General features: G+C 61.2%; 45 protein-coding genes (1 of these 45 running past the window's edge). 21 read left to right on the plus strand and 24 right to left on the minus strand.

What is annotated here, in order from left to right; translation table 11 throughout:
- A partial coding sequence (locus WKF55_06645; protein ID MEJ7759254.1) for a hypothetical protein occupies window positions 1-1,229 on the minus strand: 1,229 nt, incomplete at its 3' end.
- A gap of 306 nt (window positions 1,230-1,535) precedes the next feature.
- Here WKF55_06645 and WKF55_06650 point away from each other — a divergent pair.
- From WKF55_06650 to WKF55_06675, 6 genes are all read left to right on the plus strand, one after another.
- Window positions 1,536-3,464, plus strand: coding sequence for a serine/threonine-protein kinase (locus WKF55_06650; GenBank protein MEJ7759255.1), 1,929 nt, complete (start codon window positions 1,536-1,538; stop codon window positions 3,462-3,464).
- A 125-nt stretch (window positions 3,465-3,589) separates the two neighbouring features.
- Window positions 3,590-4,510 carry an oxygenase MpaB family protein gene (locus WKF55_06655; GenBank protein MEJ7759256.1) on the plus strand — a complete coding sequence of 307 codons (921 nt, stop codon included), beginning with the start codon at window positions 3,590-3,592 and terminating at the stop codon, window positions 4,508-4,510.
- Window positions 4,511-4,677: 167 nt separating this feature from the next.
- Complete coding sequence (locus WKF55_06660; protein MEJ7759257.1) at window positions 4,678-5,913, plus strand: hypothetical protein; 1,236 nt, start codon at window positions 4,678-4,680, stop codon at window positions 5,911-5,913.
- Between the two features lie 62 nt (window positions 5,914-5,975).
- Window positions 5,976-6,332: a DUF1304 domain-containing protein gene (locus tag WKF55_06665; protein ID MEJ7759258.1), complete on the plus strand. Its 357-nt coding sequence runs from the start codon at window positions 5,976-5,978 to the stop codon at window positions 6,330-6,332.
- A 208-nt stretch (window positions 6,333-6,540) separates the two neighbouring features.
- Window positions 6,541-7,116: a hypothetical protein gene (locus tag WKF55_06670; protein MEJ7759259.1), complete on the plus strand. Its 576-nt coding sequence runs from the start codon at window positions 6,541-6,543 to the stop codon at window positions 7,114-7,116.
- 159 nt (window positions 7,117-7,275) lie between these two features.
- On the plus strand, window positions 7,276-8,331 hold the full coding sequence (locus WKF55_06675) for a YbjN domain-containing protein (protein MEJ7759260.1): 1,056 nt from the start codon (window positions 7,276-7,278) through the stop codon (window positions 8,329-8,331).
- Between the two features lie 124 nt (window positions 8,332-8,455).
- Here WKF55_06675 and WKF55_06680 read toward each other — a convergent pair whose 3' ends face one another.
- Window positions 8,456-8,788: a type II toxin-antitoxin system HicB family antitoxin gene (locus WKF55_06680; GenBank protein ID MEJ7759261.1), complete on the minus strand. Its 333-nt coding sequence runs from the start codon at window positions 8,786-8,788 to the stop codon at window positions 8,456-8,458.
- Between the two features lie 183 nt (window positions 8,789-8,971).
- Between WKF55_06680 and WKF55_06685 the strand changes: the two genes are divergently transcribed.
- The 3 genes from WKF55_06685 to WKF55_06695 all read left to right on the plus strand — a co-directional run bounded on the left by WKF55_06685 (window position 8,972) and on the right by WKF55_06695 (window position 15,897).
- Window positions 8,972-10,276: a phospholipase D-like domain-containing protein gene (locus tag WKF55_06685; protein MEJ7759262.1), complete on the plus strand. Its 1,305-nt coding sequence runs from the start codon at window positions 8,972-8,974 to the stop codon at window positions 10,274-10,276.
- 206 nt (window positions 10,277-10,482) lie between these two features.
- Window positions 10,483-12,345 (plus strand): multicopper oxidase domain-containing protein, encoded by a 1,863-nt coding sequence (locus WKF55_06690; protein ID MEJ7759263.1) that lies wholly within the window; start codon window positions 10,483-10,485, stop codon window positions 12,343-12,345.
- Between the two features lie 399 nt (window positions 12,346-12,744).
- Window positions 12,745-15,897, plus strand: a complete 3,153-nt coding sequence (locus WKF55_06695) for a carboxypeptidase regulatory-like domain-containing protein (protein MEJ7759264.1) — start codon at window positions 12,745-12,747, stop codon at window positions 15,895-15,897.
- On the opposite strand, the gene WKF55_06700 is transcribed toward WKF55_06695, so the two are convergent.
- A complete protein-coding gene (locus WKF55_06700; GenBank protein ID MEJ7759265.1) occupies window positions 15,885-18,296 on the minus strand; it encodes a BTAD domain-containing putative transcriptional regulator in 2,412 nt (803 codons plus the stop codon). The genes WKF55_06695 and WKF55_06700 overlap by 13 nt on opposite strands.
- 129 nt (window positions 18,297-18,425) lie before the next feature.
- Between WKF55_06700 and WKF55_06705 the strand changes: the two genes are divergently transcribed.
- Together WKF55_06705 and WKF55_06710 are read left to right on the plus strand one after the other, a co-directional pair.
- Window positions 18,426-19,544, plus strand: coding sequence for a carboxypeptidase-like regulatory domain-containing protein (locus WKF55_06705; GenBank protein MEJ7759266.1), 1,119 nt, complete (start codon window positions 18,426-18,428; stop codon window positions 19,542-19,544).
- A gap of 59 nt (window positions 19,545-19,603) precedes the next feature.
- A complete protein-coding gene (locus tag WKF55_06710; GenBank protein MEJ7759267.1) occupies window positions 19,604-21,094 on the plus strand; it encodes a hypothetical protein in 1,491 nt (496 codons plus the stop codon).
- Between the two features lie 26 nt (window positions 21,095-21,120).
- Here the strand turns inward: WKF55_06710 and WKF55_06715 are convergent, their stop codons facing one another.
- The 4 genes from WKF55_06715 to WKF55_06730 all read right to left on the minus strand — a co-directional run bounded on the left by WKF55_06715 (window position 21,121) and on the right by WKF55_06730 (window position 27,316).
- Window positions 21,121-22,938 (minus strand): serine hydrolase domain-containing protein, encoded by a 1,818-nt coding sequence (locus WKF55_06715; protein ID MEJ7759268.1) that lies wholly within the window; start codon window positions 22,936-22,938, stop codon window positions 21,121-21,123.
- A 202-nt stretch (window positions 22,939-23,140) separates the two neighbouring features.
- Window positions 23,141-25,621: a PAS domain-containing protein gene (locus tag WKF55_06720; protein ID MEJ7759269.1), complete on the minus strand. Its 2,481-nt coding sequence runs from the start codon at window positions 25,619-25,621 to the stop codon at window positions 23,141-23,143.
- 123 nt (window positions 25,622-25,744) lie between these two features.
- Window positions 25,745-26,920: a zinc-dependent alcohol dehydrogenase gene (locus WKF55_06725; GenBank protein ID MEJ7759270.1), complete on the minus strand. Its 1,176-nt coding sequence runs from the start codon at window positions 26,918-26,920 to the stop codon at window positions 25,745-25,747.
- Window positions 26,921-26,965: 45 nt separating this feature from the next.
- Complete coding sequence (locus tag WKF55_06730) at window positions 26,966-27,316, minus strand: hypothetical protein (protein MEJ7759271.1); 351 nt, start codon at window positions 27,314-27,316, stop codon at window positions 26,966-26,968.
- A gap of 230 nt (window positions 27,317-27,546) precedes the next feature.
- Here WKF55_06730 and WKF55_06735 point away from each other — a divergent pair, with 230 nt between their 5' ends.
- Complete coding sequence (locus WKF55_06735) at window positions 27,547-28,044, plus strand: DUF4440 domain-containing protein (protein ID MEJ7759272.1); 498 nt, start codon at window positions 27,547-27,549, stop codon at window positions 28,042-28,044.
- Here the strand turns inward: WKF55_06735 and WKF55_06740 are convergent.
- On the minus strand, window positions 27,943-29,214 hold the full coding sequence (locus tag WKF55_06740; GenBank protein ID MEJ7759273.1) for a slipin family protein: 1,272 nt from the start codon (window positions 29,212-29,214) through the stop codon (window positions 27,943-27,945). The genes WKF55_06735 and WKF55_06740 overlap by 102 nt on opposite strands.
- Window positions 29,195-29,602 (minus strand): GntR family transcriptional regulator, encoded by a 408-nt coding sequence (locus tag WKF55_06745; protein MEJ7759274.1) that lies wholly within the window; start codon window positions 29,600-29,602, stop codon window positions 29,195-29,197. Before WKF55_06745 ends, WKF55_06740 begins: the two co-directional genes overlap by 20 nt.
- 187 nt (window positions 29,603-29,789) lie before the next feature.
- Here WKF55_06745 and WKF55_06750 point away from each other — a divergent pair, with 187 nt between their 5' ends.
- The 5 genes from WKF55_06750 (at window position 29,790) to WKF55_06770 (ending at window position 35,661) form a co-directional block, all read left to right on the plus strand.
- Window positions 29,790-31,346 carry a hypothetical protein gene (locus WKF55_06750; protein MEJ7759275.1) on the plus strand — a complete coding sequence of 519 codons (1,557 nt, stop codon included), beginning with the start codon at window positions 29,790-29,792 and terminating at the stop codon, window positions 31,344-31,346.
- Between the two features lie 5 nt (window positions 31,347-31,351).
- On the plus strand, window positions 31,352-31,756 hold the full coding sequence (locus WKF55_06755) for a hypothetical protein (GenBank protein ID MEJ7759276.1): 405 nt from the start codon (window positions 31,352-31,354) through the stop codon (window positions 31,754-31,756).
- On the plus strand, window positions 31,753-32,655 hold the full coding sequence (locus WKF55_06760) for a hypothetical protein (protein MEJ7759277.1): 903 nt from the start codon (window positions 31,753-31,755) through the stop codon (window positions 32,653-32,655). Before WKF55_06755 ends, WKF55_06760 begins: the two co-directional genes overlap by 4 nt.
- Before the next feature lie 14 nt (window positions 32,656-32,669).
- Entirely contained in the window at window positions 32,670-32,915 is a 246-nt protein-coding gene (locus WKF55_06765) for a CPXCG motif-containing cysteine-rich protein (GenBank protein MEJ7759278.1), read from the plus strand.
- Between the two features lie 208 nt (window positions 32,916-33,123).
- The gene (locus WKF55_06770; protein MEJ7759279.1) at window positions 33,124-35,661 is read left to right on the plus strand and encodes a bifunctional YncE family protein/alkaline phosphatase family protein; all 2,538 of its coding nucleotides are present in this window, start codon (window positions 33,124-33,126) and stop codon (window positions 35,659-35,661) included.
- A gap of 3 nt (window positions 35,662-35,664) precedes the next feature.
- On the opposite strand, the gene pdeM is transcribed toward WKF55_06770, so the two are convergent.
- The 5 genes from pdeM to WKF55_06795 are packed head-to-tail and all read right to left on the minus strand — an operon-like array spanning window position 35,665 to window position 42,080.
- Window positions 35,665-36,342 (minus strand): ligase-associated DNA damage response endonuclease PdeM, encoded by a 678-nt coding sequence (pdeM, locus tag WKF55_06775; protein MEJ7759280.1) that lies wholly within the window; start codon window positions 36,340-36,342, stop codon window positions 35,665-35,667.
- On the minus strand, window positions 36,339-38,933 hold the full coding sequence (locus tag WKF55_06780; GenBank protein MEJ7759281.1) for a ligase-associated DNA damage response DEXH box helicase: 2,595 nt from the start codon (window positions 38,931-38,933) through the stop codon (window positions 36,339-36,341). Before WKF55_06780 ends, pdeM begins: the two co-directional genes overlap by 4 nt.
- Window positions 38,930-40,558 carry an ATP-dependent DNA ligase gene (locus WKF55_06785; protein ID MEJ7759282.1) on the minus strand — a complete coding sequence of 543 codons (1,629 nt, stop codon included), beginning with the start codon at window positions 40,556-40,558 and terminating at the stop codon, window positions 38,930-38,932. Before WKF55_06785 ends, WKF55_06780 begins: the two co-directional genes overlap by 4 nt.
- Window positions 40,555-41,592, minus strand: a complete 1,038-nt coding sequence (locus WKF55_06790) for a ligase-associated DNA damage response exonuclease (protein ID MEJ7759283.1) — start codon at window positions 41,590-41,592, stop codon at window positions 40,555-40,557. Before WKF55_06790 ends, WKF55_06785 begins: the two co-directional genes overlap by 4 nt.
- Before the next feature lie 38 nt (window positions 41,593-41,630).
- Complete coding sequence (locus tag WKF55_06795; protein MEJ7759284.1) at window positions 41,631-42,080, minus strand: cupin domain-containing protein; 450 nt, start codon at window positions 42,078-42,080, stop codon at window positions 41,631-41,633.
- Window positions 42,081-42,261: 181 nt separating this feature from the next.
- On the opposite strand from WKF55_06795, the gene WKF55_06800 reads away from it, so the two are divergent.
- Entirely contained in the window at window positions 42,262-43,044 is a 783-nt protein-coding gene (locus WKF55_06800; GenBank protein MEJ7759285.1) for a sulfite exporter TauE/SafE family protein, read from the plus strand.
- A gap of 82 nt (window positions 43,045-43,126) precedes the next feature.
- Here the strand turns inward: WKF55_06800 and WKF55_06805 are convergent, their stop codons facing one another.
- The 5 genes from WKF55_06805 to WKF55_06825 form a co-directional block, all read right to left on the minus strand.
- Entirely contained in the window at window positions 43,127-44,017 is an 891-nt protein-coding gene (locus WKF55_06805; protein ID MEJ7759286.1) for a DUF4097 family beta strand repeat-containing protein, read from the minus strand.
- Between the two features lie 105 nt (window positions 44,018-44,122).
- Entirely contained in the window at window positions 44,123-44,899 is a 777-nt protein-coding gene (locus WKF55_06810) for a hypothetical protein (GenBank protein MEJ7759287.1), read from the minus strand.
- Between the two features lie 305 nt (window positions 44,900-45,204).
- A complete protein-coding gene (locus WKF55_06815) occupies window positions 45,205-46,515 on the minus strand; it encodes a metallophosphoesterase (protein MEJ7759288.1) in 1,311 nt (436 codons plus the stop codon).
- Between the two features lie 76 nt (window positions 46,516-46,591).
- Window positions 46,592-47,944: a protein kinase gene (locus WKF55_06820; GenBank protein MEJ7759289.1), complete on the minus strand. Its 1,353-nt coding sequence runs from the start codon at window positions 47,942-47,944 to the stop codon at window positions 46,592-46,594.
- Window positions 47,945-47,968: 24 nt separating this feature from the next.
- Window positions 47,969-49,027, minus strand: coding sequence for a vWA domain-containing protein (locus tag WKF55_06825; protein ID MEJ7759290.1), 1,059 nt, complete (start codon window positions 49,025-49,027; stop codon window positions 47,969-47,971).
- Window positions 49,028-49,312: 285 nt separating this feature from the next.
- Between WKF55_06825 and WKF55_06830 the strand changes: the two genes are divergently transcribed.
- Window positions 49,313-50,185, plus strand: coding sequence for a ferritin-like domain-containing protein (locus WKF55_06830; protein MEJ7759291.1), 873 nt, complete (start codon window positions 49,313-49,315; stop codon window positions 50,183-50,185).
- A 20-nt stretch (window positions 50,186-50,205) separates the two neighbouring features.
- Entirely contained in the window at window positions 50,206-51,252 is a 1,047-nt protein-coding gene (locus WKF55_06835) for a ferritin-like domain-containing protein (GenBank protein MEJ7759292.1), read from the plus strand.
- A 264-nt stretch (window positions 51,253-51,516) separates the two neighbouring features.
- Here the strand turns inward: WKF55_06835 and WKF55_06840 are convergent, their stop codons facing one another.
- Window positions 51,517-52,143: a hypothetical protein gene (locus tag WKF55_06840; protein ID MEJ7759293.1), complete on the minus strand. Its 627-nt coding sequence runs from the start codon at window positions 52,141-52,143 to the stop codon at window positions 51,517-51,519.
- Window positions 52,144-52,364: 221 nt separating this feature from the next.
- Between WKF55_06840 and WKF55_06845 the strand changes: the two genes are divergently transcribed.
- Window positions 52,365-53,012 (plus strand): Ig-like domain-containing protein, encoded by a 648-nt coding sequence (locus WKF55_06845; GenBank protein ID MEJ7759294.1) that lies wholly within the window; start codon window positions 52,365-52,367, stop codon window positions 53,010-53,012.
- Window positions 53,013-53,091: 79 nt separating this feature from the next.
- Here WKF55_06845 and WKF55_06850 read toward each other — a convergent pair whose 3' ends face one another.
- The 4 genes from WKF55_06850 to WKF55_06865 all read right to left on the minus strand — a co-directional run.
- A complete protein-coding gene (locus tag WKF55_06850; GenBank protein ID MEJ7759295.1) occupies window positions 53,092-54,381 on the minus strand; it encodes a DUF1501 domain-containing protein in 1,290 nt (429 codons plus the stop codon).
- Window positions 54,382-54,444: 63 nt separating this feature from the next.
- Entirely contained in the window at window positions 54,445-56,034 is a 1,590-nt protein-coding gene (locus tag WKF55_06855) for a DUF1800 domain-containing protein (GenBank protein MEJ7759296.1), read from the minus strand.
- 107 nt (window positions 56,035-56,141) lie between these two features.
- Entirely contained in the window at window positions 56,142-56,600 is a 459-nt protein-coding gene (gspG, locus tag WKF55_06860; protein MEJ7759297.1) for a type II secretion system major pseudopilin GspG, read from the minus strand.
- 102 nt (window positions 56,601-56,702) lie between these two features.
- On the minus strand, window positions 56,703-57,671 hold the 3' portion of the coding sequence (locus WKF55_06865; GenBank protein MEJ7759298.1) for a type II secretion system F family protein. 231 nt of this gene lie beyond the right edge of the window; only the last 969 of its 1,200 coding nucleotides appear in the window; its start codon lies off the right edge, out of view; the stop codon is at window positions 56,703-56,705.

Here is a 57,671-nt window from a genome sequence, read left to right on the forward strand (position 1 = left end):
GGAGGTGGTGGCGGAGGTGGTGGCGGGGGTGGTGGCGGGGGTGATCCCGGCAGGACTGTGTTACTGAAGGATGACCACGCGGCCTGACCGTAGACGTTATAATAACGGACGCGGCCTTTCACGCTGTCGCCGGCGTTGAGGACGACCAAAGGGGTTTGTGTAGCACCGGGACCAGCGACCAGCTCCGTTTTCTCAGCCACGAACGAATTCGACCCGCGAGCTTGCACCCAGAACTCCGCCTCGGCTGCCCAGGCCGAGGTGGTGTTGCTCCATCGAAGCTTTGCCTGTCCGTTCGTCGAACCATCGAGCGTCAGGCCAGCTGGTATGTCCGTCAGCGGGTTCGCGAATGTTTCTCCTTCCGCCGTCAGACTCCCGTCCTCATTCACCAGATAGCGAGGGGAGTCGACCCACGGTTTGTAGCTCCAGTAGGCAGCTCCATTGATTCTCTTGTCGTTGAGAAGGCGGCCCATCGCCTGCTTCATGTGTTCCTGATAAGCCGGCACGGATTCGCTCCACCCGAGAAATCCCCACGCGCCAAGCACCATGTTCGCTCCGTGCGCGACGGACCATGCTGCATACGCGTCTATCCTCGACCACCAGCCATTCATATCTCCGGTAGGAAACGACAACCCGAAATCGTGGAACCGCCATTCATTGACGGGTGGCGCTACCCCGTAACGCTGTACGTACGCATTGTAAAACTGATCGGCGTAGCTGAGCGAGTGCATTCTCTCCCGACACGCCGCGTCTGCCGGATCCGGGCAACACTTCTCGTTCGGCTCTGCAAAGCCCGCAGGAGAGACCCGCGCCGTTGGATCCGCGCTGCGCACCGCTATCACGAAGTCGTGGTAGACATCCGCGTAGAGGGCGGGGGCGATGCAGTACTGGTCAGGCTCATCGCCGTTGATGTAGAGCCCGCCGGGGTTTGCACTCGCGAAGGACAGAACGTTTTGATGCACCTCGAATGCGGCGTACTGCCGCTCTTGTCGAGTGTCGACCTCGAATATTTGCGTCTGGATCGGACCCGGCGTGTAGCTCTGCGACCACGCGACGAAAAACTTGTTGAATGGGGCCAGCTTCGCCCCCCGGTTACTGATCGGCGCAACACGCGGAAGCTCGGGGCCTATGGGCTCGCGGTCCGCGCATCCGGACACCATCACGCATAAGAGTGCTGCGGGGATCATCGCTGATCGAATCCAGCTCGACCGCAATATCTTCGGGTGATGCATAGCTATCCTTCCATATAAGGCGGCAACCGTCACTGTAGTTGTTACGCGTGAGGCGAGTGCGCGCAACATAATACAGGAGTTGGATTGCGCCACGTATTTGTGCGTCTGGTCCGGCGAAACGGCATGGCGAGCCTTTAGCCGACAGTCTTATGGTGACGCTGCGCCGCCGCACACGCTGCACTACCCGCTCGAATGCAGTTGACATTTTGTGCGGGCTCCGACGTTGCCAAGATCGTCGACGCGGGCTTGCGGCGGTAACCTTTGTATTGTAAAGTACTTTGACAGCTGCGTATCCCCAGTCACCTCATGACGCATCCCTCCAGCGAATTCCTCGAGTTCCAGGCCGCCCTCGCCGGCGAATACTCTCTCCAGCGCGAGCTCGGCCGCGGGGGGATGGGAATCGTCTACCTCGCGCGCGACGTACAGCTGGATCGGGACGTCGCTATCAAGGTGCTCCCGATACCGCTGGCGCACACCACTGCATCACGCGAACGATTCCTGCGGGAGGCGCGCACAGCCGCCGGACTATCGCACCCTCACATCGTCCCCATCCATCGCGTCGGGGAAGCGGGCGGCTTTGTCTTCTTCGTCATGACCTACGTTGAGGGCGAGACTCTGGGGGAGCGACTCCGCACACGCGGTCCGCTCCCGCCGGCCGACGTCACGCGTATCCTGCGCGAGGTCGCCTGGGCGCTTGCGTATGCCCACGGACGCGGCATTGTCCATCGAGACATAAAGCCCGACAACATCCTGCTGGAGACCGGCACTGGACGCGCGCTGGTCACCGACTTCGGCATTGCCCATGGCGGTGGGGACCCCGGCGCCGTGACCGACGCGGGGACGATCATGGGGACCGCGCACTTCATGAGCCCGGAGCAGGCCGCGTGCGAATCCGTCGATGGGCGCAGCGACATCTATGCGCTCGGTGTGGTCGGCTATCTCGCCGTGAGCGGACGGCTGCCGTTTGAGGTATCGAACCTGCCCGCCCTGCTCGTGCGCCAGGCCACCGACACGCCGGCGAGTGTGCTGCGCGCAGCGCCAGGCCTGCCCCTCGCGCTGGGTGCAGCGATCGACCGGTGCCTCGCGCGCGAGCCCGACGGCCGCTTCGCCGACGGTGAGGCGCTCGCGGCGGCGCTGGCTCCACCGATGGACCCTCGTCCGGCGATCCCGGGGACGCTGCGATCCTGGCTCGGCGCACGGAACGCGCTCCTTGTCCCCTACATGGGATGGTCAGGAGGTTTCGGCGTACTCACATTGGGAAACCTCGTCGCCTGGGTAACGGGCAACCGGCCCGACGGGCCGGCGGACATCGTGCTCCTGGCCGCGGTCGCCTCGCTTCCCCTCCTCCCGATCGTCGGCTTCCACCTCAATCAGGCGCGCCGGCAGTTCCGCGCCGGACACACCCTCGCGGACCTCCACTCGGCGTTGAAGATCGCGCGGCGCGAGCGGGCCGAAACCGACGCGCTCGCGCGTGAGGAAGAGGAAGGTCTCTCCCACCGCGTCCTGCGGCTCGGCACGGTCGCCTCGGCGACCTGGCTCGCCGTCACCTTCGGGCTGGTCGTCCAGGGGACGATCCACGAGAACCAAGTCGGCATTGCGTGGGTCCTCGTGCCCATGTCCACCACGATGCTGCTGGGGGCGGTGAGCAACGCGCTCGACGTGCAGTTCATTCCCGCAGGGATCCGCGCGTGGTGGCAGACGGGGATCCGTGAGCGTCTCTGGAACAGTCGCGCGGGGGAGTGGCTCGCGCGGCGACTCGGCGCCCCCGAGCGATCGCGCGCGGTGGGTGGCGGCGTATTCCGCCCAACCGAAGCGGCCCTTGGCGTCGCCGCGGCCGATCTGTTCGCGGCCCTGCCGACCGCGTACCGTGAGCAGCTCGCCGAGGTGCCCGCGACAGTCGCCGTGCTCGAGGCCCGGGCCGCCGAGGCGCGAGCGGAGATGGACGTGCTGGCTGCGCTCGCCCCGTCCGGTTCGGGCGACGCCGAAGTGCTCGAAACGCGGCGCCATGCAGCCTCGGCGCACCTGGCGGCGAGCGTCGCGGCCCTGGAAAGGATGAGGCTCGATCTCCTGCGCCTGCATGCCGGCGCAGGAGACCTGGCGCCGATAACGACGCTGATCGACGCGGCGCGACTGCTCGGCGAGGACGTCAGGCGCCTTGCCGAGGCCGAACGGGAGGTGGACGCGGCAATCGTCTGGCGCGCACTCGGTCCAGGGCGAATCCCGACGCCAACGTGACCCGCTCGGGGGCAGTTCGGAGCGACCCGCGGCGAGACGGTTGTTTAGCACACGTTGCTCTGGGACGCATCGGCGCAGCTGATCGCCCCGGCGCGCCACTCCATGAAGGCGGATCCAGCACGCAGATGGGTTCTTCGTTGGGAACGCTTGCAGGCAGCGGCGCCGAGGCTGATTTCGTCGACCGGAGTTCCATCGTGCGAAGAATCTGGGGAGATGGAGACATGGTGCTCCTGATCTTTGCCGGCTCTGCCGCTGAGTTCGCTTTGAACCGTGCGGTCGACTGGCTGTTCTTCACGGGGAAGTTGCCGGGCGATCCGATTGGCCGGCTCTTCTCCACAGCCACATACGCTCAGCAGATTGTTTTCGCCGACCTATCGGGCGCCACGCGCACGCTGGATCGAATCCGGGCCGTTCACCAGGCAGTCGAGCACGAGAGAGGTCGACATATCCCTGACTGGGCTCACCGCGATGTGCTTTACATGCTCATCGATTACTCGGAGAGAGCACATGAAATGCTCGTGGGGCCTTTGAGTCCAGGCGAGCGGCGCGAGCTCTATGAAGTGTTTTACCGGGTGGGCATTGGCTTGCGCATCCCTGCCCTACCGCGGACGTATGCCAGCTGGAGAGTCGATCGTGAGCACCACCAGCGCCGCGACCTGCTGTTCAGCAGTGGCACTGAAGCTCTCTACGCTCAGTACCGCAATCAGCTTGGCCCCTGGCGGTATCAACTGCTGCTGCGGATCCAGGCGATGCTAACCCCTGAGTATGTGCGGGGCCTGCTACGGCTGAACTCTGAAGAGTCGCTGCGCCGGCTGGCTCGATTCTATCCCATGCTGGTGCGCGCCGGATTGCGCCCGATCATCCAGCGGCTACTCATGCCATCAAAATATCTCCCCGCCTTGCGGCGCCTCTATCACGGTGCGGCAAACCCCTCGACGGCGATCACGAACGAGAATACCGTGAGGGCGAAGACATCCGGGATCAGACGGAGTGTCTCGCCGAGTGAGGTTCGCGACACTGTAGTTGCGCTCTTGATCAGGACGTAGTCAATCGCCACATTCGCCGCTGGCACACTCAGCGTGTGCGCGGGAAGCAAGGTGTTTAGGGTGTGCAGGGTGTGCAGGGTGTGCAGGGTGTGCAGGGGTGCAGGGGTGCAGGGGTGCAGGGGTGCAGGGGTGCGGGTGTCGTTCCTCAAATTACGGGACAGGCTTAGGTGACAGTCGGAAACAGAGTCTCCATTCGTGTCGCCACTCTGGCGGTGATTGCCCTCGCATGCGCGCCAGGTCAAACGCGGCTCGCGAAGATCGAAGCCGCGCCAGCGACGGCTCTCTACGCGTGGGCGGCTTCGGCTGACACATCACGGCGCGGTGCCTTTCTCGCCGTGTTCGATTTGCGTGGGGGGTCTCCAACCGCCGGCAGGATAGTCGGGGCGGTATCGGCGGGTCTGGGCGGGCGTGGAACTCATCACTCCGAGCACCATCTCGGGGACGACGGACTCCTCTTTGCCGATGACTTCGGACTTGGTCGAACGTCGATATTCGATCTCACCAATGCGTTTGCGCCGAGGCTGGGAGCGTCGTTTACGAGTGCGGGACCGTTGGGCTGGCCGCATTCGTACGTGAGGCTTCCTTCGGGAAACCGGCTCGTCACGTATCAGTTCCAATCCTCGAAATTCAACCTGCCGCCGGGCGGTATTGCGGAGGTCAGGGCGGATGGAACCATTATTCGCTGGGCGAGTGCAAGGACAGAGGGAGTCGACGACAAGGAACTGACGCCCTACAGTCTCGAGGTCATTCCGTCGCTTGACCGCGTGGTAACGACGACCACCAGCATGATCGAGGATACGGGCGTCGGCGTTCAGATCTGGCGGCTTTCGGATTTCAAGCTGCTTCACACGCTTCGCATACCCGGCGGTCCTCCGCACGGGATGATGCATGACACGGACACTGCGCAGCGCCACCTCTTTCCCGGCGAGCCGCGGGTGCTGCGTGATGGGAAGACAGTGATGCTCGCGACGTTTACATGTGGACTTTACACGGTGACGGGGGTGGATACCGACGCGCCGCGGGTTCAGCCGGTGTACACGTTTCCGGGGAAGGATTGCGCGGTGCCAGTCGTGATTGGCGACTACTGGGTGCAGACTGTTCCAGAGCTTCACGCAGTTGTGGCGCTGGATGTATCGAATCCCTTTGCGCCGAGGGAGGTGTCGAGGGTTGGGCTGGGGACAGGCAGCAGGCCGCATTGGCTGGCGAGCGATGCGACGGGGCGCCGGCTTGTCGCCAACGACGGGTCACGGCGGGGGACCGAGCTGTATCTGCTGCGGTTTGATCCTGCAACAGGAACGCTTACGCGCGACGCGGCGTTTCCGGTGCTCGATATGGCGCGGGTGAGTGTGCCGGGGATTGGTGAGGTTCAGGGGGTGCCGCATGGGGCGGTGTTTTCGCGGTGAGTCGCAGGGAGGGCGGTGATGGAACGAAGTGATCAGTAATCCATCAACCGGAGGCGATTGTCATGACGACTGCCGCTAGAATCGCGATCGGCGTCGTCGCTGCGCTGCATGTCTATTTTCTTGTGCTGGAGATGTTTCTCTGGACTAAACCGGCCGGCCTCAGGGCGTTTGGGCAGACTCCTGAGCGAGCGGAAGCGTCGAAGGTGCTTGCGGCGAACCAGGGGCTTTACAACGGGTTTCTGGCTGGGGGCCTGGTGTGGAGTCTTGTCCTGGGAGACGAAGGCAGGGGCGTCGCGATATTTTTTCTCGCGTGTGTGATCGTCGCGGGCTTATTTGGGGCGGTGACGGCGAGTCGGAAGATACTGTTCGTGCAGGCGATTCCGGGAGTGATTGCGTTGGTGTTGGTGGTGATGTCGTAGGATGTCAGACGGGTCGCATTTGAATCTACCTCCTTCAGGCGCAATTGCTGCACATGCGCAAACACTGCCGCGCGCAGTTTCGAATCGAACGACGTATGATTCATGAAGATTCAATGTCGCAGCAAATCATGCACCCGGCGATATGCGAGTAACCGCGAAAGCCTCCTTCGCGAAAACCAACAATTTTGTACTTCGCTATTGCGACAAAATGCTCACGACTTCCATGACTCCTGCCGCGAAATCCCGCCCGCACGATCACTGCTACCTCGTCCCCGGCACCCGCCTCATTGCAGGCCACTACCCCGGCAGCTTCGACCCCGACGAAGGCCGAACCAAACTCAAATCCCTCCTAGACTTCGGCGTCGACCACTTCATCGACGTCACATCCCCCGACGACCGCTTGACGCCCTACGAGGAAATGCTCCGCGAGGAAGCAGGTGCACGCGGAATCGAATATCGCGCGTTCCCGATCCCCGATATGGGAATCACCGATCCCAACACCATGAACCAAATCCTCGACGATCTCGATGCCGCCGCCGAGTCAGGCCACACCACCTACATCCATTGCTGGGGAGGTGTCGGCCGCACCGGTACTGTCGTCGGCTGCTATCTCGTGAGGCACGGTCGCACCGGTGACGATGCCCTCGACGAAGTGAACCGACTCTTCAGAACGACGAAGCAGTCGAGTCGTTTCCCCGAGGGGTCGCCTCAGATGCATGCGCAGCGTGAGTTCGTCCGGGACTGGGCGCGTTATGATGATGCGTCCAGACAGACCGAGCAATAACGGCGGGCTGAAGCTTTCACCTCTCGCGACGCAATACGGGCGACTCCTCCACAGTTCGCAATCGCCGGCAATTACGCGCTGCCTGACTGTCAGAGGGCCCCCATATACTTCCAGCCAGAGATCGTATCAGCTGCGGTTCCTCCTCTCTCCCGGAGTGCAATGAGCGTACTCGTCGAAGCCCTTACTCTCGTCGTCCCGCGCTTCGCCCTGGATGTCAGTTTTCCCGGCGCAACCGATGGCTTTCTCGAAGCCGTGTCGGACCCGTCAATCGACAAGCGCTTCGTGTGTGCCGACGATCATCTGGTAAGTGTCAGCTTCATGAGCCCTGAAACCCTTGAACCGGTTGCACGGCAATTGGTGGAGCTCGGACTCGTCGAGATGGAAGACAATGGGTTTCGCGAGTTCGCGCTGGTGGATCAGCACTTCGGTCCGACGATGCCCTGCGAGTGGCTGGTGTGGAAGCGGCACGATGAAGGATACACGACGGCCTGGATCGCAACCGCCGAGCCGGGTGTGCTGGCGAAGCCGGATGGCTGGACGCCGGAACAATCACGACAGTTGTCGCGGAGCAACGTAAGAGACGAACCGGGCTGGGGGATCAGGCTCGCGGAGGAGAACGGAATTGAAACCTGGCTCGACTTCAGGACAGGAAAAATCAACGTTGGTCTGTCTCAACCCTCGGAGACTGCGGTGCGTCCGGTAGGTCCACAGAGTGAACTGGGTGCAGAGAGCTACGACGAACCGGCGCTGGACGAAGCAGGCCACGATTTGCTTCAAGTGGTGCATCAGGCGCTCGAAGAATACAGCTGGCGGTACGATACCGTGAACGACAATACCGCCGTCGTCTTCCGGGTCGCGGGCGCACACATACCACATGATTTTTTCATCTCGATCGACGAAGAGCTGAAGACTGTCGTCTGCTATCTCAACACCACGTATCGCGTCCCGGAGTCCATCCGTCCGGCAGTGTGCGAGCTGCTTACCCGGGCGAACTATGGGCTCCGTGTGGGGAACTTCGAGATGGACATGGCCGACGGGGAGCTGCGTTACAAGGCAAGTATCGGCGTCGAAGGCGGAACGCTCGTGCCGCGGATGGTGCACCTGCTTATCGCCTCGGCCAGCGGCGTTTTCGATATCTATTATCCGGCGGTGATGAAGGTGGTGTACGGGAATCAGACACCTGAGGAGGCGATACGCGAAGTTGAAGGCGCTTAGCTGTATCGCTCGATCACGTATTCAGACTGATATGAACCTCACACTCGCTCTCTGCGATTCTCGGAGTTCGATCTTGATGATATGGCCGGAACAGTCAGCGCGGATGCTGGGCCTGCTCTCGAAGCTAGCCCGCTGCTGCGTGCTCCAACGCCCGCTCTACCCACTTGTTGATACTTTCTCCCTCGCGGTCAGCAGCTACGGCGATCTCTCTGTGCAGGGATGGATTGAGTCGCACCACAAACTTCCCCGAATAGGGACGTCGTGGCTCGACACCTCGTTTTTTGCACACTTTGAGGTAGAACTTTACCGATTCCTCAAATTCCTTCTGGAGCTCTTTTACGGTAGCCCCCTCAAAGGAGATCACGTCTGCCAGATTTCCAACTCGACCGTGAAGAACCCCGCGCGCCTCATCCAACATTATACGAGCGACGTAATCACCGAATATCATCGTAGCCATTTGGTGCTCCTTCCTGGATAAGGTTCACGATCACGGAGTGATCCCCGCGTCTCTCAGCAAGTCCCGAATATCCCGGACAGTATGCTGTCCGACCACCGAAGCAGGGTGCGGTCTGTGTATCGCTGACCGTTTGCAGCACCCAGGGTCATTCCACCGCCGCACATTTCGCTGCACTTTTCGCGTGTGGACATTCTAACGTACGCGGGCTTCATCCTGATTGGCGTGATCATCGCGGCGGCGCTCGCGATCGGCTTCCTCGATGTTGTGCGAGGCACTCCCGTCACTTCCGTTGGTGCCCCTGGCGAAGACACATGCTGCCCCGCAATCGCCGACCCGGCATTCCGCGAGCATCTAGAGCTTCTGACCCACATCGATCTCGATCCGGGTCACGAGATCGAGCTCTTCATCAATGGCGACGAAACGTACCCGCGGCTTTGGGATGATCTGCGTTCCGCGAAGACGTCGATCACGATGCAGCTCTACTACTGCAACAAGGGTCGGATGGCCGACGAGCTTCTCGAGATCCTTCTCGATCGGGCCCGGGCGGGAGTGGACATCTATTTTCTCCACGATGCATTCGGCACCACACTTCCCGATGAATACTTCGAGAAGTTACGCGTCGCCGGTGTGACGGCCCGGCCATTTCGGCCCATTGGAATCCGATCGCTGCACAAGGCACAGCACCGCGCCCACATTCGAGTAATCGTTGTCGATGGAGTCATCGGATACACCGGTGGATTCGGGATCGACGACAAGTGGTATGGCGACGGTCGCTCCAAAGGCGCGTGGCGCGACACCAACGTCAGGTTCATCGGGCCGGCCGTCCGGCAGCTACAGGCAACCTTCATAGTCTGCTGGGCCGAGGCATCTGGGAATCTCCTCACCGGCCAGAAACTGCTTCCGGAATCGAGCCGGCCCGCTCACGACAGCGGCGACTCGGTTGCCGCCGGACTTCTTCACGCCTCACCGACAGTCGGCAGCACATCGGCCGAGCGCTTCTTCGTTCTCTCAGCGGCCGCAGCGCGTGAACGGTTCTACCTCTCGAATTCCTACTTCGTGCCCGACAGGGCGTTCCGGACGTTTCTGTGTGACGCGGCAAAGCGCGGCGTCGACGTCAGAATTCTCACGGTCAGCGAAGAGACCGACGTGAAGAGCACATGGTATGCGGGTCGCGCACGCTACGAGGAGCTGCTGCGCGGCGGCGTCCGCATCTTCGAGTACAAGCCGTCGATGATGCACGCGAAGACGCTGGTGGTCGACGGACTCTGGTCATCGGTGGGAAGCATGAACGCCGACAACCGCTCGATGTCGTTCAACGAGGAATCGAACCTGATGGTGCTTGACCCCGCCATAGGAACGAAGATGGAGGCGATGTTCGTGGAGGATCTTGGCTACTCCGAGGAGATACTGCTGCCGACGTTCGTCCAGCGAGGATGGAGGGCCAAGGTCGCGGAGTCGGCCTGCTATCTCGTTCGGAGGGTTTTGTAGAAGAACCTGCGGATTGTCACGTGATGATCGTAACTGGAGCAAGGCCGCGTCGTCGTATCCGTCCGCGTGCCGCCTTGACTTCCATCCGGGAAGGTGCATTATCCCGGTCTCTCAGCCCGCAGAAATCAACCGTGTATAGACAATGCTGCGGTGCCGTTTCAGGATTTACTCTGGCTGCCCTGCTTATCAGTGCCAGCCCGGCAACAGTGGCATCCGCCCCGCACGTTCCGCCCGAGAGAATCTCCGCCAACGACAATCGCACCTCCGCCGGTACGCTCAGGAACGGGGTGCTCGACGTTTCGCTCGAGATCCGCAACGGAACATGGTTTCCCGAGGCAGATGACGGGGCGAGTGTTTCAATTCAGGCATTTGCCGAGTACGGACGTCCGGCTTCTACTCCCGGGCCGCTCATTCGCGTTCCCGAAGGAACCGAGATCCGCGTCACCCTCAGGAATACTCTCACTGATTCGGCAGTGCGGATATATGGTCTGCATACGCGTCCATCATCTGACGATGCCGGCATGCTGGTGCCCGCCGGAGGTGTGAAAACAGTCCGGTTTATCGCCGGCGCGGCGGGCACCTACTATTACTGGGGCACCAGCGCCGAAAAAAAGCTCGACAGCCGGATCGACGTCGAGAGCCAGCTGTCGGGCGCATTGGTCATCGACCCGCGCTCCGCGAAACAGCACGCAGACAGAATCTTCGTGATGGGACTCTGGTTCGAGGAGGCATCGGTCGTCAATGGCGTGAAGAAGCCCGAACGCGAAGTCCTTGTGATCAACGGCAAATCGTGGCCGCACACGGAGCGGTTCACTTTCACGGTGGGCGACTCGGTTCGTTGGCGGTGGGTGAACCCCACTCCTTCGACCCACCCGATGCACCTCCACGGATTCTATTACTCGGTGAATAGCCGCGGAGGCACGGGGGCTGACACGGTATACACACCAAGTGAGCGACGGCTCGTCAACACCGAGCTGATGCAGATCGGCAGCACCATGAATATTGCCTGGGTTCCGGAGAAACCGGGTAACTGGGTGTTTCACTGTCACTTTGCCTTTCATGTTTCACCCGAGGCGTCGCTCAGACCTCATGTGGCGCCTGCGGTTGGAGTGCCCATTACACACGCGCACGTCAGGCCGCACTCCATGGCGGGTCTGGTGATCGGCATGACTGTCCTCCCACGCGCGGGCATTCGGCAGGCCCGTTCGACTGGCGAGCCACGACGGATGCGCCTCCTTCTGCAATCGTCACCGAAGAAGTTCGGCGACAATCCCGCCATCGGGTTCGTATTGCAGGACGGAAAGGCCGAGCCGAGGCGCGACTCGGTATCGATGCCGGGACCGACGCTGTTTCTCAAGCGGGATCAGCCGGTTCGCATCACGGTTGTCAATCATCTTGCGGAGCCGAGTGCCGTGCACTGGCACGGCATCGAGCTGGAGAGCTTTGCCGACGGCGTTCCCAACTGGAGCGGGATGCCCGGACGACTGATGGCTGCAATCGCGCCGGCTGATTCGTTCGTGGCGGAGTTTACTCCTCCTCGCTCAGGGACGTTCATCTATCATTCTCATTTGAATGAAGGGACACAAATAAATTCCGGAATGTATGGCGCACTCATAGTCACGGATGATCCCGACAGGTACGATCCGACGAAGGACAAGGTGATTCTGGTTGGGGGCGGCGGGCCAGCACCAGCCGGAAGTGTCGACGCTCCCGGGTTCGTCAACGGAAGCCGCGAGCCGGCGCCTCTCGAACTGGAAGCGGGGACGACCTACCGATTGCGACTGATCAACATCCATCCCGACTGGCGGGTCGAGTTCGCGCTCGGGACCGATACGACTACCGCGCAATGGCGTCCGGTGGCGAAGGACGGCGCCGATCTCCCCGCATCGCAGTCTACTATGCGCTCCGCGTACCTCATCACGGGCCCCGGTGAGACGGCGGACTTCGAGTTTACGCCCACTGTAGCGGGGAACATGCGGCTGCAGGTGAAGACGAGAGCGCCGGGGTGGACTGTACCGGTCGATGTGATTGTGCGGAATGCGAGGCGGGCGGTGATTTCGGGAAGGTGAGCGCGCCAGGGGGGCGCCGCGAATCACCCCTCGTATCCATCGGCCCATTCGTGTGACAACGGTGCGTGGCAGACCGTTCTGACCGATGCTTTCCCGAGCGAAGCGTCCGTGATCTCTGACTTGGCGCAGGAGGCCTCGAAGGTTGCTTTGCGGCAGAACAGGGTGCAAAGCATGTTCGCCGCCCGGCATCGACTCATTGTTTGCATCGCCGCGCTTGCGTTTCGCCGGGAGGCAAATAAATACAAGCCATGAAGCCACCGCCGACTCCACTGCGACAAGGCATAATCCTCATTAACAAACGTCCGGCTTGTACTCGTGCCTAGTCTGAAGTTTTCAAGGTTTCTCCCTTGCGGGTATTTGATCTGGCTGGCCCGCTCAGTCGCTGCTGCGGCATTGCTGGTGGCGTCAGTTTTGCCGGCCGCTGCACAGGGCGTTGCCAGCTCCGGCATCCGCGGCAGCGTCCGTGCCGAGTCCGGTGGGGATGCTGATAATGCGCGCGTTCGCGTGACTCACTCGGCGACCGGCTTTACCGTGGAGGTCGACGCTCGACGCGGTCGGTTCCTCATTCAGGGCCTCGAGCCAGGTGGTCCCTACACAGTCTCAGTACGGTTACTCGGATTTGTTGCGCAGCAACGCGAGCGAGTTGTGCTCGAGCTCGGCGAACTGCGCAACATGGACTTCGTGCTTCAGCCAGTCATCGTCGAGCTGAAGGCAATGGAGATCGCCGGCAGCGACAATAGCTCGCTCAGCGCTGTCCACGCTCATGGTGGAACCGCCGCCACGATCAGCGAAGCACTGCTTCGCCAGCTACCGACACTGAACCGCGACCTCTATGACTTTGTCCGGCTGGTGCCGCAGATCTCTACCAAAATCGGGCTTTCCAACGCAGGGTTCTCCGGCGGGGGGGTCGGGTTTCGGTTCAACAACTTCCTTATCAACGGCGTTTCGGAGCGGACGCTGAGCGGAAATGTCTCGAACGCGTTCGGTGGTGCGAAGTCAATTCCACTGGACGCGGTACAGGAGTACCAGGTGCTTCTCGCACCGTATGACGTCCGGTACGGAGACTTCGCCGGCGCGCTGATCAATGCCGTTACGAAGGCAGGGACAAACACAATGGGCGGTTCGGGATTCGTCTACGGCAGAAACGACCGTCTCACGCGGCGCACCGCCCCCGATGGAGCGACTGCCTACGACCGGGCACAGTACGGCTTTTCGCTCGGCGGTCCGCTCGTGCATAATCGACTGCACTTCTTTATTGCGCCCGAGTGGCAGCATTTTACCTATCCCGCTCAAGGACCTTACATCGGGCAGCCGCAGAGCGCCGCACGCGCTGTCCCGGTGGCCGAAAAGGATATCACGCGGCTTAATGAGATCATGCGGAGTTACGGTCTGATAGCGGGCTCGAGCGGACCCGTAGAAAACGGCAATCCGCTGCGGAACGTTTTCTCGCGTCTCGATCTGGCACTCCCCGCATCGAACAGTCGAATCGTGTTGTGGAATCACCTGAGCAATAGCGACGACGTCGCGTTTTCACGTGCCGCGCTGGACACGTTCTCGCTTTCTTCCAACCAGGTCACGCGGGTCTCGAAGTCGAGGCTGAGCTCGGTTCAGCTACATACGGCACTCCCGCGCGCAGGCGGTGGCCACAACGAGCTGGTAGTGTCCAATCGCTCCCAGAGTCTGGTTCCTCATGCCGACGTTCATCAGCCGCTGGTGCGAGTGGCGGTGCCGAGTGTGTCAGGTGGACGCGTAACGGTCAACACCGGAACGCATGAAACTGCGCAGGAAACCTGGATCCGGTCTTCCTCGATCACGCTGAAGGATAATCTGACGCTGCCGGTGGGTGCGTCGCACATTCTTACCATCGGTGCAGAAGTCGAACGATTCAGAATTCGCAGAGGAGGCATAGCAGGCTCATACGGGACGTGGACTTTCGCCAGTCTGGATGACTTTGCACTCGGGGTCCCCGACCGGTATGAGGCAAACCTGGATATCGGAAGCGCCGGTGTTCCACTCGGCGGATCCCAATATGCCGCGTACCTCGGCGACCAGTGGGAGCCAAGCCCCCGGCTCTCCATTACAGCGGGGCTAAGAGCAGACCTGCTGGCCGTCGATGGGGACGTTCCCTATCACCCAGGCGTCGATTCGATCTTCAATCGACGCACTGACCAAATGCCACCGCGGCGTATAGAGTTTGCGCCCCGGGTCGGATTTATCCGGGATCTCCCGGGGAGCCGTCCCCACCGCGTTCGGGGGGGGGTAGGCATCTTCGCCGCTCGCTACCCCCTCGCCTGGGTGCATACCGCGCTGTCGAGCTCGGGGACTGGCGGTGGCCTCCTGACCTGCGGCCGATCCCCCGTCGATCTCGGACCCGCGCCACAATTCAGACCCGACCACCGCGCACCACCGCTCGCGTGCGCCAATGGCGTCGCAATTACCAACACCAGGCGAGGTGACGTCGACCTGCTCGACAACAATCTTCGGATGATGCGCACCGCGCGCGGCTCGCTCGCATACGACCGCAGCCTGCCCGGCGGGCTTCGCTTCACTGGTGAGGGTCTCGCTACGAGGGCGCTTTCAGACTTCGTGTTCGTAAATCTCAACCTGCAGGATCCCAAAGCAGCGGACGGACGCGGTCGAGTGATGTACGGCTCGATCGCCCCAGCCGGCAATGCGAGTCCGGATCGCAGGTCCGGCTTCTCGGAGGTAATCGATCTGCGAAACACGTCGCGCAACCGCTCGTACCAGCTTGCTGCAAAACTGGAAAAGGAGGCCAGTGACCGTGCCACTGGAGCGATCTCCTATACACACTCACGGGTGCGGGATGCGCAGACACCGCTGCGCGTAAACACGCGAGGCACGGCCACGTGGGCGAGCGCGAGGGCATTGTCAGGACGGCATGACGATTTCACACCCGGTGTTTCGTCAAATGACATACCCCATCGTGTAGTGCTGACAGGTGCGTACACCGTGGCGCGTCTGCGATGGAGAACAGACCTTTCATTCTACTACGTGGGTGAATCCGGCAGGCCGTTTACTTACCTGGCTTGGGGCACTCTGAGACGCGGTGATCTCAACGCCGACGGCACCAATACGAACGATCCCATATACGTTCCCCGCAACGCCTTCGATCCGGGGGAGATAATGTTCGACCCGAAGGGCAACACCATTGCCCTGCAGCAAGGCACATTTGAGGCGCTGATCGACGGGACCCCCTGCCTTCGGCGTCAGCGCGGGCGGATACTGGAACGAAACAGCTGCCGGGAGCCATGGTCGAACACGACTATCGCGTCGATCAGGCAGATGATTCCCGTTGGAAAGCGGCGCCTGGAAGCTCAACTCGACGTTTTCAACGTGCTGAATCTGCTGAACAGCCGGTGGGGTCTGCGCCACGAAGCGGCGCCTGCGCTGCTCGAGCACGTGAGTCAGACCGTGGGGCCGGTGCAGACATCACAGTCGGTTTTTCGCTTCGATTCGAGCGCGCCGCGCTGGATAACACTGCCGGTCGAGTCAACCGTCCAGCTCCAGGTCGCGCTGCGTTATCGATTCTGAATGCCGACCCGTCGACGGAACTGCTGAAACCGCGAATCCGATTGGAGCTGATCGAACAATGGCGACTCGAATTGCGTAATGAGCGATGCTTCGTAGATCGATCGGTCGAGCCATTCGAACGCCTGATCATTGTCGCCCAGTCCTGCATGAACCAGCGCAAGGTGGTAAGCGCCATAGTTGGTCCGCTTCCAACGATCCATGAATTCTGCGAGGACAATTTTTGCCTCAGTCCGTCGCCCCGCTCGCGCAAGTGCATGCCCGTACAAGGCGCGGCCGCTGAGCTCGGTTGTATGACGCAAGGCTTCCGCGCCCGCGGCCCAGTTTCCACTCGCCCCGTGGCATAATGCGACGTAGCCGGCAGTGCGCCCCAGGGGGGGCCGAAGGGCTTCGAGTTTCTTGAGGCGCGCAAGACCTTCCGCAGCCTTTCCATTTGCACAAAGACCCCTCGCCACTTCAGCGTGCGCGCTTGGCGACAGAGGATCGTTTTCCAGTGCACGATTCGCCTCCGCCATTGCCTCCACTGGCCGCTCAGTCCAGTAGTAAAGAAATGTGCGCCATTCACGGATGCGTGAATGCCCCGGATCGAGGGCAACCGCACGGTTGAACTCCGCCTCGGCTCGCGGGAAATCATACGCCATCATCCTCACCAAACCGAGCGCCGCGTGCGCCTCGGCCAGGGAATCATCGAGTGAAACCGCTTTCAGTGCTGCTTGGCGGGCAAACTCATAATTGCTGCGAGCCGGCATTCCATTCAGGCCAGTTGGACGCAGACGGAGATGCATCCGCGCTATACCGGCATAGCCAGGTGCGAACGTGGAATCGAGCGCAATCGCCTGCCTGAAATACTGGAGACTCTTCAGCGCGCCCGAGTCACTCCGCAGAAGCAAGGGATCGCTGCCGCGCAGATGAAGCTCATACGCGGCGATGTTCTTCGTCGGCCCTCTCCGAACTGCATCCACGGCAGGTCCGACGAGCCGGAGATTCAGCTCACGGGCGACTTCCGCGGCTATTTCGCTTTGAATCAGAAAGATATCCCTGAGGTCGCGATCATACGTCTCTGACCACTTGGTGGACCCGTCGCGAGCATCCACGAGGCGCACCTGAACCCTGAGCCGCTGGCCAATTTTCTGTACGCCGCCTTCGAGGATGTTGGAGACGTGCAGGCTGTCCGCGATTTGACGCACGTCCAGGTTGCTGTTCTTGAATACAAATGCAGACGTACGGGCTACGACGCGCAGGCGCTCGATCTTCGCAAGAACGCCAATGAGCTCCTCGCTGAGGCCATCAACCAAGGCCGCGTCGCGAGGATCACGGCTGAGGTTGGAGAGTGGGAGAACCGCAAGGGATGAAGGAGCAACTGGCGCCATCAGATCGTCCGCGGAGCCTCGACGGAGCAACGAAACCGCGACAAACAACGCCGCCAAGGCAACCACAACGCCGCCGTAAAGCATCAGGGTACGTCGTCGTCGCGCGCCGAGGGCGGGAGTAGCCGGGACGAATGGCTGCGAAAGCTGCTCATCATCAGTGAGTGGCGGGGCCGTCGGCTCGACGGCGTCAGGCAACGACACGGGAAGAATAGCCGAGCGATTGGCCGCCTTTGCTTCCGGGGGTTGTGAGACCTCGCGAACGACCAGCGATTCCGTTTTGGCCCGCGCGCGAACTTCAGCCACCAGCCCCGCGACTGCGGGACCAACGCTCGTGCCTAGCTCCTGCGCCACCAGCGCCTCGTAGCGCTCGGCGTATCTGAGCGCGGCGACATGATCACCGGCATTCATCAGGGCACGAATCAAACCGATCGCATGCTTGCTGCTGAGTGGATCGGCATCGACAAGCTTCTGGCGCCAGCGGGCCGTCGCGCCAAAGTCGCCTGCTTCCTCCGCGCTTTTCGCGAGCCGCTCCAGGGCTTCCGAGTAACTGCGCTCGATGCGCCTGCGCTCGGCATCCATCCACGTCTCGAACTCCGGCGCATCGCTGAGATAAAAGCCGTCGAGGAATGGGCCGCGATACGAGTCGACGGCTGTTTCGACTTCGCCGTTCTCGAGGGCAACGGTGAAATCGTCGATATCGCTGCCAACGAATGAGCTGTTCAAACGGACGGGATTTGCCCCCGTGAAGACACCACCGTCCAACGACGTGCGGATTGCGTACAGCAGCTGATCGAGCGAATGCCGCGCGCGAGCTTGAGTGACTTCGGGCCAGAACAGGCCGAGAAGCTGATCACGGCTGCGACCGCGTTCCCCCGCCGCTGCAAGCACGGCAAGGAGCGCCAGCCTCCGACGCTGGTGTCCGTGATCACCCAAAACAGTTTCGTCGTCCGACCCGGTGAGCCGGAGTGTTCCGAACGTCTGGAGGCGGAAACCCGGCAAACCGGTAGACGCCCCGCCGGAGCTGGAAATCACCATCTGGGCGCGGCGCTGAGTCTAAACGGCAGTAAAAACGCAACTCTGAGGGAACTCTGATCTAACTCTGAATTGGGCATGAGGGCGTCTCGTCAGGTTTCGGCCTACAAACTATACCAAGGGGAAAGGATGCGCTCAGGAATCGAGCCAGTATCGCAAAGAGCACGATCGAGGCTGCCGGACCTGAAGCCATGGTTCGCAGAAGTCGATAATCGGACCAGACTTCGGAAACGCGCAGAGCGGCAATTTCTGGGAGTGGTGGGAGCAGTAACGGCGCTGGCATGCGGGCAGGTCACGGAGCCGGTCCCGTCGGCCACTTCGCTGTCCCTGTCAACCGCGTCGCTTACCCTTCCTGCCGGTACCGTCGAACGAGTAACGGTTTCAGTGGTGGCGCCGACCGCAGGGTTGCGTTTGAATTTTCATGGCCTTCCGACGGGCGTAATCGGAAGCCTGTCCCCCGCGTTTCTGGGGTCGGGCAAAACGGCCAGCACACTCACGCTCGATGCCAGTCCGGCCGCGACGCCAGGTGAGGTGACGCTGACTATCGAGGCATGGAGGGACATCCCCGGCGGTGCGCTCCTCGCGACCGCGAAACTAAGGGTCCAGATCACTGCTCCGACGAAATCTGAATGCCCTGGCTACGCGATCCCAACCGATTGTCCCCCCTTTCCTACAGGGGGCAACAACGTGATTTCGGGCTTCGTGATGGAGCGCACGAAAACCGGGACGCGCCCAGCCGCTGGCGTATCCATCTGGGCATGGGTTCGATACGCGAACGGCAACGGGTACCGCGCGGGAAGACTTCAGTCGGATACCGCCGGCCGGTATTTGTTCCCGCTCCTGCCAAACGCGCTCGTTGTTCTCCAGACCTATGGCGGGGGCTACGATCAGCCCTGTGCCTCGATAGTGGAACTCTCCACGTCGAGCTTGACAGTGGATCTCGAAGTCGTGGCACAAGGAGAGCCGATATTCGAAACCGCGCCCGCGCAACCCGCCCTTACAGGGGTGGTCTATGAAACGACGGCAGAGGGACGGCGCCCGTTGTCCGGGGCGCGCGTCTACTTCGAGTTCCTGAATGATGAAATCGCGGCCACAACTACGACTGACGCACTGGGCCGCTACAGTCTTTGCCGGCTTCCTACGTCGCCAGCATGGGTTACGCCGTTCAAGACTGGCTACATCACTACTGGAAGATCGGTGTCAGTCTCCGGACTGATCGAGATGGACATGGAGATGAAACGCCAATGACGCACTGCATCGCAGGCGAGAAAATGCGCGCTGAAAACACTCTATTCCCGAGGGATTAAATGCTGAATCATATGACACTCGCCGCAAGGCTTCCGCTCAATAGCGTACGGAACGCAGCCTCGTCTGTCTGGCGGCGGCGGCGCCCGCCATGCGGCGCTGCAACACTGCTATGCGCAATCGCCGTCCTGTGGATCACAGCATGCGGTGATCCGACCGAGCCACAGCCGGGTCGTCTCAGGGTTGCCACGAGGACTGTGGGCGGCGATCTGGACGAAGATGGATACTCGCTGTTAGTCGGCGCTGAGCGAAGGCTGGCCGTTCGTGCGAACGGAACTGTCCTGCTCGACAGCATAACTGCGGGCTCGCATGCGCTGAAGCTGGAGGGAGTTGCCGACAATTGTACCGTCAGCAGCCCGCCCCCGCATTCGATAACCGTTCTGGGCGCGGCAATCGCGGACTTCGTGTTCGTCGTAACATGCGAGGCGACCGGGATACAAGTCACGACGCGGACCACGGGGGCCGATAGGCCGGAGTTTGGATACCTCGTGAAAAGCGGCGAGCGGACCGGCACTGTCGCCACGACGGGCTCCACCGTCGTCAGCCGTCTCACGCCAGGTAGCCATACCGTTGCGCTGACTCCGGCCGAAAACTGCAGCGTCGCAGGCGCTGGTGTCGCTACAGTCAATGTCTCCAACCGGGTGGTTACCCCAGTGTTGTTCGAAGTTGCGTGCGTCCGGACCGAGAAGCGAATTGCCTTCGTACGCGACACGGCTATCGTCGGCAAGGGCTTGGTGCGCGCTATTCATACAGCCAGCGCGACCGGGTCGACCGTTGTGTATATCGCAGCGGGAACCGGTCCCGCATGGTCACCCGATGGAACGACGCTCGCGTTTTCCAACGCCCAGTGCGACTCCTATTACGGAACCTGTACCGGTGGCATTGTTCTCATGGATGCAGATACGCGAACCATACGCCCTTCGGGTAACAGCGGTACAGGCTTCGACCCGTCCTGGAGCCCTGATGGCAAACTCATCGCGATCAGTCGGATATCTCGGCTTTATGGTGAACCCGCTGCGCTCGTCCTGATCGACCCAACCGGTTCGGCGATCGTTGAACTCAATACTCCGTTCGTCGACGCGCGAAACCCGTCGTGGTCCCCGGATGGCAGGCGCATCGTGTTCGAGTGCGGGTTTGTTCTTCTGGGAGGGACCAGGGAAGACGAGATCTGTATAATCAACAGGGATGGAACCGAATTTCTTCGGCTCACCAGAGATGCTTCCTTTGATGAAAGCCCTGCGTGGAGCCCGGATGGGACCCTGATTTCATTCTCCACGGGCCGATTCAACAGCGGTGGAACGGACATCGCCCTCATGACCCCGGCGGGCACGGATATAAGGCGGCTTACCCGGGGCTTCGACGCAGCCTGGTCGCCCGATGGTTCGAGGCTGGTATTCTCTTTGCCTGACGGCCTTTTCACTATTGGCCGCGACGGCTCAGACCCGACCAGACTGACCAGGGGATCGCATCGTGCCGCCGCATGGCGACCGTAGATCAACACTCAGCACTGCGCAGTCGCTCAAAGCCAGTAGCCGAGCAGATGGTAGTGGTAAAGCAATGGTATGGCAATCAGCACACTGGAAGCCAGCACGGTGAAATACATGCGGCGTGCCGGTCCCCAGTAACGCTTCCGCCATGCTGTTACCGCAAGCGGCGGAAGCGTCAGCGCGATGAGCGCTCCCACCAGGAGAAAAGTCAGACCGGCATAAAGTGCCAGCCTCAGCCCGGCGGCCGCCGAGTCGTTGCCCCGATGCATCACGATCAGCGCGAGCGTAGAGAGCGGCGCCAGAAGCGTCATCGCTCCAGTCGCCACGGCGGCGCGCCAGGCCCACTTTGCACCGAGTGGCGTCTGGTCTGGCATTGACGCCTGTCTGCGAAGAATACGGACGAGCGGGTTGAACAAAGCCGCAAGCGCGGTGACAACGAAGAGAAGCAGAATCGCGCCAAGCATCAGCGCCCGAAGAGTCCCACGCTCGAACCACCGCAAACGCTCGAAGCTCACTGGGTCCTGCGTGCTGCCGCCCATAGCAAAACCGGTGACGCGGCCGTCCGCATCAGTCGTGAAGGCGACATGCAAGCCGTCGTTCGATCCTCCGACAACCCGATAGTGTGTTGAGCCAACTTTGTGCAACGCCAACCTGGTACCACCGGGGATCGCGACCGTCAACGATCCATCCGGCAGTGCCTCGACGCGGGTATCGGTGGCAAGTTGCGCGGCTCGCTCGATGGTTGTCGTCGCGAGGAGAAGCGGCCGATAGACGCCGTCAAACCTAGTCGTCGACGACCAGGTCACTGCCGTAGCCGACGGGGTCGACGGTGGCTGGTTGGGCACAAAAAAGCGCTCGATCAACGCTCGCACAAAATCGGTTCTCAAAGTCTGGTGAGGGCCGCCCTGCCTCATCGCGTGCACGATGAAAATTCCGAGGCGTTGTTGCGGCACAAAGTACAACAATGAAAAATGAGTGCGTGCCCCGGTGTGGAAGAGTCCGGGAAGTCCTGCCAGATCGCTGGTAAAAAAACCAAAGCCAACGCCTGGTATCGAGTCGTGCGCCCGCCACTGCAACGAATGCATCTGCCCCGTGCTCACCTGAGACAGGACGCGCGCTTCGCCTGACGCGCCATTATTCAGATGCGCTCTCATGAATCGACCCATGTCTGCCGCCGTGCTGACCATCGACCCGGCGGGCGCGAGCAGTAACACATCGGGAACAGCGCCCGATCCATAGGTCGCTATCCGCGACTTCAGCTCTTGCGGGGGCGGCTGGCGGAAGGTCGAGCGGGTCATTCCGAGCGGCGTCAGCAGGTGCCGCTCCACGTAGTCATCGAATGGCATGCCTGAAGCCACTTCCACGAGCCGCCCGACCAGTGCCATTCCAACATTCGAATAGCGAATCTCCTGGCCGCGCGGTCTTCCTCTCGCGGGAGGGAACTTTTCAAAATATTCTTCAAGCGAAATCATTCGGGACGGGTCGGTAACGACGTCCCGCATGAAAGCGCCGTCAAGTCCGCTGGTATGCGTCAGCAGGTGTCGCAATGTGATCGGAGGGCCAGCACCGCGCACAATTCGAGAACCGAGGCGCCGCGTGATGTCGTCGTCCAGTGAAAGCTTGCGACGGTCGACCAGCTGCATCGCAGCGGTCGCAGTAAACAACTTCGACACCGATGCAATGTTGAAAAGCGTCGAATCCGGATCTACCCGCCGTGCAGGTGCTGACGACTCGTTGCCGTATCCTTTCAGCAGCAACGTCGAATCGCCCTGTACGACGACAACCGCCAGGCTCGGCTCCGGGAACTCGCGCATGTAGCGCGCGAAGACCGAGTCGGCAAAGCGTTCCACATTGGCAGGAGAGGGTCGAGTCTCCGGGGAATCGGACACGACGGCGTACGATACGCGTGTGGCGTTCGAGCCTGTTGATGAAGCTCGACTTCTATTGCCCTGCGGAAACGAGCCGTCCGCTGTGCTGGCCTGACGCCCGATGCCCAGTGCAAAGGGAATTAAACCGCAGAGGATCCAGGCTCGCGTTCGCAACTCCGGGTAGTCAGTCCGACCAGCGCGGTAATGTGATCGTGAACGTGCTCCCCTGCCCGTCGACGCTTTCGACTGTAAGATCGCCATTCATACCGCGCGCAAGATCCCGGCTGATTGCCAGCCCCAAGCCGGTTCCTTCCTGGGTTCGCGTCAGTCCTGCATCAATCTGGACAAACGGCTGAAAAACCCGCTCCATCTGTCCCGGGGCAATCCCAAGTCCGGTATCCGAAACGTGCACTGCGACCTGGGAGTCATCGACCGCCACACATTGCACGTCTACGCTTCCACCGGGTGCTGTAAACTTGATGGCATTGCTCAGCAGGTTCAGAACTACCTGCTGCACTTTCTCGCGGTCGGCCCGGGCGGCCAGTCGCGGGTCACAGCCCGCGAACCGTAGCGACAGTCGCTTCGCCCTTGCCTGCGGCGCCGACAACGCTTCGCACGTGGCCACGGCTTCATCCAGCAACACTTCCTCACTGCTGTACAACACCGCCCCTGCATCGACTTTCGCATAGTTGAGAACGCCGTTTATCAACCCCAGCAGGTGCCGCTGACTGCGCTGGATGCGGTCGAGCGCGGTGCGCTGCTCGGGGGTGACTGGACCATGCACTCCAATCTCTATCAGCTCGGCATATCCCCCAATCGCATTCAGGGGCGTCCGGTATTCGTGGCTGATTGTTGCCAGAAACTCACTCTTGCTTCGGTTCGCCGCCTCCGCCTCGGCACGCGCCGCCTCGGCATCGGCGCGCGCTTTTTCACTCTCGGCAAGCAGCCGCTCGATTTCGAGACGGGCGCGCACCCTTGCTGTTACGTCGGCGCCATGGGAGATGATGCCCCCCAGAGTGCCGTCTCGCTCGATGAATGGCAGATACGTGACGTCGACGAAGCGCTCCTCCGGAAGCGCTCCCAGGGTGCGGGCTAGCGTAATGGGAAGCTCGCGCCCCACGAACGGCTCGCCCGTCGCCAGCACGTGGTGCAGCCGGCTTTCGAATCCCTTTCCCCGAAGCTCTGGCAGAGCCTCGAAGGCCGGCTTGCCGATAATCTCGCGGCGTCCGATGAGCTGGTAATAGGCATCATTCGCCAGCTCGAAAACATGATCGGGGCCTCGCAGCACCGCAAAAAAAGATGGGGACTGGCGGAAAACCTCGGCGAGCCGTGTCCGTTCCAGATCGATCGCTTTGAGCAATTCTCTGGTCTCAGTCTCAGCCCGGAACCGCGCGGTGATGTCGGCGGCGGTTAACGCAACGTCGTCGCCAACGCGCACCGCGGTAACGCCGAGACCGTAATCGAAGCCGTCAGCCTGATACATCAGATCGGTCTCGAAAACCTCGCCCGTCTCTGCGACGCGGCGATAGCCGTCGAAAAGGCCGTACTGCCGGCTTGCGGGGAACATCTCTACCAGGCCGCGCCCCACCATGTCGGCAGGCTCGCGGCCGCCGAGACGTCCGGCGGCAGGATTGGCATACGTGAGCCGGAAATCAACGATGCCTCCGTCCGGCCGGTCGTCTTCGCGCATCGGATGCATCAGCACGACCGCGTGCGGCGAAACATCCTGAACCGTTCTGAACAACGCCTCACTCGCCGCGAGGGCTGCCTCAGTGCGGACATGTTCCGAAACATCACGCCAGAAGATGGCGACCCCGCCTTCGTCGGTTGGGTATGCATCGAGGTCGAGATGCACATCGTATCCGTCTCCAACGTAATGCTGCTTGAAATGGGCCTCCACGCCCTCGGCAACGATGCGCCGATACGCTGGCGCGATCTCCATTTCCAGAGAGGCCGGGAATACCTCCCAGTGTGTGCGACCGATCGTTTCCTCGAGGGTCTTGTCGACCGCGCGCAAAGCCGCTGGATTCACGGTCAGGAAACGAAACTCGTTATCGAGAGTTGCATGCGCTTCCGCCATGCGCTCCAGAACGCTGGCTGCCCGCAACTCAGCCCGGCTGGTATCCATTTCAAGTGCCTGGCGTTTTTTCTCCAGCCCGTGCGCCTCGACCTGCGACGTCGTATCGAAACCAGTGATGAGTATGCCGCTGACGCCACCGCCTTCGTCGCGCACGGGAACATACGAAAGTGTGATGTACACATCGTCATGCGGCACGGCGGGGCCCTGACGAAGAAGGGGGTAATACTGATCGCCGAGCGTAACCGTTTCACCCGCCTGCACGCGATGCAGAACCGGCTCGACCAGTGGCCAGATTTCGAACCAGGATTCGCGAGAAGAACTTCCGAGCGCCGAGGGATGTTTACAGCCGAGGAACGGTTTGTATGCGTCGTTATAGATCTGAACGAACTGCGGGCCCCAGAGAAGGATGGCAGGAAAGCCCATGGCCACGACTGTCGACGCTGCAGTTCGAAGGCTCGAAGGCCACTCCTCCACTGGGCCAAGTACGGTACTTTTCCAGTCGTACGCGCGGCACCGGGCCTTCAGTTCGCCCTCTCCCGCAAACAACCTTTGCGCGGTATCGTCGCCACGCACGCTTGCACTCATGGCTCCATCCTCTCTCCGCTGCAATCCCAGTTGGCCGCAAACCTCATTAGAATTGCTCACCCGCGCGCCGCATCGCAAGAGGCATCGCCCACGGACTCTCCGGCAACTGATCCCTGAATCAAATCAGGGGGTCAGAACCACCTTGGTGCACTCATCTTTTTCTTCTTCGAACAATTCGTACATCTTCGGTGCTTCGTCCAGACTGACTCTGTGCGAAATGATTTCCGGCGGATCGATCTCGCCTTTTTCAATCCTGTCCATGAGCGGCTGCATGTACCGGCGCACATTGCATTGACCAGTCTTGACCGTCAGGCCTTTGCCGAAGATCGTGCCGAACGGAAACTTGTCGATCATGCCTACATACACGCCGGCAATCGACGCCGTCCCGCCCGCGGCGCATGACTGGAATACCTGGCGCAGAACCGTTGCATTGTCCATCTGCAGTTTGAGCGCCTGCTTGCCGCGTTCGATCTTCCCGTAAATCGACGTCCCGTGTGCTTCCATGCCAACGGCATCGATGCAGCGTTCAGGTCCGGTACCTCCCGTGAGCTGCTTCAGCAATTCAACGAGGTCGTCCGTGTCCTCGTAATTCAACGTTTCGGCACCCCCCAGCTCGGCGAGTGCCAGTCGGGCGGGATGGCGGTCGATGGCAATCACGCGGGATGCCCCAAGCATAAAGCAGCTCCGAATCGCGAACTGACCTACCGGCCCGCAACCCCAGACAGCGACAGTATCACCCGGCTGAATACCACAGTATTCGGCGGCCTGGTATCCTGTCGGAAAAATGTCGGACAGAAATAACACCTGATCGTCAGTCAATCCTTCCGGAACCTTGATGGGAGAAAAATCAGCGTAAGGAACGCGAGCGTATTCGGCCTGTCCTCCGGCATAGCTGCCATACAGCGCGGAATAGCCGAACATCCCGGCGCCGGGATCGCCAATCACTGTTTCCAGGGCCTTTCGGCTCTTGCTCGGATTGCTGTTCTGACAGGCAGACGTGAGCCCAATCGAACAGGGGCGGCAATTTCCGCAAGCGATGTTGAACGGAACGACAACCCTGTCGCCGACGGCAAGATTCGACACGCCCTTCCCCACCTCGACCACCTCTCCCATAAACTCGTGGCCAAGGACATCGCCACTCTGCATTGTCGCTACGCGACCGTTATACAGGTGCAGATCAGAGCCGCAGATGGCGGTCGATGTTATGCGTATCACTGCATCGCGCGGATTCAGAATCTTCGGATCGGGAACGTTGACCACCCGGACTTCTTTCTTCCCTTCCCAGCATACGGCTCTCATTTGATAAGCTCTTGGTGAGGTTGTTGAAGCACTGTCATTGCGCGGTCAGGCACTGCGGCCGGATGACTGTCCCTGTATCGTCGCGATTTCACCCGTCTCGATTCTGGCTTTCAAATCGCGCAAGGCCGACTCGAGCTGCTGAGCGATACTTTTCCCTTCGTATGCCGAAAGCAGGTGGTCAGCATCTGAGTCGGAGTGCTTGTCGATTTCAACCGTCAGATCGATACCGCGGTTCTCAGCGGCGGGAACGAACTCAGGATTTCCGGGCAGTTTCGCTGCCGTCCATGCCGCCCGCACTTCTGCCAGAGTCTTGCCGATTCGGATCGTTCGGGATGCCGTGTCTTCCATGGGAATCCGGACTGTCCCGTGGCCATTGTCCGATTCAGTGCCTGCCATTTGCTGCCTCCATTATCCAGGTCGATCCCTGAGCGACGACATCAGGGTGGGGGCAACTTTCGCACAACGTATGCCGCCGAGCGTCCGCGGCGCGATTGCGGGGTGCAGCGTACCGGTTCGTTCCACAGGAAGGCCGCTTCATCACGACACCGTTGAGAGTCGAGTGGCAAGGCAGCACTTTGCAGCGCAATAACAACCTGTTTCGTCACCCGGTCACGGAGGCGTTTTTCATGGCACTTCAATCCGTAATGAGTCTTACTCTCATCGCCAGTTCAATATCCGGCTTCGTGCTCGCGGCAATGGGCAGCTCGGTTATAGCCACGGCTCCGCCAGATCCGTCAGGCGCTTCGCCGGTGGTCGCGGACTCTGCGCTGCGTGCAGAGGTGAAAGCGCTCAACGCAGCGATGGTTGCGGCATTCGACAAGGAACCATCTACCGTCGCGCGCTTCTACGCTGATAGCGCGCGCATTGTCGGCCCCCGGCGGCAAACGGTAAAGGGGCGCGTGGCGATCGATCGGTATTGGGCGGGTATCCGAAAGCCGGGCGCATGGAAACTCGAGATCGTCGAGGTTGGCGGAAGTCGGGCGGAAGCTTACCAAATTGGAGTGTCGACACTGACCTCGACGTCAAGTGACGGACGGCAGAGCACGTATGTTTGTGATTTCGTCGTAATCTGGAAGAGACAGCGGGACGGTACGATGCGGATCATGCTTGATTTGTACAATTGAGCCCGAAATACGGTGGTGAGGCATGCATTGGGCGACGAGTGGCGCCCTGCTATACATGATGATGCTTACACCCGGGCAGTGAGGGGCCAACCCGCACGTTGCGGGGTCATGGTTCCTGCTCGGACTTGCGCGGATGAACGGCGGGCGCGCGCGCGGAACAGTGCCTGCTCTTGATTGCCGCACGCCGGTTCTGTCAGAGTAACCCTCGCCGGGTTCTAGATAACTACGGTCCCGGGCCCAAGCGCAGGTTTCTGCTCGGCTTCGGTGAGCACCTGCTGCCTCATTGCTGCCGCGCCCATCAGGCCACCGATTCCCATCGACTCCACCGCGGAGCTCGGCACCAGCATCAACGCACCTTTCCTTGAGCCCTTCCATCAGAATGTTCATCGCGCTCAAGTGCAGCGCCGTTGGGTTGCCGGCGTACGAGCGCGATGCCTCCTCGAATAGCGTTGCGATCTCGACTTCCGCCTGACCCAGAATGATGCGAGCCTGTTTTTCACGTGAGGCCTGAGCTTCTCGCGACATCGCGTCCTGCAGCGAGGTGGGGATTACGACGTCGCGCATCTCCACGGACTGCACCGTCACACCCCATGGGTTCGACCGCTCGTCGATAAGCAGCTGAAGCTCCGCTTCAATGCGCTCGCGTCCGCGCAGCAGATCCGTGAGTGAGGTGCGGCCGATGATATCGCGCAGACCGGTCTGGGCTGCCCAGCTTACCGCCTGAGCGTAGTCCTGCACCTCGAGCGCTGCTTTCTCGGAATCATGTACCATCCAGAAGAGAACAGCATCGACGTTCACCGGAACCGTGTCGGACGTCAGCGTTTCCTCTGCCGCGAAACTGGTAGTCACCACTCGCTGATAGATCCACGATGACACGCGATCGAGCAGCGGAATAACCCAGAACAGCCCGGGTCCGCGGAGTCCGACGTATCTGCCCAGACGCAGCACGATGCCGCGTTCCCACTGATTCGCGACGCGAGGTGAAAGGCAGAAAATCGACCCGAAGATTGCGCCGATGACGAGCCAGACCGGGTTCCGCGACGTGACGGTCGCCACACCGCCGGCCGCGAGGAAGGCAATCAGAATGAATATGGCGACGATATTGGTGCGCGGCATTGACAGCGAGCTGCCGTTCTTCGAAACACCTTGGTTATCGTTGAGGACGAGCATTGGAATCCTTCTCCTGTTCAATGCGGAGTTTGAGATAAGTGATTATGTCGGGAATCGAGTATCCGAGAGCCAGCACTTCCGGAATGAATCGCGAGATGTCGCGCTCGAGCTCCCGCTCCCGGTTCCCATGAACGGCTGAAGCCGACGGGCTGGCTCGCACGAAAGTGCCGACTCCACGCTGTGTCTCGACAACATCCGTCCGCTCGAGGGCCGCATATACTCTGGCGACGGTGTTGGCGTTGACGTGCAGATCAACCGCCAGCTGGCGCACCGTTGGCAGCCTTGCTCCCTGCTGCAGCTTTCCGGTGGCGATCGCCGTCCGTATCGCTCTTTCGAGCTGGGCGTACAGCGGCGTTGGATCCCTGGGGTCGACTGTAAACATGGCCATTTGTACTACGTCATCGTACGTATATCGCGCTCACACCTTTACGCCGAGATTGGCGGCCAGTGAGTCGCGAAGCGGCGCGCATTTACAAATGAAATACTTGTTCGTTTGACCCGGGCAGGCCAGAGACCCGCTGGCATGCCTCCAGAAAGTTGGCCTACCTGCTCATGAGGACTGCGTTGTGACAACTGTGAAAGAACCCAAGGTGCGGCTGTTGTATCCCGCCACGCTTGCTGCCGCATGTATCGGGCTGCTGGCCTGCGTATTCCAGAGTCCGACAATCAAGCCGGTCAACCTGCAGAAACCGCCGGCGGTTGTGCAGTCCCCCGTAAAAGCTCACCTGACGGACGGCTCCACAGTCGTATATCCCAATGGTGTAACTCTTTCCGGCAATTTTCTGAACGGCAGCGGATTGCGCTACCCGCTCGGCTCTGCAACGGGGGCTCAGGCAACAAGTATTCCGCTCGACAGCGTTGTCGGAATGGAAGCCTACGACCGCCGGGTCAATGTGGCCAAGTCGGTTGCGGCCACGACAGCGGCAGGTGCGCTCACATACGTGGCCGCCGTTGGGGCGTACATCGCCATCTTCGGTTCATGCCCGACGTTCTACGCTGACAGCGCAGGTGTCGAACTGCTTCAGGGCGAGGGATTTTCCTACAGCGTCGCGCCCCTCCTCGAGCAACGCGATGTCGACCGGCTCCGCCTCACGCCGACAAAAGATGGCAGGCTCACGCTCAATGTCCGGAATGAGGCACTGGAGACCCACTACATAAATCACATCGAGATCATTGAAGCGACCCACGACCAGGAAGAGTCCATCTTTCCTGATCAGCGCGGGCGTGCAGTTGCGGTGTCGAAGATTGCCCCTTCACACTCGATCCGTAACCGCGCCGGCGACGACATTTCGCGCGCGGTCCGCGCGGCCGATGAAGTCGTGTTCAGCAGCAATTCGACCACCAGGAAGAACGCTACCGAAGCCGATCTCGACGACTGGATTGACCTCGTAGTTCCGGTCCCGCCCGGCTCTGACAGCATCGCCGTCATCATGGACATGCGTAACAGTCTTCTCAACACTGTCTTGCTCTACCATTACATCCTTGGCGCGCCGGGAATCAAGTCGCTCGATTTTCTCGGAAAGGATCTCGAGAACATTTCCGGGGCTGTCGAGATGGCAAAATGGTACAGCTCACACATGGGGATGCGCGTTTCAGTTCTCGACGGGAGCACATGGAGGCAGGTAGCGCGCATAGGTGATTCGGGACCAATTGCATTTCACCGGGTCGCGCTCATGGTGCCCGCCGTCCGAAGCAGCGGCAGCAATGTGAGAGTCAGGCTGTCATTCGTCGCTGACGACTGGAGGATTGATGCCATCCGGACTTCCACGTCGTGGCGAAGGCCGGCAACTCGGGTGATCCCAGCCGCCCGCGTTGCAATGGGTGACCCGGGACAGAACAAGGCGGCGCTTGCATCGGTCGTGGACTCGGACGAGGGATACCTCATTACATCCCCTGGACAGTCTTTTCGAGTCGAGTTTGAAGCGGGAGTGCAGGCGTCCCCGGCCCGCACTTTCATGCTTGCATCGCAAGGTTATTACACGGAATGGGTACGGGGCAGCTGGATCAAGGCTGCATCAGGCGAGAAATTCGTTCCGTCGAACGCGACCCTCCTCAAAGCAATGCGCCAGTGGCGCGTAAAGCAGGATGACATGGAGCGTCATTTTTATTCCTCCCGCATCGCCGCAAGGTGAACATCATGACACCATTCAGAACAGGCGTGGCACTTTCGCTGCTGGCTTTGTCGGCTTGCGTTATCGGGAAATCGGGGAAGGATCTTGCAATTGCCACCATTCCAGGCGGGGCCCAGGCGACTGTCGTCTCACGGGGCGGCGCAATCTCCGGAGAGCTCGTGGCCGTGCGCGATGATGGCGTCGTCCTCTCCGCGCAGAAGCAGCTTTCCTTTTTTCCCTTCGCATCGCTCGGCGGCCTCACGATCGGTCAGATGAAGGGTGAATACAAGTTGGCCGCGGGGGAACGGCCATCGCGGGAAAACCTTGATCGACTGCGCCTCGTCAGCCATTTCCCGCAGGGACTTACCCCCGAGGTCGAACGCCAGCTTCTGGCGCAGCTCGGCCAGGCAGCAATCGTGACAGTCCAATGAACGCGCTCAGATTCCTGGCCGCCCGCGTTTGCGTAACTGGTATGCTGCTGGTCGGTATAAATGCAACATCTGGCGCCCAGACATCGCATAACGAACCGCCGGGACACGCACACGTTGTGGTTGCTCCAACGGCAACAGATGGGCATGTCGCAAAACTCCTCGCGGCGACAAAGGCTGCTGCAGCTGGGTTTCGCGACCGTCGAGCCGCCGTCGCCGCTGGCTACCGGCGAATCGGGCCGGACGTGCCTTCGATGGGCGAGCACTGGATCAATCCCCGTCATGTTGTTGCGGACACGTTTGACGTAACGGAGCCGGCGCTACTCACCTACATCAAGGTCGAAGGACGACCTGTGCTCACCGGGGTGGTGTACGCAGCACCGTTGGCGTTCGGGCAGTCGCCTCCAGCCATATTTGGGAGAAATGCTGTCTGGCACGAGCACAACGGGACGCTCGACGAAGAAGCTTTGCTGCCGGACCATCACACGGCTCCATCCGCGGCAAAGGGCATGCGCCTCTCGATACTCCATGCATGGTTGTGGAGCCCCAACCCACAGGGAATGTTTGCCACGGAAAACTGGACGATTCCGTTTCTCCGCCTCGGCTTGGTCCCGCCGCGGACTTTCCCGGAGAGTGCCGCGCGTGCGGTCAGCCTATTGTCCGGATCGGAGTACTACCTGAATCTGGCAGGAGCCGGATTTTCGGGGACGGTCGAGCCGATACTCACTGGGTGTGCGGCAAGGGCGGATCGAATCACGAAGCGGGCGCGGGACGGTGACAGAATTCTCACCCACAACGAAGTGGAAACCCTGAGCCTGGCCTGGACCGAATCCGTGCTTGCCATCGCGAAGGTGTCTGGCAAGGATGTCGCAAGGCGGTTGAACGGAGGTCGGATGCCTTGAGGGAGGATTTCTCGATGTCGAACGGAGACGATGATAGCGAGTTGAATGAAGAGTTCCCCCTCGGCGACGGATCGGCGGAAACCTCGTGTGCGGTTGTCTGCCCCTGCTGCGGGGAGGGAGTCACGATAGCCGTCGACCCGGGGGGCGGGAGCGTGCAGGAGTACGTGGAAGATTGCGAAGTCTGCTGCAATCCGTGGAGAGTCAGCCTGCGCTTCGTGGAGGGTTTTCCAAACGTGCAACTCGCAGCACTGGACGAATAGACCCCCCGAAAACGTCTGGGAACCTTCGCCGCAGGTAACGAACGCGCTACAGAATTCGAGGGGCGTCTTGTGGGGCGTCGATCGATCTCTTGCCGGGGCACTTCGGGCGAAACCAGATTTCCTTTTCAGCGGCCCCGGTGAACAGACTAGTCGCCGGGCCTTCCGGAGTGTCACCGGCCGCGACGCCACCGTTCAACGTTCGAGACTCATGAGAGAAACGTCAGGGGACCGGCAACACTTCCGTCGTCATCTCATTCTGCGCCTGCTCTGCTTCTGCGGGGCGCTGTCACTCCTCGCAGCGTGCAAGCGCGGACCGCAACCGCCGCCTGCCGCCGGTGGTGATTCCTCCACGGCCCTGCAGCCGCGTCTCCCGACCGGAGCTCGGCTAGCCCCCGCGGGGCGTTCATTCGACGTCGGGTCATTCCCGCTGAGCATGCTGCTCACCCCGGAGCGGGATCGAATGCTCCTGCTTCTGAGCGGCTGGCGTCAGCAGGGATTGCAGGTCGTCGACCGCCAGTCCGGTGCAGTGCTCCAGACGATGCTTCAACCCGCGGCGTTTCTCGGCATCGCTATTTCGCCCACCGGCGAATCGGTGTACGCGTCCGGTGGCAACCAGGACGTGGTCTACAGGTATTCGTGGCGGGATCGGCGGCTTGCACTCGTAGACAGTCTCATACTCGGACCGAAAAAACCGGGCGAGTCCGGAAAACGATATCCCGCCGGCATCGCATTGTCCCGGGACGGGCGCACGCTGTATGTAGCCGAAAACCTGGGCGACGCTCTCGCAGTACTCGACGTAGCGACAGGCAGAGTAAAGGCACGATTTCCCACCGAGCGATATCCTTACGGAGTCGTCGTCGCGCCGGACGGCGCTGTTTATGTATCAGCATGGGGAGGCCGATCGGTGCACACTTTCCGGGCGACCGGGAATGGCGGACTGTCAGCAACCGGGAAACTCACCGTCGCTCGACACCCATCAGCGCTGCTTCTCAATCGGGATGGCTCGCGCCTGTTCATCGCTTCTGGAAGCACTGACCGCGTGGTTGTAGTTGACACGAGAACGCGAGCAGTGGTGGCGGAACTGCTCGATCCCCCTCCTGAAGGACCAGCCGAGGGTAGCACCCCCAATGCGCTCGCGTTGTCCGAAAACGGTACCCGGCTCTATGTCGCCGAGGCGGATAACAACGCAATCGGCATCTTCGATCTTACCGCTCGCACATCCAATGTTGCCGGCGCGACCGGATCGGATCGCCTCGCCGGACGTGTCGCCACGGGCTGGTATCCGTCCGGTGTGCTCGCCATCGGCGACACACTTTACGTGATCGATGCGAAAGGCCGCGGGACCTCCTCGAATACCGGGGGCCCGCAACCCGGCGCCATCCGCAACCCTGCCGTCAGGCCAGACAGTGCCCGGACACTCGGCCAATTGTCCGGGACGATGACAGTGATTCCGTTTGCCCGCACGGCCGGCGCAGAGCTCGCGCGTCTGACCGGGGTGGTTGCGCGCGCGAATGGCTGGGATGCGCCGCGACGCAAGCGCTTCACGTATCCACCATTTCAGCACGTCATCTACATCATCAAGGAAAACCGCACCTACGACCAGGTGCTCGGCGATCTGCCGCTCGGTGACGGAGATACATCGCTTGTCTTCTTCCCTCGCCCGGTCAGTCCGAACCACCATGCGCTCGCCGAGCGGTTCGGACTTTACGATCGTTTTTTCGTCAACGCTGAAGTAAGTCCTGACGGCCACAACTGGAGCATGGCGGCGTACACTACTGACTACCTGCAGAAAACGGTGCCGTCCAATTACTCCGGAAGGGGTCGAACCTACGACTACGAGGGCACCAATCGCGGATGGGGAGCGGCTTTTATCCCGGAGGATGATGTGGCCGAGCCGGCGAGTGGCTATCTCTGGGATCTCGCTCAAAAGAAAGGGATTACGTTCCGCAATTATGGCGAGTTCGTCGTGCCGCCTGCAGTTCGGGATACGAGCGCGTTGCCGGATGGTTACCGGGGGAACAAGCCGTTTCTTGCCGCCAACACGAATCCGCGATTCCCTGGTTACGATCTTTCTATAAAGGATCAGGTGCGGGCAGACGTCTGGTTGGCGGACTTGCGTGAATTCGAGAGACGTGGCGTCATGCCAAAGCTTCAGATCGTGAGATTACCCAACGATCACACCGCTGGCGCCCGAGCGGGCTCACCCACTCCGCGCGCGATGATGGCGGACAACGACCTCGCGCTCGGCCGCATGATCGATGCACTATCCCGCTCCGCCTTCTGGAAGAATACTGTCGTATTCGTGCTCGAAGATGATGCGCAGAACGGACCGGATCACTTCGACTCGCACCGCTCGCCGTTCTTTGTCATCTCCCCCTACAACAGGCCCGGCGTGATCCATCGTTTTACAAATACCACCGATGCGCTGCTGACGATGGAGGAGATTCTGGGACTCGGCTCGATGTCTCAGTTCGATTACTACGGCCGGCCTCTGCGCGAGGTATTCGCATCTTCTCCCGACCTGCGTCCGTATTCGGTGCTTGTCCCATCGGTGTCGCTGACGGAGATGAACCCCCGTACCGGCGCCAACGCAAGAGAGAGCGCGCGCCTCGATCTGCGGGTGGAGGATGTCGCCGATGAAGACTCGTTCAACCGCGTTTTGTGGCGGGCGATCAAGGGCGACGGCTCACGTTATCCGGGACCGACGCGGATGAGCGCGCTGGACCTCAAGGTGGGCCACAAATAGTAGCTATATGTTACTAATGCGAACTACCTCTTCTCCTGCAATGGCGTAGGTACTCCGTCCCGGCTCTGGTTCGATATTGGCGAGTCCGGTGAAATCACCGAACGCAGGAAGGATCGCCGAGCTTTCGTCAAACACGAAGCACGGAAGGCGTACCCGCTCGCGACCGGCTCCGTAGAGGCGAATGCCGGGATGAACATGGCCGGCGATGACATATCCATCCGGATGTACTGCCGGGTAATGGCTCATCGCGAATGGGCCGATCAGGAATGGGGCGTTCTCACAGCGAATACCGAGCTCCCCGGGCGGATCTCCCGCATGACGGTCGTGATTGCCGCGCACAAGCAGCAGCTCGAGATCACTGTTCGCCTTTCGCCAGTCTGAGAGTGCATCGAGCACATCGATTGACCTTCCCGCTTTCGCGTGAAGCAGGTCACCGAGAAACACGATGCGGCGCGCGCGAGTGCGCCGGGCAATGGATTGCAGTCGGTCCAACGCCTCGTGGGTCGTGCCGGACGGAACGGGGATGCCGCCGGCTCTGAACGCCGCCGCTTTCCCGAAATGCAGGTCGGCAACGAGCAGTGTATCGGTGTCCCTCCACCACACAGCCCGCTCCGGCATCAGTGCCAGTGTCTGTCCGAAGAGCGAGACTGTGCAGTCGCCGCATGGCACTGCCTCGCTCACCCAGCCGCCCGCTCGAGAGCCCGCTGCATCCGTTTGACACGATCGGAGAGTTTTTCCGACGACACGCGCTCCCGCGTCCGGTCGACCAGAAGCGGAAACGCAAGCGGCGGCGTGCGCTTCGGATTCATCACAATAACCTGCGCCGCGGAGATGCGTTGCAGCGTAAGACCAAGCCGCGTGCGCTCCAGCTGTCGCTCCAGAACTTCGCGACGCGCCTGGCCGAGCAGCATGTTGCCCGCGTCGTACCTCATGAATACATCGAAGAAGAGGCCGCTCGAGGCCTGAAGCTGGCGGTCGGTCTTGCCCGACCGTGGGAATCCAGGGAAAACAAGGCCCGCTACGCGCGCAATTTCCCTGAACTGTCGTCGCGCCATCTCCGTTGCGTTGAGTGATGCAGGGATATCGCCAACGAGATTGTGTGCATCGAGGAGCCCATTAGCGAGCGCCTCCTCTATCGGCGCTTCATCGGGCGAGAGCAGCTCGAATCCGTAATCATTGGACGACATCGAGAAGGTGATCGGACGGATTCGCGAGATGCGCCACGCAAACAGGGCTGCGAGCCCTTCGTGCACCAGACGGCCTTCAAAGGGAAAGAAAAAAAGGTGATGACCTTCCCGCGAGGCCACCCGCTCGATGAGAAACTCACCGGGACCAGGGATTCTCGACCACTTTGCCTGAACCTGAAGAATGGGCTGAATGGCCTGCATCTCGGGGCCACGGAATACTCCCCGTGCCGCTTCGCCAAGGCGATTGCGCAGAGCGGAAGCGAGCTCTCCCGAAAGCGGCATCCTGCTGCCTGCCCATCTCGGAACTGCCCCTTTTACGCTGGGCGCTCGCCGCACCCACGCCACCATGTCACGCACCCTGATAAACTCCAGCGGCGCACCCGCAAAAAAGAAACGGTCACCCTGACGAAGGCGGGCAATGAACGACTCCTCAACGGATCCGAGTCTGCCTCCGCGGAGATACTGAACGACGACGTGTGAGTCGCTGACAATGGTGCCAATCGTCATCCGGTGCCTGCGAGCCATTGTCCGGTCCTCAACACGCCAGCGCCCCTCAGCATCGGCGCGCACCTTCGAATATTCCGGATATCCCTTTAGCGCTTCACCGCCATTGCTGACAAATGAGAGCACCCAGTCCCATTCGTCTTCCGGAAGGTCAGCGAACGCGTCTGTCTGGCGCACTTCGTCGAACAGCTCGGCAGGCATAAAACCCTCTCCGACAGCAATGGTGACAACGTGCTGAGCGAGAACGTCGAGGGGACGAATTACCGGATACCGTGATTCGATGGCCCCTGACTCGACACCGTCTCGAGCTGCGGCGACTTCAATGAGCTCGAGCGTGTGAGTGGGAACGCATGTCACTCTGCTTGCCGCTCCCGGCCGGTGACCGCTTCGTCCGGCACGCTGCGTTAATCGCGCAATTCCCTTTGGGCTGCCGATCTGGATCACTCTGTCGACTGGCGAAAAATCGACACCGAGATCGAGACTGGATGTCGCGACCACACAGCGAAGACGTGCCGTGCGCAGGCCCTCTTCCACCCAGTCGCGGCGCTTTCTGTCGAGCGATCCGTGATGGAGCGCGATCGTGCCGGCCCAATCGGGACGCTGTGCGAGAATCGCCTGGTACCAGATCTCGGTTTGCGACCGGGTGTTGGTGAATACGATCGCCGTCTCGCCTTCCTCGATCGCTGCAACAACCTGCGGCGCCATCTGCGTGCCAAGATGTCCAGCCCACGGAAATCGTTCGATCACCGGGGGAATAAGCGAGTCGACGATGATACTTTTTGGCTCGACACCGCGAACCATTCGCGATGACGTCGCCATGGTCGCGCGGCCGAGCAGAGTGGTTTTCGCGTCGTCAATGTTTCCGATGGTTGCCGACAGACCCCACGTGCGGAGTTGCGGGCAGATTCCTCGCAGTCGTGCGAGTGCAAGCTGAGTCTGCACGCCGCGCTTGGTGCCCATCAACTCGTGCCATTCATCGACCACGACCACCCTCAAGTGGATAAACTGATCGGATGCATTCTCCCGGGAAATGAGCAGCGACAGGCTCTCGGGAGTTGTAACCAGCGCCGTTGGTAGCCTGCGCGCCTGGCGTGACCGCAAAGCAGATGTCGTGTCGCCGGTTCTCGTCTCCACACTCCACGGCAGACCGAGGTCGGTGACCGGCTGCAGCAGGGCTGCAGTCGTGTCCGCGGCAAGTGCGCGCAGCGGCGTTATCCAGAGCACCCGGAGCGGCGGCGCCGAGTTGCGCGCTGAGCGTTTTCTGCCTGGCGGCGCCGTCGAATCGTGCGCGTTTCCTTCAGCGATAAACTCCAGGAGCGGCCCCACCCAGGCAGCCAGTGTTTTCCCGGTACCGGTTGCCGCGTGAATAAGCCCGCTCTCGCCGCCAAGGTAAGCGTCCCACACCTCGCGCTGAAATGAAAACGCCTTCCACCCTCGCGAGGCAAACCATCCCGCAATCAGCGCATTCGCCGATTTTCTGCCAGTCCGCGGGGATCGTGGGCGCGTGGGCTTTTTCTGACCTTGCTTCGCCGCGGGAGCGTCGGGAACGCTGGCACGCGCTGCCGGCGGTCGTGCCGTCAATCGCTGCCCTGATCCACGGCGTCCACTCCACCGTCCGTGGATAGCAGCAGTGCTTTCAACATGTCGAGAGTGTCTGCTTCGTGCGCGGGCTTGTCCTTACGCCACCGCAGAATGCGCGGAAATCGCACGGCGATCCCGGACTTGTGTCGTGGCGATGCCTGAATTCCCTCGAAACCAAGCTCGAACACCTGCTCCGGCTTCACCGATCGCACCGGGCCGAACTTTTCTGTGGTGTTCCGCCTGATCCAGACGTCGAGCTCGCGGATCTCAGCGTCGGTAAGGCCGGAGTATGCTTTCGCGAACGGCACGAGCGCTTCACCGTCACGGACGGCAAAGGTGTAGTCGGTGTGCAGCAGTGCCCGCCGTCCATGGCCCGATTGCGCATAGACCATGATAGCGTCCACGGAATAAGGTTCCAGTTTCCATTTCCACCACCCGCCCTTGCGGCGGCCGACGCCATAGTGCGTATCGCGGCGCTTGAGCATCAGCCCCTCGGAGCCAAGCGAGCGTGCCTTGGCGCGCGCCGCGCGAATATCGTCCCATGATGATGCACTCACTACCGGCGAAACGAGAATTCGCGACTCGGCATTTACTGCTCCCACCATCTCCACCAACATCCCCCGTCGGACAGAGAGCGGCATGCCACGCAAGTCCTCTCCATCAAGCTCGAGCAAGTCGTAAGCGAGGATGACGATCGGAACTTCGGCACGGATGCGGGCGCTCAGATTCTTGCGCCCGATGCGCCGCTGCAGCTGAGCGAAGGGGAGAGGGCGACCGTCCCGCCATGGCAGAATTTCGCCGTCGATCACGGTTCCGTCCGCGAGCCATACCGATGCATCGATGATCTCGGGAAACCGATCGGTGATGAGCTCATCGCCGCGTGACCAGAGATACGAAAGACCATCGCGCCGGATGAGCTGAGCACGAATTCCGTCCCACTTCCATTCCACCTGCCAATCGAACACGGAGCCGAGGTCGTCCAGCTCGGTTTCGAGCGAATATGCGAGAAAGAATGGATAGGGACTCGATGCCTGCGGCGCTTCAGTACCTGGTGCAACGAGCCGCGTATACGCCGCAGCCGAAGGCTGCCAGTCGCCGGCGAAGCGATGGGATATCACTCCTTCCGGCACTCCGCTCGCGCGCGACAGGCTGCGCAAAAGCAGAGACTGCGAAACGCCGACGCGAAGACTGCCCGTTATCAGCTTGTTCCACACAAACCGCTCTACCCCACCCAGCGCGTGCCAGGCTTCGACGACAATAGTGCGCTGCATTTCCTCAGAGGCTTTTCCGATCGGCAGCAGCTTTTCCTCAACCCACAGATGCAACGCGAGATCGCTCGACTCGGCGCTTTCAGGTAAAAGGAGGGCAATCGTTTCAGCGAGATCCCCAACAGCATGATACGATTCCTCGAACAGCCATTCCGCGATTCCCGAGACTTCCATCGCCCAGGCCGCGAGCCTGCGCACTGGAACAAGTCGCTTGGGACGCCCTCCGCTGAGAAAGTAGACGGCCCACGCTGCATCGTCTGGCGATGCTTCGGAGAAATAGCGGCTCATGGCGTCGACTTTGGCGTTGATGCGGGTGGTGGAGTCGATCTCGGAGAAAAGCCGGGCGAAACGCTTCATTCGGGTATCGTTTCGCCGGGCGCGACCACATCCTCTTCGATCTCCCCTTCCCAGTGGCTTGCGAGCGATTCCGCGCGAAGCCCCCGCTCGCGCAGCGCACGTACCACCGCGTCGCGATACCCATGGGTGACGATGACGCGTTCGGCCCCTGTGGCGTCGATAGCGGTCATCAATGCTGGCCAGTCGACGTGATCGGAGAGGGCAAAACCACGGTCCACCGACCGTCTGCGTCGCGCACCGCGCACTCGCATCCATCCTGACGCGAATGCTGTCGACGCAGGCCCAAAACGTCTGAGCCATGTCGAGCCCGCTGCTGATGGCGGCGCAACGATCAACGCGCCCGTCCAGTCGTGCCCCTTTTCCACCGATCCGGCGTATGTAGTCGGCGGCAAGGCGATGCCGGTGTCGCGGTAATCCCGATTCAGCCGCTCAACTGCCCCATGTGTGTAAAAACTGCCGTGCGCGAACGGTGCGAGGCCGGCGAGAACGCGCTGCGCTTTGCCAAGCGCGTAGGCGAACACGATTGACGCGCGTCCGGCATCGCGGTTGGCGCTCCACCATGATGCCATGTCGGCGAACGTTTCGGCTTGCGCTGTCCACCGGTAGATTGGAAGTCCGAATGTGGATTCGGTGACAAAGACGTTGCACGCAACCGGCACGAACGGCGTGCACGTCGGGTCTGGTTCGGTCTTGTAATCGCCCGACACGACCCAGATCTCACCCTCGTATTCCACCCTTATCTGCGCCGAGCCCAGTATATGGCCCGCTGGATGAAAGGAAATTCGGACGCCGTTGATGCTGAACCCTTCGCCCCACCCAAATGACTCTATCGATGCATCGGGTCCGATGCGAGTTCGCAACACCCTCTCGCTTTCTGTGGCGCACGCGTAGGAGCGCGATCCCCATCGGGCATGGTCGCCGTGAGCGTGAGTGATGACAGCTCGGTCGACTGGCATCCAGGGATCGACGTAAAAATCGCCGGCCTCGCAATAAAGCCCGCGATCCGTGGTGCGGAGTAGGTCGGCAGATGGCATTTGGGTGCGTCGGTTTGCAGGTTTCAAGCCCTGCAGGGCTATGGACGTCGGGCTGCGGGGCGGCGCTTGCTGGGATAATCGGCGATGTTTTCCCATTCGCTTGCGTCCGAGCGGGCGACGACAGCGACAACCGGATCGACGTCGCTGAGGTTACAGACCTCGTGAGGCACCCCGGGTTCGATGAAGATGAAATCCCCCGCGCGATTGTCGACGCTTTTATCGAGCCCGGCCCCATACTCGTGGCGCACGTTTCCTTCGAGGATGTAGAGCATAACCTCGAAATCCACGTGGATGTGCGCATGCGCGACGCCGCCGGGCGGGATAGTCGCAACGTTCATGGAAAGTTTCCGCGCCCCGGTATTTTTTCCCGAGAGGCCTGTCTTGTATCGGATCCCGTTCCAGCTACGGTTCGTCCCGGCTGCCCGAATTACGAGAATTCCGTCGCTTCCTTCGACGTATGCGGTAAGATCGTCAGTGTCGTCAGACATATTGTCAGCTCCATCGCTGTCGGTTCATAAAAGTTCCGGAATTCTGATAGCCCAGGTCTGTGCATTTTTCCCCTGGGTTTTAGTGTGTAGCTTGGGGTCGCCGAGGGCGTGGTGCAACTTGTGACAATCATCATGAGGATCCAATGGGCAGCGAAGTGAATGGCGCCACATCGGCAATCCGTTGCTAGTCCTGGCATTCGCGCTGGCAGCGCTGATCGGCGCGTCACTCGGCCTTATGGGCGGCGGTGGATCGATACTGACAGTGCCGGTGTTTGTTTACCTGCTGGGCTTCGCCGCAAAACCGGCGATCGCGATGAGCCTTCCGGTCGTTGGCGCGACAAGTCTCGCTGGCGCAATCAGCCATTGGTGCGCCGGAAATGTAGAGGCGCGAGCGGCGTTTGTTTTTGGCCTGATAGCGATGACCGGCTCGTATCTGGGAGCGCGCGTCTCGGTGCTGATATCGGGGGCCACTCAGCTCACGTTGCTTTCGGTTGTCATTCTCGCCGCCGCGATACTGATGATGTGGTCGTCCTTTTCACAAGGTGCCGCCGGTGCGGGTGATGATTCCGCAGACAAGCGGCTGACGCTTTTGACGCCGAAAACTGTCGTCGTGGGGCTTGTGATTGGCGTGCTCACCGGAATGGTTGGTGTTGGTGGCGGGTTTCTGATCGTGCCGGCACTCGTCATCGCGGCCCGTGTTCCGATAAAGCAGGCAATCGGCACTTCGTTGCTGGTGATCGCCATGAATTCTGCAGCGGGGTTTGCCGGATACCATGGCACAGTCGACATGCAATGGGAATTCGTCGGCAGCTTCACTGCATTTGCGATCGCGGGGATTCTTGTGGGTACATATCTGACGCGCTTCCTGTCCGGCGCCGCTTTGCAACGTGGCTTCTCGGCGCTGCTGTTGCTGGTCGGTTGCTTCATGCTATATCAGAACGCGCACCCAGGCACGCTGTTCTGATACAAGCGTGCGAGGCCGCACAGAGCCATGCGTGCCCCGCTTCGCCGTCACACGATCGAACGGATGATCGGATAGCGAGGGCTTACCGGCCTTTGCGAATCGTCACGCGGCCATTGCCGGTCGAGAAGCGAACATGCCTGCCGCCCTGGCCGATCGTTCCGCGAACCCGGCTTGAATTCCACCTCGCGGGCAGCGTAAGCGGGAAATCCGTGGTCAGACTTTTTGCCGCAACGCCCGCGTCGACGACAGCCGAGAGATTCGAGGGGAACGTAACGATGATCGATCCGTTCCCGCTGCTGAATGCCATGTCCCCCTCAGTGTCCAGCGACGTCATCTCAGCGTCGATTCGACCATTCCCGGTCGATGCGGAGACGGGTCCCCTCGCCGTGCTCACGCGAATGCTTCCGTTGCCTGAACTTGCGCGTACCGGCCCCCCGGCACCGGTTATCTCGATATCTCCGTTTCCTGAGCTGGCCCTCACGCGACCGTTTGCCCCGAGCACCGAGACGTCCCCGTTCCCCGAGCTGGCTTTGACCTCTTCGCCTGCATTGCGGACGTGCACCGCCCCGTTACCGGTTGCGGCCGTGAGCTTGACACCTTTAGGAAGCTCGACGATGAAGTCGACGACGCCGAGATCGCTGTCGTTTCCACCACGGGAATCGTAGCCGTCCGCGTCGCAGCGCCTGGTGCTTTCCCAGATTGCGCAGACAGTGACGTTCTCGCCGTCACGACGGGTCTCAAAGCTGATTCGGCCCAGCGACCGGGCGGTGAATCGCCGCCGCGCGGAAACGCTTGCAGTATTTCCCGCCGCCTCGCGCACCTCGATTGCCCCCCTGAGACTGCGGATACGAAGCCACGAGCCACGCTGCATCTCGCCACGGAACACAGCAGAAGAGGCTTCCGACGAGCCTTGAGCGTCGACGTCGGTGAACGAAGTGGTCAGGAGAAAAAAAACGGCTGCACGAATCAACATCGGATGGCTCCGGGTGAGGGAATGGTCACCCGGATTGGACTGTCACGGCTGGAGAAGGGTTTGAACGACATGACAATGGTTTCCCAACCCTTCGCCAAAGCTTCGCTAACGACGGGGCGACGCGACATGTCGGCATCGCTGCCACGGACCATCTCCTGCCAGAGACAGCACCCGAACGGCTTCCTCCTCGACGCCCAGTTCGGCCAATGCACAGCCGTGATAGCCGACCGCCGCCCGGTCGTTCGGAGCAAGGGAGCCGGCAATCACGAAATGGCGATCGGCTTCCACGAGGTCATCTCTTGAGACGAGCTCGCCGGATTGAAGACGCCCTGAGGCAGTCGCCTTCGCAAGGTGATTGAGGCCCAGTTCGCGATGTGTCGACCCGTTGTCCGGCTCGCGCTGAACGGCGGTCTGGAGATAGTCGCCGGCTTGTGAAAGATCACCTGCATCAGTTCGCATCTTTGCGAGGTAAAGGAGCGCCAGCGCGGAACGAGGGTACGTCATCGCTGCCTGGGCCAGCTCCCGCTCTGCGGTGATGAGATCACCCCTGCGAAACGCATCGATACCACGCTGTGTCTGCTCGGGAGTTCCCGTCATCAGACCTGTCGACTGCCCGAGGTCAACCACAAATCCTTCGATCCCCCCGCCGACCAGCAGAAAGATTCCCCCGATCGCCAGCGCGATAAACAGAAACACCAATATTGCAAACCTGACGATGCAACCCTTGATCGGCAGCGAGGGAAGCTTGACCGCAGGCGCCGGCTCAGGCCGCGTAACTTCCTCTACTCTGTAACCCGCGCGCTCCCGCTCTCCCGGGGACAGGATTTCGAGAAGGTCTTCGAGCGATGGACGTTCGGGCGCTACCTCTGGCTCGGGTACCATGGGCGGACGCGCCCGGACCCGCTCACGCGGCGGCGCGATGTCGCGCAGGACAGGCGGCGGTGGCGATTCCGGCCGCCGGGGAGTGCGAGGCGGTGCAGTCGGCGCTGACCGAGGCGCCGGCGGTGCTTCGCGTTTCGGCGAGTCTCCAAATTTCGACCCGCACTGCGCGCATACAGGCTTGTCGAGCCAGACGCCCGGCCTGTGATTCGAACAGAAGTAACGCACCTGATCGTCCGAGCAGGCTTCGCACTCCCCCGGTCTCATCTGAGTTGTCCCGCATGTGGGGCAGCGGAGCGCCACTCCACTCATGTTGCTACCTGTTCCACAGGATCAGGCGGACTGCCGTCACTTGTCTCCTCGGGATAACAGCTCCGAATTAACGCTTCCGGCAGGTGCAGCCGATACACCTGCGGCAGTGATCCCCTGATCCATCGTGCCACGGTTGGTACCCGCAAGTACGGTCCGTACAACTCGCGCTTGAGCCGCCGCGAAAGCGCGACAGTGGTGAGCACCGGAGTGCGGGAATACGCCGGATAGATTTCGAACCTTTCGTCAACGTGGTCGTGGCCTCTGACCATGTGCGTCACAGGCCGGCCGAGCGTATGGCTAAGCGCGCAGAATGCGGCGAAATCCTCGTAGCCGAATTGGCTTCCGCGCGACATCCGGTTCGGAAGCTTCTTCCGGGCCCGCGGATGAGCGCGGCTCCAGACGTAGTCAGTGAGGCATCGAGGATCGTTCCAGTCTCCCGAAGCCGCGAGGCTCGCGTGAAGATCGGTCAGAGGAAATCCACCATGTGCCGCAAGCAATCCATCGGGAAAGAACAGCGCGCGTGGTGCATCGGCAGTAATCCTCACTGCCAGCTTTCCCGCCCGGCCGATCCATTCGTGGGCAAGGTTCTCGTTGAGGAAATCGGAAAAATCCGATGGCGATATCGTTGCCGTGAAGCGTGCCCCGTTGTATCCAAGTGCTTCGTCGTGATTGCCGGCGATAAAGCAGATCGTCTGCGGACGGTCGAGAATGAGCTCGAAAACTCGAAGCAGCGTTTCCAGACCGTAGCCTCCGTCATCGAACAGATCGCCCAGCAGAACGATGCGCGCGCGCATGGCGCCTTCCCGGCCCGCCTCACGGTCTATCAGGGCAAGCGCAGTATCCAGCGCGAGAAGGTCACCATGAATGTCGCCGATGAACCAGAGCGGTTCGTCGGACACTTCCGTCAGCCGCAGTGCGCGGTCAGACCTACTCGTTCGATGATCGTCGAACAGCATGCCCGCCCCACCTTCAGAATCGAGCAGCGCCTCGAGCCGTTCCACCGTCCCGCGGATACGCGCGCGAAGAGCGCCCGGACCAAGCGACGCAGCGATGGCGTCCCAGTCGAGGTCGCGGACATCGACGACCGGCGGAATGGGCGCAACGGCCAATTCCGGCTCCCGGTCATCCGGCAATGTGCCGGCAGCGGATTCATCAGGGCCAAGGTCGCCGTGTATCTCGGGGGCCGCGCGGGAGGGCACGTCTGCTTCCTCGCCGACGTCTCCTTCCTCGCCGATGTCTGCTCCCTCACCAACGTCAGCTTCCTCACCGGGCCCTGCTTCCTGGGGCGCCCCGGAAGCCGTTTCCAACGCCGGTTCAATCCCGGAGTCGCCGGCCTTTGATCCTGCATTATCATCCGGCGCGCTTGATTCGCCGGCGGCCGCCTCAGCCGACACGCGCCGTAAGGGGAAGCTTGGATATTCCCTTTGCGCTGCGACCCGCGGCAAGCACGTCGCCGTCGTTCAGTATCCGGGGTGCAGTGAGTGGGACACCATTCACTAGCGTTTCATTCACGGTCGCAAGCGCCGGTGTCACAATCCATTGTCTGTCCGGGCGCCGCTCAACAGTGCACTGCGTCGAGTCCCAGAACTCCGCATCGGGTCCGAAGCGGCGAAGGATTGCCTTGCCAAGAGCTGTTCGAACGCCGATCTGGAGTGATTCACCACCCGCGGCAACCAGTTGGATTTTATCCGACGTCAAACCCGATCCCGCTGCCGGCGCCGCTTTCGCGCCAGTGGAGGAACCCGCAATCGGCGATCCTGCAGCCGGCCGCACAGTGCGAGAAGTTGCACCTGCAGCCCCGGCGGCCGTTCCTGTTCGCGGCGCCCGCCCACTCAGCGCCGCGCGGATTGCCGCGGCTGTGGGTCGTTTTTTCGGATCCGGCGAAAGGCACCGGTGCAAAATCGCGCTCACCTCGGCGTTGCTCGCGGGTGACGGCATCGTCCCCAGCAATGCTGGCGGCTTCAAGTCATACGCTCGTACACGTTTCGCATACTCGGCCTGATCCTCCTGCCAGTATGGATGCATTCCAACGAGAAGCTCATACAGAATGAGCCCGCATGTAAAAACGTCGGACTCGAGCACTGGCACCGCGCCGCGTGTCATGTGCTCGGGTGACCGGTAGTTGTCGGTTCCGACATAGCCCTGATGGCCATGCCACGGCGCTTTCCGGTCAGTGAGCACGGAAAAATCCGTGTCGATGATCTTCAGCTGGTACCCTGAACCGATCGACGGATCCTCGATCAGATAGGCGTTTCCCGGTTTGAGATCGGCATGTACGATTTTCGATTCATGGAGAGCAGCGATCCCGGCCATGAAAACTTTGGCCCATGTAACGTGTCTGGCCCAGACCGCGGGGTCCCGGGTTGGGGCTGTTTTCGTGCGTCGGTGAGTCTCCCGCTCCTCCTCGAGCATGTCGTCCAGGTCGCGTCCATTCTCGACAAATTCATAGGCCGCGAAGTACGTCGGGCCTCCCCACCGCTCCTCGAACGCATCGATCAGACGAACCGCGTAGTGGGCTGCCTTCCCCTTGCGAATCCGGCTCGACAGCTCCTGCTGGTAATCGACAAAGGGCGCGTACCAGACCACGGTTGGAGAAGGGGATTTGTACTGCTTCAGGAATATCTTGTCCCCGCCTGGCGCCTGAGCGCCGTAGGATATCGCCATCATCCCCGGGCCGAAGACTTTCGTCACGCGGTACCCGCGGATGGTGTCTCCGACCCTCAGTTTTTTTGCCATCGTGCGCTCCGGAGCGGTGCTGTCCTAGAGCGCCAGCGTTTCAGCTGATCGCGACACGCTCGCCGCGAGTTGTTTGAGAGTCGTGCGGAAATTCGCCGGATCGGCGGTGAATTTCTGCAGCGCCTCCTGTGGGTTCAGGCCTTCGTACTCGACCACTTCCCACTCGCTCTTGTCGATCTGACTGAGTCTGTCGTAGCCCTCGAAGTTGGGCGCAAAAAGGCTGAGAATGATGCGATTGGCCATGACGACATTGGCTACGTCCTGCAGCGCGCCGCCTTTCGCCTCGGGAATGCTCATAGTCTCCTTGAATGAGGCATCTGTGAAGACCACCACGACACGGGCGGCCTCGCTGCGGTATCGCCACTTGTTCGCTTCTTCCGACTGAGCGCCCTTCGGCGACGCTTCCATCGTCGAGACCTTGTAGATCGCGTCCAAAAGGGACTCGGGTTCGTCGCCTCCGCCCTGCGCCTGCAGTTTGGAGAGCTGGGCCTTCAGAGCAACGGCGTCGCGGACGAAGGGATGATCCTCCATCCATTCCAGGCCTTCGCCGCTCGCCGCCTCGATGTCGCGGTAACCGACGACCTTTCCGCGCCAGTCCCGCACGGGCGCTGCATTGTTGGCATCTCCTGAGCTCAGCGAGTCCACGAACGCTTCGATGTTCTTGCGCAAGGCGTCGATGATAGGCGCCATGCTTCCGCTGACGTCGATGAGAAACACGACGTCGGCGACCCCTTTGGTCTTTTCGCGGGTCTGTGGCGCTGCAGTGGGGGCGGCAGGCGCCGCTTCGCCCTGGAGCCCTTCAGGGACAGCAGGGTCCGAAGCGAAGGCAGGTGGAGCAGCGGAAACCGCGGGATCACCTTCGGCCATCGGAGTGGAGCCAGCATCGGCGCCAGATGGCACCCCGCCACCGTCGGCGCCCGCGCCACTGCCAGCGCCAGATGGCATGCCGCCACTGTCAGGGTTGGACGGCATAGCGCCGCCGCCCGACGACCTATCGCCGCCGGTGGAACCACTTGCCCCGTCTGCAGCCGGTACCGGCGGAGGGGGCGCATCTGCCGACGGGATGTCCGGTTCTGGTGGCATTCTGGATTCGGTATCTTCTGGGGTGGCCATCTATTCGCTCCGCGGGAGTCCGGTTGTGGAATTGAGTTGTGGAATTCCAGGTCGAACGCACCAGATGCACGTTTTCTGCCGTCATTGCAAGTGAGCGCCGCGACCTCTCTGGCCCGCCCGCTCCCTGATGTGGAAGGGAATGTCTGCGCTGGCGCGGCTCTTGCCGTTCCCCAACTTGATGATCAATCGTAATAGGCCGATCTGTGCTAGCCCGATCGCTCTATTCAATGGGGGCTAGCAGAGGGAGGTAGGCTTATGTCCAAGATTCGACAGGACAGCATGAAGGACCTTGGCACCATCGAGACGGGGTTGCAACGGCCGACCAGTCGGCGTGGCTTCGTCCGGATTATCGGTGCGGGTAGTGCGGCGGCGATGCTGCCTGCGCTCGTCAGTTGCGAAGGGGACTCGATCGCCGTGCCCATCCAACCCGGCGGACCGGGGTCTGGAGGTGGAGGTACTACACCACCGGGGGGCCCGGCGCCCGTCACCGGAGTGTCGTTCGATCTGAGAACCGACGCCGGGTTCCTGCGTCTGGTTCAGGTACTCGAGGAAGTCGAAGCGGCCTTCTACACCGCCGTCGTGGCAAGCTCGAACTTCAACACGTTCTTTCCGGCCGAGGAGCGGGAATTGTTTGTCGATCTCCGCGACGCCGAGATTATTCACCTTGAAGTCGTCCGCGCCGGGCTCGGCTCGCAGGCGGTTCCCAGCCTGCGGAACAATATCAACACGGCGACGTTGAACACGTTCCTTGCCAGCAGGGCGAGCATCATCGCCGCCGCGCGAGGGTTCGAGACCCTGGGTGTGTCCGGGCTCAACGGGTCGGGCAAGTATCTGCAGGACGCCCGCAACCTTCTGTTCGCAGGAAAGATCGTGTCGGTTGAAGCACGTCACCTTGCCGCGCTCCGCGACATTTCCGTGCCGGGCGGCACCGCAAACACAGCGTTCGCCAGCGATGACACCATCGACGCCATGGGGCGGGACATCAAGCTCGAGGCGGGCGACATCATTGCCCGTGCGGCCGCGACCAACATCCTTCTGCCCAACACGCTCGCAGCGCAGCCCATCAGCAATCAGCCGACCGCCACACAAGGCGTGCCGACAACCAACTTCATCACACCCACGCCATAAGCGCTCAGGAGTACTGATAAATGAAAACGAATCAACAGCCGATCCTGGACGCTATCGATCCAGAGATCATCGAAAGGCTTGTATCCCGCCGCGACGCCATTAGAAAAGGCGCGTCGGTGAGCTCGATGGTTGCGACCGGTCTCGCAATGGGCTCCGTGCCGGTGATGCTGGCCGCGCTGAGCCGCGACGTGTTCGCGCAGGCGCCGTCGGACATTCTCGATGCTCTCCAGTTCGCGCTCATTCTCGAGCACCTTGAGAATGAGTTTTACAAGGCAGTGCTTGGGACCAGCGCACTGGCGGCGCAGAATAACGCGTTCGCACCTGTCCGCGCACTGATCCCCGCCTCGGCGCGGGAAACCTTCATGCAGATCCAGAAGCACGAGCAGCAGCATGTGGACTTCCTGCGGACAACGGCGATTCCGCTGTTCGGCGGAACGGCTCCAGCGATTACCGCCGCGGATTTCGACTTTACCGGTGGTAACGGTAGTGGCACAGGACCGTTTCTGTCCGCGACCACGAATCTCGATGTGCTGCTGCTCGCAACGCAGGCGTTCGAGGACACCGGCGTTCGCGCGTACAAGGGACAGGCTGGCCGGTTCCTGATTGCAGGCAACACGAATGCCGATATTGCGATGGAGAGCGCGCTTCGCATTCATTCAGTCGAAGCACGCCACGCTTCGAAGATCCGGCGCATCCGCCGCCAGCGCAACCCGAGCGACACTACGCTGCGGTTCAGTGGATACATTCGCGGAGGGGGCGCTGCCGCAGCGGGCGCAGGCAACATCGCCAACCCGCCGGCCGAAGTTGTCGCAGCATTGAACCTGATTTACGGCGGCGGCACGGGTCCGGTATCGTTCCCCGACAGCAATACGCGCCATGTGATCTTTAACGGTACGGCGGAAGTTATCGTGGATGCGGCGACCGTCGGCGGCACATCGGCGATCGGGGGCGCGGCCGCGCAGCAGCTTGCCGCGACTCAGGCTTTCGACGAAGCGCTGACGAAAGCCGAAGTGATAACCATCGTTCAGGGTTTCATCAGGAACGATCCAGCGCGCGGACTGCCATAGCCTTTCAGGCAGTTGTGCAATGAAAAGCAGGCGGCTCTCTGGGCCGCCTGCTTTTTTTCGTCATCAACAGTCGTGGTTCAACCTGAGCACGCCCGAAGCAGAAGGTTGAGGGCGATCGTCAGAATGATCGATACCACTATGCTGGCCAGACACCCGCTTGTCCGAATCCTGATAGCTGTCTCGCGAAAGAGTCAATTGCCATTCCGCCAGAATCATTCCCGCATCCGCAACAAGCGGTTGTTCTGAATGGCAGCCCATGGGGTTTTACGAGCAATTAGCGGCGTACTGTTCGGCCGTCCATCCAGGACCCTGTTCTTCGGTCGCTCCGATGGTATGCGACGCCTCGTGCCGAAGCGTCCGGTTCAGCTCGGCAAGCGTTCGCCCGTTGAGGTCGTCGAGTCGTCGAGCCACGCGCACCAGCCAGACGTCATCGATCTCGTATGCATGGCCAACACCGTAATATCTATGGGCTCCAATACGTTTGATGAGAGCCTTTCGATACATTCGCACACGCGGCAGGATGGCGCGGACAGCATCGCCCAGCAGCCTGCACTCGGATCTCGCGTGGCCCTGAAGACGGCCGGCTTCGGCATTGAACGCCTCGAATTCCTCTGCCGACGGCGCCGCCGTTTCGCAGACAGGCGACGAAGCTTCCGGATTCACCCCGACACACCCGAGCATCATCGCCGCGTCCAGGGGTACTGGCGTGAAGAGGCTATCGGGGGCCGGCGAAAGAGCTTCGCCTTCCGCCGAGCCGCCAGGAGCAGCAGCGCCCGTGGCAGCTTCGTCGGCGGTAGTCGCTGCACCTGCGGCGGGCACGACGTTTGGGGCCGGTCGCGCCGGCACGCAGCCGGCAGCGAGGATAGCGGCCACTACCGCCCAGACTGGCACTCGGGGTACTATGGATATATCCGCAGCAAGAGATAGTGCATGCATTTAATTAAATCGAGCACACGCACGCGGGCCACCGGAGATGGAATGCATCCTTTGCATTGGGTTCAGTACCTGGCTTTCGACTCAGTGCAGCAGACAATCGTCAGGGCAAACGGTCACCCCGATGTCACGTCTAACAACGTGATTGTCACGCAAACATTCAATAGAGCTGAGATCAGATGACAAACGCAAAGTCGATAAGCAGCCGAAAACCCGTGCGTCGCTCGTTGCGGCTTGTATTGCTGACGCTCTCTGGCACGGCAATCATGTCGTGCAGTGGTGACTCCGGCGGTCCGGTGGGCCCACTCCCGGTTGCCAGCATTTCGGTAACCGGGGCAACAACAACTTTTGAGATCGGACAGCAAGTGCAGTTCACAGCCGTACCGCGAAGCTCGAACGGCAACCCGGTCAGCGGAGCGGCGATCACCTGGTCTGTCTCCCCGCAGAGTGTCGCTTCGGTCAGCGCAACCGGTCTTGTCACGGCGAAAGCCGCTGGCTCGGCGACTGTCACCGCCAGCATTGGCACCGTTGCGGGCAGCGCCGGCCTGACCATCAACGACAGCGGTATTCCATTTGCCACGACGGTTTCGATGCCGGGCAATTCGTTCAGCCCGTTCGCTGTGACCATCCGCCGAACCGGATCAGTGAGCTTCGATTTTCCGTCAGTTCAGCATGACGTGACGTTCAAGGCCCAGGCAGGAGTGCCCGCAAACATTCCTGTGACTCGCCTCGCCGTCGTCAGTCGTACCTTTAATGTCGTGGGGGTCTTTCCGTACGATTGTCTGATTCACCCGGGGATGTCGGGGCAGGTTACTGTCGCACAGTAATGGTACGAGTAAAGGCCCACTGGCATCGCGCACTGCTTCACCGGCTCCATCCGCAGCGCTGTAATCGCGAATAACCCTCTTACTCTGTTGCTCCTCGCATAGTCGGAACGAAATCAGGGAACACAAACGACAGCTTGTCGTTCGTCAGCCGGTTCTTCACGATCTCGGCAAGAATGTCCCGGTGATCGATGGTGACCTTGAGATCGTTCCCGCTCTCGAGATTCTCGCGGGCAAGGCTCGTCCAGTTCCGCGTCATCACTTTTCCGCCAGCGATGTTCTTACCCATGACGAACATGCAGTTGCCCCGACCGTGGTCGGTGCCCATGCTGCCATTCTCCCGCACGTTACGACCGAACTCGGAGACCACCACCACCGTGACAGAGTGAGCTCCCACCGCGATCAGATCCTTGTAGAGCGCGCCAAGCGCCCCTGCAAATCCTGTCATGGTGTTGAACATGCTGCCGGTGAGGGGCGCTTGAGTCGAATGGGTGTCCCACCCACCAACATCGACCTGGATTGCTTCTACGCCAATGTCGGCCTTGATCAGCGCTGCCGCGGACCTGAGGCTCGCGCCGAATGACCCGGTAGGGTATACCGCACCGTTTGCCGGGGCGTAGCCGGCGAAGTTGATTGTCTTCAGCAGATCCATTGTCGCCGAAGTATCGATTGCGGCCGATCTGACAGGGTCGATCGTTCCCAAATAGTCGTTCTTGAGCCAGTCGGTGCGTTCCTGGCGTGTTGCAGGGTTGCCGACGAGCCCGAAGTTGGCGGGGCTCGGAATGGGCAGCGCCTGCGGTGCACCAATGAGGGTCTGAGCGAGACCGTTGGCGATGCCCAGCGCCCGCAACGGCGCATTGGTACGCATCGGCGTCGTACTTGCCAGATGGCGTCCCAGCCAGCCGGTTACGATCGTCGGGTCACGCGGCTTCCCGACTTCTATGAAGTGCTGCTGGTCGAAGTGCGATCGGGATGAATCCACTGATCCCGTTCCGTGGACCACCAGGAGGTCCTTGGCAGTGAACGATTCCACTAACGCGGACATCGCCTGCGGAAAGGCGAATCTGTCGTCGAGCGCTATGCCCTTGTTCGCGCTGCTGCTGTCAGGCCGCGGAATTGCAATTGTCGGCCGGCCGGTGTAGTACTCCGGATCGGCGAACGGCGCGCAAAGTGTGAGTCCATCGGCCCCGCCCCGCATAAAGATCGAAATGATCACGTCCCGGTTGGCCGCGTATGATTCGGCCAGAACCACCTTGGGGAGCCAGGGCGGAACGAACGTCGCGAGCAGGGCCGCGCCTGCTGACCAGGTTACGAACTGCCGCCGGGACAGCTCGTTGTACTCGGTGCAGGCATTGTTGTCGGACTCATGCATCGCGAACTCCTTGTAAGTGCGGAGCGGGAGCGCACGAAACCGCGCGAGCTCCCTTCGCCGTAACTAATACCACTGGAACGTTGTCGAATTGATGGCCAGAGCAAGAGCTTCGCGCACGCGTGTGCTGGAAAGCGCGGTCGCGCCGAGATAGCTCTTGATTGCGTCACGAGTCTTCGTGGGCATCTCGCCACCAAACATTGCGTTGTTGATCGAGGCAGTGATCCCGTCTGGAGTATCCACAAGGCGGAAGGGAGCGATGTCAACGATGACGTCGCCTGTCGTCAGCGCAGTGAGATAGTCGCCGAAGTTCCAGCGGTTCATCACCAGACCCGACCAGAACTGCACGTTGTCCGGATAACCGTCCGGTGTCTCCCAGACAAACGACTGCTGTCCGACGAGGGAAAGCCGCGAGTTGGCAATGCCGGCAACGCCCTTCACTGTTGGATTGACGCCCCGGAGCGCAGAGGCTACAAAGTGGAAAGGCCGTTTGTGCTTCGGGGGAGCCGCAGCAATGCTATCCGGCGTGAGAATCGCCCGGATCATCGAGGGGATGTTGCCATCCGTCTGCAGATATACCGCCGCGACCTTGTCGACCAGGGCAGCCGGCGGGTCGTACTGCAGCAGCCAGCGAATCATTTTCGACGAAACGTACTTAGCCGTATTCGGGTGCTTCACCAGGAAGTCGATGACCTTGTCGCCGTCGCCGATGCCTGCGGCACCAGTGCCGGGCGCAGCGGGAATCGTCTGGCCGAGGAATGTCTTGGCGGTGTAATCATGTCCGGTCGCATCGAATCGGAAGTCCCCACGACCGGCTATGGTCCATCCCGTGAAGGCGCGCGCGACGGCGACGACGTCCGCCTGAGTGTACCCGCCGTCGACGCCAAGCGTGTGCAGCTCCATCAGCTCGCGGGCGTAGTTCTCGTTGATCCTTCCGACACGACTGGTGTTGTTGTCGAGATAAACGAGCATCGCCGTACTGCGCGCACTGGCTCGCACCATGTCCGGGAAATTGCCGAGAGCGTGCTTCCGAATGACGTCACGGTCGTCGAGCGTCTTGAGATAGCCCACGTCGCGCATGCTGATGCTGAAGTGGTCAGTCCAGAACTCGACCATCCGTTCGTAAAGCTGCCGTTTTGAGAAGGCCGCTCTGAAAAGCGTCGCCTCTTGGAGCTGGCGAAGGACGGCGGTGGCGTCAAGCGCATATAGCTCGGCCCCTGTCATCACCAGTTGAGGATATGTGGTCGCGACAAACGCCTGCGCCGCCGCGTCGTCGATCGCGGTGTAGTTCAAATGATAATCGAGGTAGCCGCTGAACCCTTTCGTACGGGCCAGCTGTACTTCCTCCGGGGTGAGCCCCATGGTGACGCGTCGCGCAAGGCGAACTTCGCGACTACCCCACGTTTCTCCGCTCGTCGCGGGCGGCTCCACCGGTGCCGGGGTCGGCAACATTGGATCGCCAGGGGGACGCCGCGGACCCGATCGAGGAACGATGGCGAGTGCGCCGGCGGACCCCACTGCAACGGCGGCCGCGCCCGCGCGGAAAAAATTCCGCCTCGTGGTGCCACCCGCAATACGGGTCGGTGGTGCGATTGGCCCAGCTGTCACCTCGGTGACAGTCGGCGGCGGCTCCAGCTCAACGGACGACTGACTCATGCGACTCCTCCGACCAGGCGGAACTAGAGAACGACACTCAACGCGACAATCCGGGCACTCCAGACAACAAATGTTCTTTCCGGTTAGACGTTGCGCAATGCCCGATGTTACCTGCCATTGCCATAATCTGCATCCTCATCTTCTCCGCCGGGCTTCCCGTCCCGTCCAAGAGTCGCAAGATCGAAGCCCTGACGATCCACGCGGCCTGGGCTCTCATATATATACGCCCTGCCCCATGGATCAGCGGGAATTGTTTTCCTTACATATGGCCCCCGCCAGCTCATGGGTACCGGCGAGCCCGCAGGTTTGACCCTCAGCGCAGCCAACCCCTGCGCAGTAGATGGATAAGTGCCATTGTCGAGACGATAGTTCTCCAGTGCGACGCCGAGCAGTTCGATCTGGGCCTTGGCGGTAGTGCTGCGGGCCTCGGAAACACGCCCCAGTATCTGCGGCGCGACCAGCCCGGCGAGCAGGCCAATGACGATGAGAACGACAATCAGCTCGATCAAGGTTAGCCCATTGCGAGGGCGTCCGAACCGGAACGCATATCCCACGTTCTGGTGCATGACGATACGGGCGGGAGCACATCGCCGCGGTTGCGGCCTCGAGCCCGGAGGTGACCTCCTCATGGGCAACAACGGCTTACATACCATATGTCGGCTTTCTCCCTAAGCAATGCTGGCGTTGACACTGTAGATGGCCTGCAGCATCGCCAGTGCAACAAAACCAACCAGTAATCCAAAAAGAAGGATAAGCGCTGGTTCGACGAGGCCGATCAGCGTGCGCAGCTTCCGGGACACTTCCCGGTCGTAGTGGTCGGCCGCACGCAGGCACAGCTCATCGAGCTGGCCGCTTTCCTCGCCAACGGAGACTAGTTGATTGGCGAGCGGCGGCAACACTCCGATCAGCTCTGACGAGAGCCGCTTTCCCTGACTCACGCCATCGGTCGCACGGGCAATCGCATCGCCGACTTCGATATTCGCGACTGCCGACCGCGCAATCCTGAGCGCCGGGAGAATCCCGATACCGCTTTTCAGCAGTAAACCAAGAGTTCGCGTGAAACGGGCCGTCGTGTGGCTTCGCTCGAGTTCGCCGATAACTGGAATCGCCAGGCGTGCGGCGTGCCATCGCCCTCTATTCACAGGATTTGCAGCCCATCGTCTTACTGCCCATACCGCACCAAGGATCAGTGGCATCCACACCCACCACCATCGCAGCACCAGCCCACTCATTCCAACGAGCAAACGCGTCGACAACGGAAGCGAACCGCCTACGTCACTCACCATCGCCACGAACCTGGGCACGACGAACATGAGAATGACGATGATGCCGATTCCGGCGACGACCGCCATCAGCGCCGGGTAGAGCAACGCCGAACGAAGCCTCGCCCGTAGCTCCGCGGTCTCGTCGAGATGGTCGGCGAGCCGCGACAGTACCCGGTCTAGCGCACCGCTTTCCTCTCCCGCCGTAGTCATCGCAGTGTAGAGCGCGCTGAATACGCGCGGATGGCGCCGCATTGCGCCGGACAGCGATAATCCTCCCTCGACATCACGCCGAACCGCTGCAGTTGCGGCCGACAGCAGGGCGTTGCCGGCATCCGCCGACGAGAACGACAACGCGCGCTCGAGTGTGACGCC

The sequence above is a fragment of the Gemmatimonadaceae bacterium genome, from assembly GCA_037721215.1.
In the GTDB taxonomy this organism is placed as follows: domain Bacteria; phylum Gemmatimonadota; class Gemmatimonadetes; order Gemmatimonadales; family Gemmatimonadaceae; genus UBA4720.

What these genes read in the sequence shown, in the direction of transcription:
- WKF55_06655 (MEJ7759256.1), top strand. Translation starts at nt 3,590, where the DNA reads ATGGGTTCTTCGTTGGGAACGCTTGCAGGCAGCGGCGCCGAGGCTGAT.
- WKF55_06770 (MEJ7759279.1), top strand. Translation starts at nt 33,124, where the DNA reads ATGAGAGAAACGTCAGGGGACCGGCAACACTTCCGTCGTCATCTCATT.
- WKF55_06855 (MEJ7759296.1), bottom strand. Translation starts at nt 56,034, where the DNA reads ATGAGTCAGTCGTCCGTTGAGCTGGAGCCGCCGCCGACTGTCACCGAG.
- WKF55_06810 (MEJ7759287.1), bottom strand. Translation starts at nt 44,899, where the DNA reads ATGGTACCCGAGCCAGAGGTAGCGCCCGAACGTCCATCGCTCGAAGAC.
- WKF55_06755 (MEJ7759276.1), top strand. Translation starts at nt 31,352, where the DNA reads ATGACACCATTCAGAACAGGCGTGGCACTTTCGCTGCTGGCTTTGTCG.
- WKF55_06745 (MEJ7759274.1), bottom strand. Translation starts at nt 29,602, where the DNA reads ATGGCCATGTTTACAGTCGACCCCAGGGATCCAACGCCGCTGTACGCC.
- WKF55_06760 (MEJ7759277.1), top strand. Translation starts at nt 31,753, where the DNA reads ATGAACGCGCTCAGATTCCTGGCCGCCCGCGTTTGCGTAACTGGTATG.
- WKF55_06830 (MEJ7759291.1), top strand. Translation starts at nt 49,313, where the DNA reads ATGTCCAAGATTCGACAGGACAGCATGAAGGACCTTGGCACCATCGAG.
- WKF55_06670 (MEJ7759259.1), top strand. Translation starts at nt 6,541, where the DNA reads ATGCTCACGACTTCCATGACTCCTGCCGCGAAATCCCGCCCGCACGAT.
- WKF55_06705 (MEJ7759266.1), top strand. Translation starts at nt 18,426, where the DNA reads ATGCGCTCAGGAATCGAGCCAGTATCGCAAAGAGCACGATCGAGGCTG.
- WKF55_06790 (MEJ7759283.1), bottom strand. Translation starts at nt 41,592, where the DNA reads ATGCCATCTGCCGACCTACTCCGCACCACGGATCGCGGGCTTTATTGC.
- WKF55_06680 (MEJ7759261.1), bottom strand. Translation starts at nt 8,788, where the DNA reads ATGGCTACGATGATATTCGGTGATTACGTCGCTCGTATAATGTTGGAT.
- WKF55_06710 (MEJ7759267.1), top strand. Translation starts at nt 19,604, where the DNA reads ATGCTGAATCATATGACACTCGCCGCAAGGCTTCCGCTCAATAGCGTA.
- WKF55_06820 (MEJ7759289.1), bottom strand. Translation starts at nt 47,944, where the DNA reads ATGGCAAAAAAACTGAGGGTCGGAGACACCATCCGCGGGTACCGCGTG.
- WKF55_06675 (MEJ7759260.1), top strand. Translation starts at nt 7,276, where the DNA reads ATGAGCGTACTCGTCGAAGCCCTTACTCTCGTCGTCCCGCGCTTCGCC.
- WKF55_06825 (MEJ7759290.1), bottom strand. Translation starts at nt 49,027, where the DNA reads ATGCCACCAGAACCGGACATCCCGTCGGCAGATGCGCCCCCTCCGCCG.
- WKF55_06740 (MEJ7759273.1), bottom strand. Translation starts at nt 29,214, where the DNA reads ATGCTCGTCCTCAACGATAACCAAGGTGTTTCGAAGAACGGCAGCTCG.
- WKF55_06785 (MEJ7759282.1), bottom strand. Translation starts at nt 40,558, where the DNA reads ATGAAGCGTTTCGCCCGGCTTTTCTCCGAGATCGACTCCACCACCCGC.
- gspG (MEJ7759297.1), bottom strand. Translation starts at nt 56,600, where the DNA reads ATGCACCAGAACGTGGGATATGCGTTCCGGTTCGGACGCCCTCGCAAT.
- WKF55_06650 (MEJ7759255.1), top strand. Translation starts at nt 1,536, where the DNA reads ATGACGCATCCCTCCAGCGAATTCCTCGAGTTCCAGGCCGCCCTCGCC.
- WKF55_06850 (MEJ7759295.1), bottom strand. Translation starts at nt 54,381, where the DNA reads ATGCATGAGTCCGACAACAATGCCTGCACCGAGTACAACGAGCTGTCC.
- WKF55_06730 (MEJ7759271.1), bottom strand. Translation starts at nt 27,316, where the DNA reads ATGGCAGGCACTGAATCGGACAATGGCCACGGGACAGTCCGGATTCCC.
- WKF55_06735 (MEJ7759272.1), top strand. Translation starts at nt 27,547, where the DNA reads ATGGCACTTCAATCCGTAATGAGTCTTACTCTCATCGCCAGTTCAATA.
- WKF55_06720 (MEJ7759269.1), bottom strand. Translation starts at nt 25,621, where the DNA reads ATGAGTGCAAGCGTGCGTGGCGACGATACCGCGCAAAGGTTGTTTGCG.
- WKF55_06795 (MEJ7759284.1), bottom strand. Translation starts at nt 42,080, where the DNA reads ATGTCTGACGACACTGACGATCTTACCGCATACGTCGAAGGAAGCGAC.
- WKF55_06725 (MEJ7759270.1), bottom strand. Translation starts at nt 26,920, where the DNA reads ATGAGAGCCGTATGCTGGGAAGGGAAGAAAGAAGTCCGGGTGGTCAAC.
- WKF55_06765 (MEJ7759278.1), top strand. Translation starts at nt 32,670, where the DNA reads ATGTCGAACGGAGACGATGATAGCGAGTTGAATGAAGAGTTCCCCCTC.
- WKF55_06835 (MEJ7759292.1), top strand. Translation starts at nt 50,206, where the DNA reads ATGAAAACGAATCAACAGCCGATCCTGGACGCTATCGATCCAGAGATC.
- WKF55_06805 (MEJ7759286.1), bottom strand. Translation starts at nt 44,017, where the DNA reads ATGTTGATTCGTGCAGCCGTTTTTTTTCTCCTGACCACTTCGTTCACC.
- WKF55_06665 (MEJ7759258.1), top strand. Translation starts at nt 5,976, where the DNA reads ATGACGACTGCCGCTAGAATCGCGATCGGCGTCGTCGCTGCGCTGCAT.
- WKF55_06845 (MEJ7759294.1), top strand. Translation starts at nt 52,365, where the DNA reads ATGACAAACGCAAAGTCGATAAGCAGCCGAAAACCCGTGCGTCGCTCG.